The following is a 52,469-nucleotide window of genomic DNA, read 5'->3' as shown; positions in this document are numbered from 1 at the left end:
AGGATCGCGACGGGCAGCAAGACGTCGAGCCTCGCCGGTGACGCCCGCGAGCGCTCCGCCGTCGGCGACGGAGCGCAACTATTACCGCAGATGCAAGACGTGTGTGGCCTCGTGATCTTGCGGCTCTCCAGTCCGCATCGGGGCGTCGGGGATTGCGATTGGTGGGTGGTGGAGCTCGACCGGACCGAGCGTCCCGGCCTGGCGTTCGGATACGTCTGCCTAGGCGATGAGATGACGGCTGACTGGGGCTAATTCGACTTGTTCGAATTGGCCAACGTGTTCTTGGCCTTGCGGTCGTCGTTCGGATAGCCAGACCCCGACGAAGGGACCACGGTGCTCGTGCCGCCCCTCATCGTTGAGCGGGAGCTGGGCTGGACGCCACGGCTGGCGGTGGAGGTGATTCCGTACTTGCGGTGATGTCGCGAGCGGTGCCCCGCTTGATCAGGGCGGGGCTCGCTGCGTTCACTGGGGCTCACCCGGCTCACCCGGCTCGCCTTCACGCCTTGGAAGCGGTCATGCGGTGGGTACCTGCCTTGGGTCGTCGGCACCTCGTTAGAGGCACGGTTTCGACGGCCCGCGAAGAGGCGGCAACTACAAGGCGATGACGGGAGGGTGTGAGCTGAGCGAGGGGCGAAGCCGTCCGCTTAACGGATGACTCGGACGTCGACGGCTAGATCTTCTGCCCAGTCGCGCCACACGCGGTCCGCGGTGAAAGCAGGGCTCGACAGGCTACGAGCGAGTGAGAGGCAGACCCGGTCCGCCAGGCTCAGTCCAGAGCGGGGACGAAAAAACGACGCTGCGAGGCGAGCGTCAAGACGGCTGAAGGGGCTCACGGTGATCCCGAGCGCCTCGATCGCCGAGTCAACTCGTTCAGCTTCAATCGAGCGGCTGGCCGCCTTTTGGAGGACCTCGGCGTAGTTGACCGCGCTCACGGTGGCGTCGTTGTCTGCGGCTTCGCGCGCAACGACTTCCCAGCCAGGTTCGCGATGCAGGAGCGCCAGTAGGGCAGAGGCGTCGAGGACGATCACAGTTCGAGCGCGCGGTCTTCGGCCGCAGCTTCCTGGCGCCGTTCAGCTATCAGCTCGTCGCTGAGGTTGGCAGTGCCGGCCGCGTGGTCGAAGTCTGCCCAGATGCGTTCGAGGGCAGCGCGACGCCGGGGGTCCCACCCGCGTAGGGGGTCGTCTTTGGCCGCACCGCTCCCAGTCATGATCAACCAGCGTAGTTCTGAGACGGCGGTTGAGCGCAAGGCTTCGAGTCCGCGGCTACCCAAGCAGAGCGACTAGGGCGTGTCGTGTGCAGCGTCCCTGGACCACACGGTGGCAGTAGCGACGATCGCAGTATGTGCGAGTCGAGGTGCCGCGTCGTTGGGTGTTCGTCGTCGGCTGACAGTGCATGGCCGAAGGGCCTTAACGAATCCACCTGGGTACTCGTCTGCCGACCTCACCTCGAGGTCCTGGCGGTTGATCAGCGCAGCAGTCTCGCGGCCGACGGCAGCCTCGTCCTGGGTGCCCTCAGCTAAGTTCGTCGCACACCAACGAAGCCCCCCGCAATTGAGGTGCGGGGGGCTTCGCTGGTCAGCAGGTGCCGATGGCGAAGGGCTTAGCCCTTCTCGGTCACGCTGGTGTTCGGGTGACGTGCCGCGGCGGCCGGCGAGATGTATCGACCGCTGATGGCACTGCGGTGATGCGTCCCGCTGCTGCGGTTGGACCCGCTCTCGCTTACGCTCGTGCGGGGGTGACGGGCAGCGGCAGCCCGGCTGATGTAGCGGCCGGTGATGGCACTGCGGTGGCCTCGAGCCATGGAATTCCTCCTTATCCGGGGGGCTCCGGGGTTGGACCCGCCTATCGGCTCATAGGTCCGCTACGGCGCGCGATCACTCAACCGCGTCGGGTTTTCTTGGTCGATGAACCGAGACGGGCGCCGCGGGTCGCGGACCTGGCGACGAGCTTGGCCGCGACCTCGGACGGGATGGTTTGGCGCACGGCACGAGCCTGCGGGCTACCAAGCGACGACCGCTCGATCAGCTCGTTGAGCGAGCGCTTGGGGCTGGGTGATTGCCTCATGCTGATTCCTGCTTTCCTGCGGCCATCTCCTGGACGCGCCGCTTCCACCGGAAGATCAAGTTCTCGACGACCTTGGGGTTGGCTGCGCCGATGAAGGTGGCGATCTCGGCGTAGGTGTAGCCCTCGGCCTGATACACGAGAGCGGACTGCGCCTCGGCGCTCTCGACCATGGTCAAGGCCTCGCTAAGCTCGGCGTCGCGGTTGAAGCTGGCTTCGACGTTGTCATGGACGGGCGCCAAGACGTTGCGCTCGACGAGCTGATCGAGGGATTCCGAGCGGGGCCGGCGACCCTCGGCCCGCCACCACTCCTTATAGACGTTGGCGAACTGGATCTTGCACTGGCCGATGAAGTAGGTCTTCAGGCTGGCTCCCTTGCTGGGGCTCCAGTTGTTCTTCTTCAGCGCGACTTCGAGGAAGGCGCCCAGGGCGTTGACCACCGTCATGCTGGCGAGATCGTGAACGGTCTCGGGGTCCCGGACGCGGTCGGAGTCCATGTTCGGGAAGCCGAAGCCGGTGGCCTTGGTGACGTAGCCGAAGATCAACCCCCGGCGAATCCACGAGCTGATGACGGCCAGGCCGTAGCGGGCGAATTCCTCGGCGATGAGGTTCCAGACCGCTGGCGCGTAGTTGCTCAGCTGCAGGCGCAGCAGCAAGTCGGCGTCGCCAAGAAGACGATCGAGCTGCTCGGCGTCGGGGTGCCGATCGTCGTCAACGAGGTGGTCCTCAAGCTCTTGGGTTCGTTGATGATCTTCGGGGTGATGCACAGGTTCTATGTCCGTTGGCGCATCCCAGCGACCGCCATCGCGGCGGGATGACTGGCTCATGCGCGGTCTCCGGATCGAGGCAGCGACCAACGAGGACTCGTTGGTCGTTTCCTCTTAAGTCCACCCGATGCGGTCATCCCTCACGCCGCTCCAAGATTTTTTGGAGAACTTCCTGGAGGACCAGGCATCGAGGGCCGAGTCTACGCGTCTTCGCTGGTCAGAGCAGTGGCGAGCAGGTAGTTCGGGGACCGGTCGAGCTTGTGCCGGCTGCGGTCGTAGCGCCGCGTCGTGCGCAGGTCGGCGTGACCGAGAGCGTCCTGCACGTCTTGGAGGGCAGCGCCCAGGCGCAGCGATTCGGTGGCGTAGGAGTGGCGAAGGCTGTGCGGCGTGACGCCGGCGGGCAGGCCCGCGGATCGACAGAGCCGCCCCAGCTGCTCATAGGCGACCTTGTAGCCGTAGCGGTCGACTCCGTTGGTTGCGAGGAAGATGGGCCCGTCGGTGCGTGCCTCGAGGTAGGTGTCGAGTGAGCGCACGACAGTCGGCGCGAGGGCGACGCGAGCGGACTTGCCGCCCTTGCGCGTCACCTTCAGTACGCGGTGGCCTTGGTCGTGGCCGTAGTCGCGCACTTGTGCACCAAGTGCCTCGGAGATGCGCAGTCCGCAGAAGGTGAGCACAGAGACAAGCGCTGATGAGCGTGAGGAGTGCGCCTGGGCAGTAGCGAGCAGACGCCTGAGTTCATCGGCGGTGAGGCCAACCTCTTGAGACTCGTCCGACACCTTTGGCCGGCTACCGACGCGGCGGGGGAGTGGGTAAGCACCTCGGCGTGATGGATGCCGTAGTCGTAAAGCCGGCGAGGGCCGAAAGCCTCCGTGCGACGGTCGCGGCCGAGGAGGGACGACCGGTTCGCGTCTGCGGCATCGTCGGCAGTTGACGGACCCAGGCGTGGACGTGGTGGCGCTCGGCAGCAAGTGGGTGCACAGCCAAGGTGTCACACCACTTCGCCCACGCTTGGAGGTCGCGTCGGTAGGCAGTCGCGGTGTTCTCGGGGTGCGCAACGAGCCAGGCCGCGGCCAGACGCAAGATGGATCGTCGTCGTTCGAGCCTGGCAACCGGTCGAGTGGTGCTGCTCGAACCACAGGCACCGGAGCTGAGAAGGGTGCGGCGATGTGGATGAGCGTCACGGGCTCGACGCTAGCCACTCGGTGTGACAGCGCGTGTTCTGCTTGCGGACCATCAAGGGGCAGCCGCGCTGGACATCCGTGACCGGGGCCTGGCTCTCCGCACGGCTGGCCCGTGTGAATATGGCTGACCGAAATGTTTCACCACGAATGTTGACGGGCGCACGATCACGTCATGCGTCGTCGTCCCCCGAGTTGTCAGTCGCCACCACTATGCCAATGCCTTCAGTCGTGATGTCGAAACCTTCAGGCCAGGCCGTGGTGGTGTCGCAAAGTGCCCCCAGAAATGATGTTCGAGCATCAAGTGCCGCGGAGGAAAGGTCGGCGCCTCGCAGGTCGGCATTGTCGAACCGAGCCGCAGGCAGCTTCGCATGCTCAAACGAGGCACCAACAAGCGTGCTGCCGGAAAAGTCGGCGCCTGCTAGATCACACGCAGCGAAAAACGCCGCGGTAAAGTCTCCGGCGAAGTTGGCGCGCGCCGCTGATGCTTTGTAGAAGACCGCGCCTTCAAAATGTCCACCGCTTAGGTTGGCCTCATCAAGGTCAGCCCGATGGAACTGGGCCCCTTCGTAACGCCCAAGCGTGAGGTTGGCTCCGCGCAAGTTGGCCGACTCAAAGTCGAGTAGTCGCCGGTCGGTGATCTCGAGTAATTGCTCCAACCCTGGCTTTGTCTGGCGAAGTCGTCCCAAGACGTGTAAGGCGAGCTGTACGTCAACGGATGGCCGTTGCGCTGGCTCGCCCCACCACCCGCGGGACTTCGGGCCAAGCGTTGTCGTCGAGGCCGAGCGGCCGGTTGCATCTCGAACGTAGGCACTCAATATCTCCATCACTACGCTTTTGAGATGGTCGTCGGTTGTCGCCAGCCTCTCCATCGAAGCAATACCGCCCAGGCGTGTGGTCAAGCTGGTGGCGCCGATCTGATCGACTGCCCTGGTCCACGCTTCGTCAGTCTGCGCTCGTCGCGACGCTTCGAGCGTGGCGCGGCCGAGATCAGCCGAAAGGGCCTGCTGGGCTGAAGCTACTTGCAGTTGATCACGACTGATGCGCAGCTGCTTCAGCGTAAAGCTTGCTCCGATCAGTAGGAACAGGCCGCCAAAGGCTTGAATCAGCGTCGTGCGAGCGCTGTTCTCGGCCGCAATCTGTTCACTGGCCGACAGGCCCCCTCGATCGTCCGCTCGTGCCCCTCCGTCATCAACGAGCCGCTGCGGTGCCCATACAATCGCTGCCGCTATAAGTGCTCCTCCGACAGCGAGCGCCAGAACTACGGCGCAGACGTGGAGTGCCCTCCGGGTTCGGTCATGGATTGTGTGCGTCGGCTTCAAGACTTTGCTATCCCCAGAGGTCTCAAGTGTCGTGTCGTTGGCCGCTTGGCTCTGTGGCTGCTGCAAAAGGGCCACCCCCGCCATCATGCCGCAGCGCCCACGCCTAGCTCGACTCTTAGATGACGTTCTGTCATCAGGGGCGGCTAACGCAGGTGACGAGCCAAAAAGGACCCCCGAGGTCCTCGGCATACGCCCAGCAGGGCTTGGCCACCGGTCTTGCTCAGCGGCTCTTGGTCCTGTCAATGAGCCCGGCTCACGAATCGCTGGCTTGTGCCAGAGCTTGTTTCGGCCTCCTCGAAGTCCACCGGGATGGCTCGCCGCCAAAAAGCAACAGCGGCGTCGTTACCGGAGATCTCCTCCACCAGCCACGCACCGGGAAAGCGGTCGAAGACGGCGCGGGCAACCTTGGTCCCCACGCCGCTGCGGCGGTGCTTGCGAACGATGAAGAACTCACCGAAGCGATGCGGGGAACCGGCCCGCACCAGCACACAGCCGGCGATCGCCCCGTCCACTCGGACGATGAAGGCGTGGCGGTCCTCCTGCTCGATCCAGTAGTGGTCTAAGTATCGGTAGCCGTACTCGCCGGTCGGGCCGAGATCTCGACCGTCGAACTCGGAGAAGTCGTGCGAGTTGAGTTCTAGGAGCCGCCGCACCACCGGCTTTTCGTCTTCAGTGGCCGGTAAGACGTCGATGCTCATGGCGACATACTTGTCGGTCCGTCGAGCACGTGTGCCGAGATGGAGGGCCCGAGTCGTTCCGGTCCCTCCACTGGTCGGGTCAAGGCTGACGTCGGTACGCGGTGTCGGACCCGCGCTGTCCACCGTGGGGGCGGCGTCAGACGGTGCGCGTGAGGAGCCACACGACGCTGGTGCCCGTTTGTCCCGGCGCGTCGATCGCGTGTGGTTCTTCGCCGACGCGCTCGTAACCGAGACCTGCGGCGATCGACCCGCTGGCCGCGTTCGCTCGGTCGTGACGGATGCGGACCCTCTCGCATCCAGCCTCGAGGGCAGCCTGCGTGAGAGCGGCTGCCACCGCGGAAGCAACTCCTTGGCCGACGTGCTCGACGTGCACCCAGAAGCCGATGGAGGCCGTGCGGTCGTCGATGGGATGGATGCTGCACCCGCCGATCAACTCGTCCGTGCGAAAGATGCCGTACTGGAACAGTTGTCCAGCGCGAAAGGCTTCCCGGCACTCATCGATCCACGACCGCCGGAACGCAAGGTCCGACGGGTCGGTTGTGGCGAACGGCATGAACGGTACGAGGTGGTCCCGGCTCTCGTCGATTGCGCGTTGGAGTGCCACGGCGTCGCCCTCTTTAAGCAGCCGAAGTCTGAGATCGCTGCCTGCGGCCAGGGTGACGGGCGGAGTTTGCATGCCCAGATGATGACCGGAAGCGCCGTTCGACGGCCGTCGCTCCGCAGCCCGCGCCCCGGGCGAGCCACCTGGATGTGCATGAACGGTCCATCGGTGGCTCGCGCCTGTTGACCGAAAAGCCGTTGCCAGGCACGTCCGGGACGTTGAGCCTCTGCGGATGAAACTCTCCGATGCGGCGAAGAGCTGGCATACCGATGGCTTCGCCATCCTCCCGGCGTTCATCCCGCCCGAGGAACTGGCGCCTGTGGTCCGGGATCTGCCCTCTCAGTTCCCGACGGCCGAGGGCTTCCATGACGGCACTGATGCTCGGCGGGACCGCTTCATCGGCGACGAGTTCGCCGGCATCGACACGTTCCCTTTCAAGAGCACCGAACTCAGCTTGTTAGCCGTCAGCGAGCGGCTGCTGGAGCTGGCCTCGGTGCTACTGGACGATAGCGACTTCCACCTGTATGGCGCCGAATCGTGGGCCAAATTCACCGGGGCCTGCGACTACGACCAAGACCTCCACCGGGACTACCTGAACCACAGCATCCTGGTGCCCAGTACGACCCCGGGCTGTAGGCAGGTCGAGATATTCGTCTTCCTCACCGACGTCCCCGAGGATCTTGGGCCGCCACACCTGGTGTCCCGTCGCCATACCGACCGACTGCCCGCGTTGCCCAACTGGTTCCTGAGGCCGGGCCAGGTGAGCGAATCGCGGTATACGGACGACAGCGGAAGTCCGGAGCTCTATGCAGCAGAAGTTTCCGGAGCCGGCCCTGCTGGCACCGTCATCGCCTTCGAGCCTGGGACCGTGCACCGGGGCACGGGTCTCACCGCACCACGAGGCGCCCGTTACAGCATGCAGGTCTGTTTCCGACCGGCCCAACTCCAGTGGGGCCAACGGGTTGGCTGGGCGGTACGCAGCTTCTCTTCGGAGTGGTCGGCCTTCGTCGGTCGAGCGACCGCGCGGCAGTTGCAAGCTCTCGGCTTCCCTCCACCGGGGCACCCGTACTGGACTGCCGAGACCTTGGCCGGGATGGCTCTGCGCTATCCGAGTCTGGACCTGGCTCCGTGGACTCGGGCGGAGTGACCACCAGTGGGCCGTCAGGTCGTCCCCAGGTCGTCGTCAGTCGCAGGACCGAGGACGCCGTGCGCGGCGCCTCAGAGCCGTGGGGTGTGACGCTGCAAGACCTAATGTCGCTGATATGACGCCAAGCCCTCCCAGCGAACGTGTTATCGCTCGCTTCGGGCTAGCTGGAACTCCGAATCAGTTGCCGGGCGGCCAGGGCGGGACGTACTCAGTCGGCTCCGCAGTGATGAAGCCGGCGGAGTCGCCGATCGTCGGCGAGTTCATCGCGGAGGTCATGGCCGCCATCGAGCCGGACGGTTTTCGAGTCGCTAGACCACTTGGGCAACCGGGTGCCTACGTGTTTGATGGCTGGACGGCGTGGAGCGCAGTAGGTGGTGAACACCGGCTCAGTGGAGGCCCATGGCCTCAAGCACTCAAACTTGCCAGGCGCTTCTCGTCTGCGCTCATGAAGATCGATCGGCCACTGCCGCCGCAGCCGCCAAGCATCTACACGGTTGCCGACCGAGTCTCGTGGGACGAGGAGGTGGCGTCATGGCGGGGACCAGGCACCAAGACGCTGCGGTCGTTGCAGCGACTTAAGCGGCCTATCGAGGCGCCGAGCCAACTGGTGCATGGGGACATGGCAGGAAACATCCTTTGGCACGACAACCTCGACCCGGCAGTCATCGATTTCAGCCCCTACCGTCGGCCGGCGGGCTACACACAAGCCGGAGTGATCGTCGACGCCATCCTTTGGCATGGGGCTGACCTCGCCCTGCTGCCGGTTGCAGAAGCTGTGGCCGAGCTAGATCAGCTTGTTGTTCGCGCCCTCATGTTCCGGCTTACAGTCAGCGACCTTGTCTTGCAGCGATCGGGCTCTGAACAACAACGACGCAGCGTTGAGGCAGACCTCGATCACGCCCAGCCCCTCGTCGCTTGGTTGGAAAAGCAGATCGGCCGCGGCCCCGCCCACGGGCTGCCTTAAGCCTGGGGCCTCTGCGAAGGAGGATCCGTCGTCACGCCTCTTCCTTGAAGACCGGTACCCCCAGCTCGCGAAGCGCCGCAGGCCATGCAGCCATCCAGTCCGCCATGGTCTCGGCCAAGACGGCGAGTCCCGCCGACGCCTCGTCAATGAGTTCTTGGGTCTCCGGCGGCTGGTGCTGGCTACTGCCGTACATCGTCAGCGTGCTGCTTCCATCGGCGCCTTCCTCCCAGGGGTTGTGCGTCGCTACGCCACCAACGACGCTCTGAGGTCGCCAGCGGTGGAAGTCGACGTGGCGACGACTCGTCAGGGCCTGCCAGTGCGGATGTCCAGTCAGTGTCAGCACGTAGTCGACCATCCGATCGACAGACGGCTGACCGACGGGGAGGGCAGCTGCCTTCAGCAGCTTTGCGACCTTTTCGTTGAGCGGCACCCAGACTGCAGGGACGCTGCTGAAGGGCGCGAAGCCCTGTGCGCTCTTGTTGTCCTTATTGATGATGGCCGCGGCGTCAGGATGTACGAGCAACGTCCGGAGCGTGACGTTGGCCAGACCATGGCCAGCGCTGATGGCGTAGTACCCCGTGATCTCTGCCAGCGCCCGAGCCGAGGTCGAGCGGCGATCGCCGGTGGGAGCGCTGGGATCGAGCCACAGGCGCATGTCCTGCTCACAGGTCCAGGCGAGTCCGAGCTGCTCACCCGTTGCGGCCACGCGCCCGATGAGTTCGGACAGCCGCCCCTTCGGAAGACCATGGGTCGCGCCGTGCATCTCCGACCACGTGGCGTGGACGCCGGTTTTCTGCCACTCGATCGCCGTCTCAACGGTCGTGGGGTAAGGCTGTGGCCATGGTCCTGGGTTGACCCCTGAAGACAGGGTGCGCAGCACCAGGGCCGTCGTCTCTTGAGCTTCGTCCTCAACTGGCTCGGTCACGTCCCCGACGCTAGCCGTCAGGTCTGACAGGGACCGTTGAATAACGTCCCATATCTCTGGGTCAGCTGAACGCGCCGACCGCAGCAGACGCCCGTGCGCCTAGGCATCTGACGGAGCGCTGGGTCCAGGAGTGGCCGAGCCGCAGTGCAGTATGGGCGGCATGCCAGCCTGGGCCGACTATCAGGAGGAGGCGGCGCTGTTCTTCCGCAGCCTGGGACTCACCGCTTCGACGAACGAGACCATTGAAGGCATCCGCGGGCGCCACGCTGTCGATGTTGCGGTGCGCGGCCAACGGGCCGGCCAGCAGTTGCTGTGGATCGTGGAGTGCAAGCGCTGGAAGACTCGCGTCTCAAAGCTCCACGTCGCCGCGTTGATCAGCATCGTCGATGACGTCGGTGCTGATCGCGGCATCCTGCTGAGCGAAGCCGGTTTCCAGTCGGGTGCCGTCGCGCTCGCGACCCGAAGCAACATCAGGTTGACGAGCCTTGCGGAACTCCGCGGAGAGTCGACGTGGGAGTACGAGGACTTGCAATTCAACGACTATCGCCGCCGCCTCGCCCAGATTGAGGCCCGGCTGCAGACCTTCACTGTCACTCGCGGGAACACATCGCGAACGCGCAAAGGCATCGACGGTGACCAGTTGCTGCGGGGGTACGCCATGGTCTCGACCGCGCAGCGGGCCCTCGACGCGGTCCATCTGAACCGCTGGCCGATCCCCTATGGGTTAAGTTTCGGCACCGGCGATAGCGACGACTTCCTGGCCGCTGCGTCACGCAGTGAACTCGTCGACGGTCTCGGACTTGAGGTGGACAAGGCCGAGGCACTCTCATTGGAACTCGAGGCCAAAGTCCAAGAGTGGTAGGACCTCCGGTGGTGCTCAGGCGGTAGCAAGCGCACATGTGCTTCGCAGCAGGGCGAAAGAAGGCGGTCGCGGTATTACTCGCAACCACAGGTGGCTGGGCTGATCCGGAGACCGACTAGCGCAGGGGTGAGCGCTCCACGACGACGCCAGACGACGACGCCAGACGACGACGCCAGCTCCCGATGCGCGTCGAGCGATGCCGTGCTTGTCGACAGCGATGGCTTGTCGGCGCGAGCGGGTCATCCGCAGGCTGCCGAGTGCGACCAACATACGACCAACAAATCTCCGTCGAGACACGATCACAGCCAATCGTCCCCAACCACCCGCTGGGCCCCTGAGCTGGCTTTTCATCGACAGCCGTTGATTCTCAACAAGGCCGAATGGTTCTCGCAGGGTTACTGGTTCAAGTCCAGTCGAGGGAGCGCTCCCCAGCCCTTGGCCATCGCGTACGGCGGCCAGGGGCTTCGTGCTTTCCGGGACGGGGTTGGCGTCAGCCGGCGGTCACGGTTCGGCCGCGATCCCGTCGCGGTCGGCAACCGCCGCCGGGCCGAAGGCCACGATGGCGCGCGTGACCGCTCGCCGGTGGCTGCCGCCTCTCGCCCTGCTCGCCTTCGCCGTGTCGGCCTGCGGCGCGGACGACCAGGAGCGGCTGCTGGAGGCTTGGGAGCGCGACGGCCGGGCGGTCTCGGACGCCGATCTCCAGATGTACGCCGGCCCGGCGCACTGCCAGCAGGACGCGGCGCTGATCCTCTCGTTCTCCGTGCCCCGGGAATCGCCAGCCGCCGGCGGCTCGTTCGTGCGCGATCCCGAGGGCGTCATGGACGACTACACCGCCGCCTCGTTCCACGCCGATGCCGAGCTGCCCGACGACGCCCTGCCGACCGGCTACGAGAACGCCGCCGGGGTGGAGCTGTGGCTCGCGGACGACGGCTCGACGGCCTACCTGGTGGACGACGACACGGTCGAGGCGTGGCCGGCCCTGGAACCCTCAGTCTGCGCGTGACCGGGAATCGCTCGTCGGCGTCCTCGCTGCTCAGCGCCGGAATTGTCGTACCCCGCCCCTAGCCTGGAGGCATGACATCGAGCGGCGCCTTCGCGGTCGGTGTGACCGTCGTGACGGTCGATGCCGAGCCCTCGCCATGGGCGCTGGTCGACCCCGATCCGGAGCCGCAGTTCGAGGGGCTCGGTGCGTGGCTGCCGCGCCGGCGGACATCGGCCGAGTCGGCCGCGCTCCTGCAGCAGATCTCTGCCGCCGAGGCGCAGCTGGCCGCGCTGAAGCTCGAGCTGGCCCTCGACATCGCAGCGGACCGCCCCGCCTCCGAAGACCCCCGCGCCGGGCGGGCCGGGCAGTCAGGCGTCGGTCCGCACGGTACGAGCGAGTTCGTCCTCGACGAGCTCGCGCTGATCCTGAACACCAGCCGGACGGCCGCGGTGACGCTGCTCGACCAGGCCTGGACGATGGCGTCCCGCCTGCCCGCCACCTGGCACGAGCTGGCCACGGGACGGCTGGACTGGCCGCGCGCCCGGGGCATCGCCGCGGAGCTGGGCCGCCCGGCCGACGGCACCGATCCGTCGGCCGTCGCGGCGGTGGAGGCCGCGGTCCTGCCGGTCGCGACCGAGCTCTCCGTGCGGCAGCTCCGCGAGCTCGTGCGGCGGGAGCTGGTGGCCCGCGACGCCGCAGCGGTCGACCGGCGCCGGAAGGAGGCCCGTGACGCCGCGGACGTGAAGGTCCGGCCCGTCGGCAACGGGATGAGCGAGCTCAGCATGCTGATGCCGCACCCCGAGGCGCTGGCCTGCCGACAGACGCTCGACGCGCACGCCCATGCCGCCCGGGAGGCCGGCGACCGTCGTCCGATCGGGATGCTCCGGGTCGGGGCAGGCATCGACCTGCTCCTGCGCCCGTGGGAGCAGCAGCCGTCGGTGACCGCGCACCTCACGGTGATCGCCCCGCTTCCCGCGCTGAGCGCCGGGGCCTTCCTCGACGGAGGTGCTCCGCTCCCGGCCGCGTTCCGCCCAGCCGGCGATCCGGCTCCGGTCGGAGAGGTCGACGGGGAGGCCATCACCGCCGCGCACCTGCGCGAACTACTCGAGCAGCTCGACGCGCTCTGCCCCGGCGGGCTGCAGGCGCCGACCGGCGGCACCCTCGACCTCGCGATCACCGACTCCTCCGGCCGGCTCCTCGCCGTGACCGGACGACCGGAGCTCGAGCGCCTTGTCGCCCGTGGCTGCCCCGACCACCCCGCAACGACGTGCGGGTGCCCGGTGCTCACCGTGCCGCCGGAGGTGGACCGCTACCGCCCGTCGGTGGCGCAGCGCCGTTTCCTCACCACCCGCGACCGGACCTGTCGCCATCCCGGCTGTGGCGTGCGCGCCGGCTGGGCGGACCTGGACCACGTCACGGCGCACGCCGACGGCGGTGCGACCGACTGCGCGAATCTCTGCTGCCTGTGTCGCCGGCACCACCGGCTCAAGACCCACGCCGACAGCTGGAGCCACACCCTGGGCGACGACGGAGTGCTCACCGTGATCACGCCGTCCGGCGTCACCCGGATCAGCCGGCCACCGGGGTGGCGGGTGCTGACCGAGCCACCCGCCCCACCCCCGGCACCACCACCGCCGAGCGAGGACCCGCCGCCGTTCTGACGCCGCGGGCGGTCAGGCCTCGGTGTCGGCGGACAGCATCGTCGCCGCCGCGGCCGGGCCAACCTCAGCCGGGGAGGGCCAGGTGCCGGGGGTTCGCGACCAGCAGACGGTCGCGGACACCGGCCCGCACCACGTCGAGCACCTCGTCCCAGCGGTCGTCGAGCGCGCCGGCGGAGATCGCCCGGCTGAGCGCCGCGTCGTCGGCACAGTCCAGCCCGTCCAGCGCGGCCCGGTGGCGAGCCCGGGCAGCATCGCCCAGCCGCAGCTCCCGCTCGACCATGGCCAGCACGTTGACCGCGACCTGGGCGTGGAACGCGGTGCGGCCGGTGGTCTCCGGCCGGACGGAGTCGGTGAGGAAGGTCCGGGTGGCGGCCACGAGCTCGGCCGCGCTCGGCCGGCCGTAGAGGTCAGCGCCTCCTTCCGGCGGCGCTGCGACGCCCTCGGCGGTCTCGGGCTCGGCGAGGCCGAGGGCGAGGAGGACGTCGAACTCCTGCTCGCACGCCCGGCGGCCGATGGCGGCCAGCTCGACCGACGGCTCCGCGCCCGACAGGTGGCGCTCGGCCATGACCCGGCACATCAGCCCCCACCGCACCGTGGCGTGGAGCTCCCACCACTGCAGCTGCGCCGCGGTGGGCCGCCAGCCGGCCACCTCGGCGTAGGCGTCCAGCAGCTGCTCCCGGGTCCCCAGCCCGCCTGCCGCCAGGGGCGAGCCGAAGCGCCACACCTTCGCGCAGAGCCAGCCGAGGTCTTCCAGAGGGTCACCGATGTGGACGAGCTCCCAGTCCAGGACGGCGGTCAGTCCCTCGGGGCCGATCATCAGGTTGCCCAGCCGGTAGTCGCCGTGCACCAGCGACTCCGGCCCCGGTTCTGTCCGGTTCTCGGCCAGCCAGCGCAGACCCAGGGCCAGGCCGGGCGGTGGCGGCCCGTCCCCGAGGTAGTCCGTGTGCAGCCGGGTGAGCGGATCACCGGCGGGGTCGACGCCGGGAAGCTGGTCGAGGGGGACGGCGTGCAGTCGGGCCAGCACCGCGCCGAGTTCGGTCACCAGTCGCGGCCGGACGACGGCGAACTGCTCGTCGCGCAGCAGCCGCCGGGGGATCGTCTCGCCCTCGACGCGCGCCATGACCAGGTAGCTGTGCTCGAGCGCGCCGCCGTCGTCCCCCGCATCGACCACCTCGGGAACGGGCACGCCCGCCCGGGCGGCCGCCCCCATGGCCACGCCCTCGACGCGCAGGGCCACGCCGCCGGTTCCTGCCCCGCTGCGCAGGATCAGCTGCCGATGCGATCCGTCGGCGCCCTCCGCCGTGAACGCCCAGGTCTCCCGGCTCGCCCCGCCGGACAGCCGGGCCAGTCCGTGCACGCGCACGGGAGATCCCGCCAGAGCCGACAGCCGATCGGCCAGCCGGGCGGCCAGGTCGTCGACGACGGAGCGGCCGGTCACCGCAGGAAGCCGAAGAGCTGGCCGGCCACCCGGCGCATCTGGATCTCCTCGGCTCCCTCGGTGATCCGGTACCGGCGGTGGTGCCGGTAGATGTGCTCGAAGGGCAGGTGCCGGCTGTAGCCCATCCCGCCGTGCACCTGCATCGCCCGGTCGGCGGCGTCGCAGACCAACCGGTTGCCGCGGAAGTTGCACATGGACACCCGGTGGCCGATGGAGACGGCCGACTCCCCACGCGCGGCGAGCTCGTCCATCTCGACCGCCGTGCGGCGGATCAGCGTGCGGAGCAGCTCCGCCTCGGTGTGCAGCTCGACCAGCGGGAACTGGATCGCCTGCCGCTCGGACAGCGGCTTGCCGAAGGTGACCCGCTGCTTCGCGTACCGGACCGACTCGTCGATGCAGTACTGCGCCGCGCCCACGCCGGAGGCGGCCTGCCGGATCCGGTTCTCGTGCACGAACGTCTGGGCCACGGCCAGCCCCTCGCCCTCGGCCCCCAGGATCGCGGAATCGGGCACCCGCACCCCGTCGAGCTCCACCTCGCCGTGGTCGGTGGGCATGTTGAGCGTCCACCAGTAGAAGGGCACGGAGAAGCCAGGGCTGTCGGTCGGGACGATGAAGGCGGTGATGCCCCGGGCGGCACCCGGCTGTCCGGACGTGCGCGCGAACACGACGTCGTGGGTCGCGGTGTGCACACCGGTGTTCCAGCGCTTGCGCCCGTCGATCACCCAGTCGCCGTCGCGGCGCACGGCGGTGGTCTCCATCCACGTGGCGTCGCTGCCGTGGTCGGGCTCGGTCAGCCCGAAGGCGAGGCCGCGCTCCCCGGTGATCAGCGGCTCGACGAACTCGGCCTTCTGCTCCGGCGTGCCGAAGAGGTGCAGCAGCTGTCCGAACACGACGTTCCCGACGATGCTGTGCTCGTTCTGCAGGTCGTTGTGCAGCCCGAGTCCGCGGTGCGCGAGGTGCTCGCGGATCACCGCCATGTCCAGGTTGGAGCCGTTCCGGCCGCCGAGCTCCTCGGGCAGGCTGTAGCGGAAGAACCCCCGGGCGTCGGCCCTGCGCCGGGCCTCCGCGAGCAGCTCCTCCCATGCCCGGGTGGGTGTGCCCCCGGCCTCGACGTCGGTACGGGCGAACTCCCGGCGGTGGTCGAAGAACCGCATGTTGTCGTCCTGCTGCTGCAGCGGCTCGATCTCCGCCTCGATGAAACGGTCGAGTTCGTCGAGCAGATCGGTCAGGTGCGTCGGCAGGGAGAAGTCCACGTCGATCCTTCCGGAGAGCCGGTGGCCGGGGAGCTGTGGGAGCGATGTTGACATCGACGTCGGATGTCCGCAGGCTCCGGGTATGACCGCCGTCACAGCAGCGCCCGAGGCCGGCGCTGTGGAGGACAGCGCTCCATCCGTCCTGCTCAGCCGCGAGGGCGACGTGGCCAGGCTGACGCTGAACAACCCTCGACGCAAGAACGCGATGTCGCACCCGGCCTGGCTCCTGCTGCGCGACTCGCTCGCCGCGGTGGCGGCTAGCGATGCCCGGGTGCTCGTCGTGACCGGGGCCGCCGGCGACTTCTGCGCCGGCGCGGACCTGTCCGTCGAGCGGGAGGCTCGGCCACCGATGGCGCGCATGTCGGAGGTGAACCAGGCCTGCCTCGCGCTGCACCGGCTCCCGATCCCCACGATCGCCAGGGTCGACGGCGTGGCCGTCGGCGCCGGGATGAACCTCGCGCTCGGGTGTGACTTCGTCGTCGCGTCCACCCGCGCCCGCTTCTCCGAGATCTTCGTCAAGCGTGGGCTCTCGGTCGACTTCGGCGGGTCGTGGCTGCTGCCGCGGCTGATCGGGCTGCACCGCGCCAAGGAACTGGTGCTGCTCGGCGACATGCTCGGCGCCGAGGAGGCCCACCGCTGGGGCCTCGTCCGCGAGGTCGTCGACCCGGCCGACCTCGACGCCGCGGTCGACGCCCTGGCGGAGCGGCTCCTGGCCGGCCCGCCCGTGGCCATGCGCCAGTCCAAGCGGATGCTCAACGACTCCTTCGAGGCCGGCCTGGAACGCGCCCTCGAGGACGAGGCGCGCAGCCAGGAGATCAACTTCGCCACCGACGACGCGGTCGAGGCCGGCCACGCGTTCCGGGACAAGCGCGCCCCCGCCTTCCGTGGCCGCTGACCCCCGCCCGCTGACCGGCAGGGTCGCGCTCGTCACCGGCGGTGGCCGTGGCATCGGGGCGGCGATCACCAGCGAACTGGCGCTGTCCGGAGCAGCCGTCGTCCTCACCTACCGGCGGGACCGGACGGCGGCAGACGCGCTCGTGGAGGACCTCACGAGCCGGGGCGCCGCGGTGCTCGCGGTCGAGGCGAGCATCGAGGACGGCGAGGCGAGCGAGCGCGCGGTCGCCGCGGCCGTGGCGGAGTTCGGCTCGCTCGGCATCCTGGTCAGCAACGCCGGCGTCGCCAGCCGGGGGCACGCCGTCGCGGACACCCCCGCCGACGAGGTCCGCTGGCTGCTGGAGGTGCACGCCGTCGGGCCGCACCAGCTGGCGCGGGCCGCCCTGCCGCACCTGCGCGCGCAGGACCGGTCCGACGTCGTCTTCATCAGCAGCATCGCCGCGTCCACCTGGGGTGCGCGGGGTGCGCCGTACTCGATGGGCAAGGCCGCCGTCGAGGCGCTCGCGCACACCCTCGCCCGCGAGGAGCGGGCACAGGGGGTGCGGGTGAACATCGTCGCCCCCGGGTTGGTCGACACCGACATGGGCCGCCGATTGGCGCGGGCCACCCGGGACGTGTCCGACATCCACGAGCTCGACGAGCGGTCGCCGTTCGGTCGGGTCTGCGCTCCCGAGGACGTGGCACGGACCGTGCGCTTCCTCGTCGGCCCGGAGAGCGGTTACGTCAACGACCAGCGGGTCGTCGTCAACGGGGGAACGTTCTGATGGCCGCGCCGAGCCTGCTCGTCGAATGCGTCGACCGGGTCGCGACGGTGACCCTCAACCGTCCGGCAGTGCGCAACGCGCTCGATGCTGCGCTGCTGGGTGACCTGCGGGCGGCCATGGCGGGTCTCGACACCGACGACGAGGTCGACGTCGTCGTCCTCACCGGGGCCGATCCTGCGTTCTGCGCGGGGCTGGACCTCACGCAGCTCGGCAGCTCCGGCGAGAACCTGTCGAACGGGACCCGCGACGACGGCGTGCCCTCGTGGTTCCCGTGGGCGCCGCTGGCCAAGCCGGTGATCGGCGCCATCAACGGGTTCGCCGTCACCGGCGGCCTCGAACTGGCGCTCAACTGCGACATCCTGATCGCCTCGGAGCGGGCCCGCTTCGCCGACACCCACGCCCGGGTCGGCGTCCTCCCGGGCTGGGGACTGTCCGTGCTGCTCCCGCTGATGGTGGGGCGTGGGCTCGCCCGGCGGATGAGCCTGACCGGTGACTACCTCTCCGCCGACGAGGCACTGCGGGCCGGCCTGGTGACCGAGGTGGTCGCCCACGAGGACCTGCTGCCGGCCGCCCAACGCGTCGCCGCCTCCATCGTGGGCAACGACCAGGCCGGCGTGCGGGCGCTGCTGCGTTCCTACCGGGACATCGAGGCCTCGCTCGTGGGCGACGGACCGAGGATCGAGGCCGCCACCTCGGCGGCGTGGCGGGCGGGCTTCGACCCGGCCGATGTGGAGCGGCGTCGGGCCGGCGTCATCGACCGCGGCCGCGCCCAGACGGCCTGACCCGGGTCGGCGAGCGCAGGGCGGCAGGTCGCCGACCGCCCTGCGCTCGCCGGGGTCGGGTCAGAGGCGCTCGACGATGATGGCCGGCGCCATGCCGCCCGCCGCGCACATGGTGACGAGTCCGTAGCGACCACCGGTGCGCTCGAGTTCGTCGAGGATCGTGCCGATCAGGATCGCGCCGGTGGCGCCGATCGGGTGGCCGAGGGCGATCGAGCCCCCGTTCACGTTGACCTTGTCCACGTCGAGCTCGAGGTCCCGGATGAACTTCTCGGCGACGACGGCGAAGGCCTCGTTGATCTCCCAGAGGTCGATGTCGTCCTTGGTGAGCCCGGCCTTCGCCAGCACCTTCTTGGCCGCGGGGACCGGTGCGTTGAGCATCAGGGTCGGGTCGTCGCCGACGTTGGCGGTGGCCACGACGCGGCCACGCGCCGTCAGGCCGTGCTTCTCCGCGTAGGCAGGCGAGGCCAGGAGGACCGCCGCGGCGCCGTCGACGACGCCGGACGAGGTGCCCGCGTGGTGGAGCGGCTGGATGTCGAGCTCCGGGTACTTCTGGTTGATCAGCCCGCGGGCGGTGTTGCCCTCCGCGTCCAGCGGCATGTCCATGATCTTGGTGAAGGCGGGCCTGAGCTCAGCCAGACCCTCGGCGGTCGTCTGGGGACGCGGGTACTCGTCCTTGTCCAGGACGACGTTGCCGTCGTCGTCGAGCACCGGGACGAGGCTCTTGTCGAACCGTCCCTCGGCGATGGCCACCGCGGCGCGCTGCTGGCTGCGCAGGCCGAGGGCGTCCAGGTCCTCGCGGGTGATGCCCTCGAGGGTGGCGATCGCGTCACCGCACACGCCCTGGTGCGACTGCGGGTGCACCTGCTGCAGCCGGGCGTTGCCCGCACCCATGCCGTACATCGTCAGCCCGGCCGCCCGCTCCTCCTGGGCCAGGGCGCCCGTGCCCGACATCATCTCGGTACCGCCCGCGATCACCAGGTCCTCCATGCCGGACATGACCTGGGCCGCCGCGAGGCTCACCGCGCTGATGCCGCCGCCGCAGAAGCGGTCGAGCGTCACCCCGGACGCCTTGACGTCGTAGCCGGCGTCGAGCGCGGCCATCCGCCCCAGGTCGCCGCCCTGCTTGCCCTTCTGCGACGAGGTGGACCAGATGATGTCGTCCACCTCGGAGGTGTCGAGGTCGTTCCGGTCCTTCAGCGCCTTGAGGACCGTGGCGGCGAGGTGCTGGGGGTGCATGTGCGACAGGGCCCCCTTGCCCACCTTGCCGGTTCCGCGCGGGGTGCGCACGGCGTCGATGATCAGTGCTTCGGTCATGCAGATGCTCCTGAGGACTTTCGTTCACCGGCAGGCACGGTGCCCGCCCGGCTCGAGCGGCTCGTCGGTCATGGCGTCGACGAGGTTCGACGGTCGACCGCCGTCAGCTCACCGTGCTGGCGTACTCCTCGCGCAGCTTGCCCTTGACCATCTTGCCGGTGGGCGTGCGGGGAAGTGCCTCGCGGAAGTGGAACTCCCGCGGCACCTTGAAGCCGGACAGGTGCTCGCGGGCGAAGGCCGCCAGTTCCCCGGCCAGCTCCGGCGTCGCCTCGACGCCCTCAGCGGGCTCGACGAACGCCACCACGCGCTCACCGAAATCGGGGTCCGGCACACCGATGACCCCGATGTCGGCGACCGCGGAGTGCAGGGTGAAGACGTTCTCGATCTCCTGCGGGTAGATGTTCACGCCACCCGAGATGATCATGAACGAGGAGCGGTCGGTGAGGTAGAGGAAGCCCTCCTCGTCCACGTAGCCGAGGTCGCCCACCGTCGTCCAGTTGGGGTGCTCGGGGTGCTCGGCGCTCCGGGACTTCTGCTCGTCACCGTGGTAGCTGAACGGCCGGCTCTCGGTCGCGGAGGCGAAGTAGACCGTCCCGATCTCGCCCGGGCCGAGCTCCTTGCCGTCCGGTCCGCAGATGTGCAGCGCACCGGGGGTGCTGGGCTTGCCCACGGAGCCGGGGTGCTCCAGCCAGGTGGCCGAGTCGATGAACGTCGAACCGGCGGCCTCGGTCGAGGAGTAGTACTCCATGATGATCGGGCCGAGCCAGTCGATCATCGCCCGCTTCACGTCGGGCGGGCACGGTGCCGCCGCGTGGATGACCATCTTCAGCGACGACAGGTCGTAGCGGCTGCGGACGTCCTCCTCCAGCTTGAGCATCCGCACGAAGTGCGTCGGCACCATCTGGGTCTCGGTGACGGAGAACCGCTGGATCGCCTCGAGGACGCCCTCCGGGTCGAACTTCTCCATCATCACCACGGTGCCGCCCAGCGACTGGACCGCGGCCATGAACGCCATCGGTGCTGCGTGGTACGCCGGCGCGGGGGAGAGGTAGACGGTGTTCTCCGTCATCCCGTACAGCAGCTGCAGCACGGCCGACATGTTGCTCTGCTGGTCCACGGAGTCACCCGTCAGCGGGCGCTTGATGCCCTTCGGCCGCCCGGTCGTGCCCGAGGAGTAGAGCATCGTGTCGCCGCGGGGCTGGTCCTCTATGGGGGCGTCGGAGGAGGCGTCCCGCACCTCCTCGTAGCTGCCGTAGCCGGGGAGCGTCCCGCCGAAGGCCAGCCGGTGCTCCACGCCCGGGGTCTGCAGCTTCGCGGCGAGGTCGGCCAGGTTCGCCGACACGAACAGCACCCGCGCGCCGGAGTTCTCGACGATGTACTCGGCCTCGGCCGGGGCGAGGTGGCTGTTGACGAAGGTGACGTACAGCCCGATCCGCACGCCGGCCCAGTACAGCTCCAGGGCCTCGGGCACGTTGTCGCTGAGCACCACCACGGAGTCGCCCGTCGCCAGTCCGACGGTGTCGCGGAGGAAGTGCGCCGTCCGCCGGCTGTTGTCGTCCAGCTCGCGGTAGGTCAGGGAGCGGCCGGAGCCGCTCATGACGATCGCGAGCTTGTCCGGCGTCTTCTGGGCCCAGGTTCCTGGGTACATGGCGGTCAGACCCCCAGCTTCTGCGCGATGCGGTCCTGCTGGGCCGCCGGGCCGCCGAGCAGCACGTTCCCGGTGATGGCGTTGCGGTAGTACAGGTGCGCGTCGTGCTCCCAGGTGAAGCCGATGCCGCCGTGCAGCAGCATCGTCTGCTTGGCCGCCTCGACGTACCCGGAGGAGGCCAGGTGCCGGGCGACGGCCGCGTCGAGCGACGCGGTCTCGCTGCCCTCGGCCAGCGACTCCGACGCCTTGCGGATGGCGGCGTCGGTGAGCGCCCAGTCGGTGTAGATGTCGGCGAGCGGGTGCTTGACGCCCTGGTAGATGCCGATCGGCTGGCCGAAGCTGTAGCGGATCTTGGCGTACTCGGTCGTCATGTCCAGGCAGGCCTTGGTCGCCGCGGCCTGCTCGCTGGCCAGGGCGAGGTTCGCGAGGTCCGCCACCGCGTCGACGGCCGCGGCCGCGTCGCCGGCGAGCAGCCGGCCGGGGGTGCGCTCCAGGGTGACGGTCGCGATCCCGCGGGTCAGGTCCAGCGCGTCGGCGGGCGTGATGGTGAGACCCGGCGCGCCCTTCTCCACGAGGACGACGCCCGAGGCGGTGGTGACCAGCAGGACGTCGGCCTCGGCGGCGTTGAGGACGGCCGTCTTCGTGCCGGTGACCGTGCCGTCCTCGACGACGCAGGTCGAGTCGGCCACGGCCCACGGGCTGCGCGCGCCCTCGCTGACCGCGAGCGTGCCGACGGCGGTGCCCTCGGCGAAGCGCGGCAGCCAGGTGGCCCGGGCCTCCTCGTCGTCCAGGGCGAGCAGCGTGCCGGTGGCCAGGACGCTGGTGGCCAGCACCGGCGTCGGCACGAGGCCGGAGCCGAGCTCGCGCAGCGCGACGACGAGGTCGGACCACGAGGCACCGGCGCCGCCGTACTGCTCGGGGATCGGGAGGCCGGCGACGCCGAGCTCCTGGCTCAGCCGACGCCACACGTCCGGGTCGAACGAGGCCTCGGAGGCGATGGTCTTCCGCACGGCGGCCATCGGCGCCTGACCGGAGACGAAGCGCTTGACGCTGCTCGCCAGATCGCGCTGGTCGTCGGTGTCGATGAGGGTCACGGAGTGGCTCCTTGGGCTGACGCGGCGGTCACTTGGACAGCTTGAGCTGGTTGAAGGGCACGTTCTTGTCGACGCCGGCGTCCTTGGGCAGGCCCAGGACGCGCTCGGCGATGATGTTGCGCTGGATCTCGTTGGACCCACCGGCGGTCGCGCCACCGGGCGCGGCCAGGATCGAGCGGGCGATCGGGAGGGTGTCCCGGGTCTGCAGTGCGATCTCCTCGCCGAAGATCTCCTGGACGAGGTCGGAGACCCAGAGCGGGAAGGTGGCGCCGGCCAGCTTGGCCGCCGATCCGCGCGCGCCGATCGGCACGCCGGCCTTGGCCTCCTGGTGCAGCACCGCGCTGTAGGACCGCATGGCGCTCTCGCGGGCGTAGACCTGGGCGAGCGTCCGGCGCACCGACGGGTCGTCGTCCAGACCGCGGGCCCGGACCAGCTCGACCAGTGCGTCGTAGCCCAGGGGGTTGGCGCGCGCGCGGACGCCGGTGCCGATGGTGACCCGCTCGTAGCGCAGCATCGCCACGGCCACGGCCCAGCCGTTGTTGACCTCGCCGATGACCGCGTCCTCGGGGACGTGGACGTCGTCGAAGAAGACCTCGTTGAACGGTGCGTCACCGGTGGCCACGACCAGCGGGCGCACGGTGACGCCGGGGTGGTGCAGGTCGACGATGAACATCGTGATGCCCTGGTGCTTGGGCCGGGTCGGGTCCGTGCGGACCAGCACGGCGCCGAAGTCGCTGAACTGGGCGCCGGAGGTCCACACCTTCTGGCCGTTGATCAGCCAGCCGTCCTCGACGCGCACGGCGGAGGTCTGCAGGCTGGCCACGTCCGAGCCGCCGCTGGGCTCGGAGAACAGCTGGCTCCAGATCTCGTCGCCGCGCAGCATCGGCGCGATGTGGCGCTTCTTCTGCTCCTCGGTGCCGAACTCGAGCAGCACGGGCGCGGGCATGCCCAGGCCGATCACGAACGGGCCGACGGGCATCCGGAAGTCGGCGGCCACCTCGTTGAAGGCGAGCTGCTCGGCGGTGCCGAGGCCCTGGCCGCCGTACTCCTTCGGCCAGGTGATGCCGGCGAGCCCGGCCTCCCACAGGCCCTTCTGGAAGGCCTTGGACTCCTCGATCGTCGCGCCGCCGCTGCTGGGTTCGTTGTCGTCGAACGGCTTGGCGTTCTGCTGGAGCCAGGCCAGGGCCTTGGCCCTGAACTCGTCGGTCGACATGGTGATGGTCCTTCCTGCGGGGGTGGCGGCACGGTCCCGGGGATCACGGAGGTCGGTGCCGAGGTGTGGCGGTGGAGACGGAGCCGGGTGAGAACACGTTCTACCTACGCGGCCCGGCCATCGTCGTATCGGGATCGGACGGCTGTCAAGCAACGGCGGCCGGGAGGTCAGGTGAGCAGCTTCCGTGCCGCGAAGCGGATCCGCTGGTCGGCGGCCTCGGCGGTCAGCCGGCCGTTGAGCCAGTCGATCGTGCAGCCGATCCAGAGCGACTCGACCATCTGCAGCGCCAGGTCCTGCTCGGCCGTGACCTCGTGATCGCTGCCCCACGCGGCCGCGGCGGCGATCCGGACGAAGGTGGTGTCGTGGTCGCCGCGCGGCCGGCTCTTCCCGTGCGCCCCGAAGGCGACCGGCGACTGGCGGACCGAGAGCGCAGCGTGCGCGTAGCCGGGGTCGTTGCGCATGGCCTGGAACGCCCGGGCGAACACCTCGCCGGCGCGCACCTCGGGGGTGGCCCCGCGGGGACGGCGCGTCGTGACGTCCTGGTCGAGCTTGGCGATCTCGTACCGGACGGCGGCGAGCAGGAGCTGGTTCTTCGACGGGTAGTAGCGGTAGAGCGTGGCCAGGGCGACCTGGGCGATCCGGGCCACCTCGCGCATCTGGACGGCCTCGTACCCGCCCTGCCCGGCGAGCTCGATCGCGGCGCGGATGATGCGCTCCACCCGTGCGGCCTGGGCCTCCGACGTGCGGCCGGACAGCCGCTCCTCCGGCAGGACGTCGTCGTCCTCCACTGCGCTGCTCACGGCCGTCGGTTGCCCAGCACGAGGCTGCCGGCGGCGGCGAAGAACATGCCGACGCCCTGCACGAAGCTGGTCCGGATCCCGGGCACCTGCACGACCGCCTCGCCGCGCAGCTGCCGCACGGCCTCCTGGATCGCGAACATGCCGTACATGCCCGTGTGCGTGTACGAGAGCCCGCCGCCGTTGGTGTTCATCGGGAGGACGCCGCCCTTGCCGGTGTTCCCCTCGGCGATGAAGTCGCGCGACTCGCCGCGGCCGACGAAGCCGAGGTCCTCCAGCATGTAGAGCGGGAGGTGCGCGAAGGCGTCGTAGGCCATCAGGTGGTCGACGTCGGCGTGCGTGATCCCGGCGGTCGCCAGGGCCTCGGCCGACGCCAGGCGGAAGGCGCGGAACGACCCGGGATCGGCCATCTGGGAGACCATCGGCGCCTCGGCCGACTCGCCGGAACCCAGCAGGTAGACGGCGCGGTCGGCCGACGGCAGGTCGGCCGCCCGCTCGCTGCTCATGAGCACGAGCGCGCCACCGCCGTCGGTGACCACGCAGCACATGTCCTTGGAGAACGGCCAGGCGATGGGCGGTTGGTCGAGGACCGCCTCGACCGTGGTCGGCGTCCGGCGGGACGCCCGCGGGTTGTCGATCGCCCAGGCGCGCTGCGCGACGACGACCTGCGCCAGCGCCTCGCGCTCGAGGCCCCGCTCGTGCAGGAAGCGCAGCGCGGGCACGGTGAAGGTGGAGTAGGGGGTGTTCGCGCCGTAGACGGCCTCGAACTGGCCCTGCGGCGACGCCGGGTTGGGTCCCCGGCCGCCGACGCCGACGCGCGACCGGCCGGACTCGCCGTGCGTCACGAGGACGACGTCGGCGGCTCCCGCGGCGATCGCGGCCGCGGCGTGGCGCACGTGCAGCATGAAGCTGCAGCCACCGACCATCGTGCCGTCGAGCCAGCGCGGGGTGATGCCGAGGTGGTGGGAGACCTCGTGCGCGAACGGGCCTGCCGTCGCGATGCCGTCGACGTCCTGGACGGTGAGCCCGGCGTCCGCGAGGGCGTTGCGCGCCGCCTGCGCGTGCAGGTCGAGGGTGGAGATGCCGGGCAGGCTGCCGATCTCCGTGGTCTCGGACGCGCCGACGATCGCGATCCCGCCACCGTGCATGGACGTGGTGCTCATCGGGCTGCCTCCGCCGGGGTGAACACGGGGATCGCGTACTCGCCGCGCTGCTCGAAGGTCACCCGGAGCGGCAGGTCCAGGGGCAGGTTCTCGGGCAGCGGCTCGACCCCGACGACGTTGGTCATCATGTGCGGCCCCTCGTCGAGCTGGACGAGAGCGATGACCAGGGGGGCATCGGAGGGCGGGAAGGTCCGGTGGTTGATCACGTAGGAGATCAACGTCGCCCGGCCGCTGGTGACCCGCCACTCCACGGCGCCGGAACCGCAGCGGGGGCAGAACGGGCGCGGGTAGAAGTAGTACTCGGTGCAGCTCGTGCACTGCTGGATGCGCAGCTCCCCGGCCGCCGCTCCCTCCCAGTACGGCGCCGTCTCGGGCGTGGGAACTGGTGTCGGACCGGGCATCGGCCGTCCTTCCGCGGATTGGCTGCGCGACGGTGCGCCGGGGTGACGCACCGCACAACCAGAACAGGTTCTAGGTCAAGCGTCAGTCGCGCCGCGGCAGCTTGTCAAGGTGCCCGCCGCACCCTTGCGGTTCTCGTCCGCGGGGTAGTAGAACGTGTTCTCGTAGGCGCCGCCAGCGAGCGGCCCGGGCGATCGCCTCTTCCGCGGTGGCCTTTCCTCCCCACGAGAGGCACTCCATGAGCGGCACACTCGACGGCCGGGTCGTCATCGTCACCGGAGCCGGTCGTGGCATCGGCGCCTCCGTCAGCCGGCTCTTCGCCGAGCAGGGCGCCAAGCTCGTGCTCAACGACCTGGGTGCCAACCCGGACGGCACCGGCGGCGACGAGGGCCCGGCCCGCGAGATCGCCGACGAGATCACCCGGGCCGGGGGCGAGGCGGTCAGCGACGGCGGCGACATCGCCGACACCGCCACCGGCAAGCGGCTGGTCGACCTGGCGGTGAGCACCTACGGGAAGCTCGACGTCGTCGTCAACGTCGCGGGCATCCTGCGCGACAAGATGATCTTCAACTTGGACGACGAGGACTGGGACGCCGTCATCCGCGTCCACCTGCGCGGCCACTTCAGCACGATCAAGCCTGCCGCCGCCTACTGGCGCGAGCAGCGCAACCCGGACGGCCACTTCCGGATCATCAACTTCACCTCGGACTCCGCGCTCCAGGGTTCGCCCGGCCAGCCGAACTACGCGGCCGCGAAGATGGGCATCATCGGCCTGACCGCCTCGGTCGCCAACGCGCTCGGGCGCTACGGCGTCACCGCCAACGCCATCGCCCCCGGTGCGGCGACGCGGCTCACCGCCACGATCCCGCAGGACAAGAAGCTCGGCGGCGACCGCCCGGCCGCGGACGACTCGCGGTCGCCGGACAACATCGCGCCGATCGTCACCTACCTGGCCAGCGAGGCCTCGGACTGGCTGTCGGGGCGGACCCTCGGCGCGGCCGGGTACGGCGTCACGCTGTGGAACAACCCCGAGGTGCGTGCCTCCATCAGCTCCGACGGGCCGTGGGACCTCGAGGACCTGGCGAAGCAGGTGGAGAGCGAGTTCCGCCCGCTGGCCGACGGGCTCCACCCGTCGATCTTCATGGGTCAGATCCCGAAGTAGGAGGGGAAGCGATGCGCATCGGCTACGGGCTCCGCGGCCAGGCGTCCGACGTCGCCACCGAGGCGGCGTGGGCGCGAGACCTGGGACTGGACGCGCTCTCCACCTCGGAGGTCGCGTACGACCCCTTCCTCCCGCTCGCGCTCGGCGCGGCGACCTCGGGGGAGATGCGGCTCGAGACGCACATCGCCGTCGCGTTCGCACGCAGCCCGATGGTCACGGCCAACGCGGCGCACTACCTGCACCAGGTGTGCGGAGGGCGGTTCGTGCTCGGCCTCGGCACCCAGATCAAGCCGCACATCACCCGGCGGTTCGACATGCCGTGGAGCAGCCGGCCGGCGGCCCAGATGCGCGACTACATCCAGGCGCTGCACGCGATCTGGGCCGACTGGAACGACGGCGTCCTGCTCGACTTCCGCAGCGAGCACTACAACCACACCCTGATGACCGACATGTTCCGGCCGGGGCGGATGCCGACCGCCCCGGAGGTCCACCTCGCCGCGGTCGGCCCGGTCATGACCCGGCTCGCCGGTGAGCTGGCCGACGGGCTGATCCCGCACGCCTTCAGCACTCCGGAGTTCTTCCGGGAGGTCACGCTGCCCGCGCTGCAGGAGGGGCTGGAGCGCTCCGGGCGGGAGCGCTCCAGCGTCGTCGTGCACTGCCCGGGCTTCGTCCTGCTGACCGGCGACGGCGGGCCCTCCGACGACGAGGTGCTCGCCCTGCGGCGGCAGATCGCCTTCTACGGCTCGACCCCCGCGTACGGCGACGTCCTGCGCCGGCGGGGGCTGGACGACCTGCACGAGCAGCTGCACCGGCTCTCGGTCACCAAGGATCCCGAGCGCTGGGCGCGGATGGGCGACCTGGTCGACGATGAGGTGCTCGGTGCGTTCGCCGTCGTCGGGACTCCGCCGGAGGTCGCCGACGAGCTGGTCCGGCGCTACGGCGGGGAGATCGACCAGGTGCACGTCACACCGCCGGTCGGCACCACCCGGGACGACATCGACGGGTTCCGGCGCCGGCTGTCCTGAGCCTCAGCCCCAGGCGCTGGGGTCACCGGAGCTGGGCGGGGCCATCCGCGCCTTGAGCCGGGCGTTCGGCAGCGGCGGTGCGGGCAGCCGCTGCACCGGGCCGCGGTAGCCCTCCACCCGGCCGAACCGCTCGGATCCCGCCTCCCACTCCTCGCGGTAGCCGGCGATCTCCTCGTGGGTGCGGCCGACGAAGTTCCACCACATCACCACGGGCTCGCCGAACGGCTCCCCGCCCAGCAGCATCAGCCGCGCCGGCCGGTCGCCGGGGTTGGTCAGCGTGATCTGCCGGGCGCCGGGGGCGAGGTAGCCGAGCTCCGCGCGGGCCAGCTCGGCGTCGCCGAACACGACCGGACCCTCGTCGACGAGCACGCCGTGCTCGAACTCGGGGGAGACGTCCAGGACGACCTCCGCGCACGGCTCGAGCACCACCTCCGCGCCGAGCAGCGGGGTGTGGGTGGGCACCGGGGACGTCGACCCGCACAGCGTTCCGAGCAGCACCCTGACGACGGCGCCGTCGAGCCGCAGCACATCGGGGACGTGGTGGACGAACGCCCGCGGGGCGTGCCGCGCCGACTCGGGCAGCGCGGTCCACAGCTGGACGCCGTGCAGGACGCCCGAGTCCGGCGTGGACACCTCCGAGTGGGCCACCCCCGACCCGCCCGTCATCAGGTTCAGCTCGCCGGGCCGCACCATCGCGTGCGCCCCGGTGGTGTCGCGGTGCTCGATCTCTCCGCTGAACAACCAGCTGACCGTCTGCAGGCCGGTGTGCGGGTGCGGCGGCACGTCCATGCCACCGGTCCGCGTGACGTCGTCCGGCCCGTAGTGGTCGGCGAAGCACCAGGCTCCGATCAGGGACCGGGCGCGCTGCGGCAGGGTGCGGCGCACCGTCATCGCCCGCGGTCCGCCCAGCGGCACATCTCGACTCGTGACCACCTGCACGTCGCTCACGCGCAGCAGCCTGACACAGACGGGGCGCGGGAGGGGACCGGAGCGACTCGTATCCCGCGACCGACGGGGGCCCGCTGCCGGTGCGGCAGACTTCCCCCGTGCCGCTCCGCCGTCCCCGTCGCGTGTTCGTCCTCGGGGGCGCCCGCTCGGGCAAGTCCTCCTACGCCGAGGGTCTGCTGACCCGGGAGCGGGCGGTCGACTACGTGGCCTGCGGCACGCCGGCCGGCCCCGACGATCCCGAGTGGGCCGACCGGATCGCGCTGCACCGGGCCCGTCGCCCGGCGTCCTGGCGGACGGTCGAGACGCTGGACCTGGCGTCGGTCCTGGGAGAACCCGGCCCACCGGTCCTCGTGGACTGCCTGACCACCTGGTTGGCCGGGACGATGGACGAGTGCGGCGTCTGGTCCGAGCAGCCCGGCGCCGACGGCCGGCTGGCGGCCGCCGTCGACGACCTGCTGGCCGCCTGGGCAGGCACCCGCCGGCGGGTGGTCGCGGTCAGCAACGAGGTTGGCAGCGGCATCGTCCCCGCCACCCCCTCGGGGCGGCGGTTCCGTGACGAGCTCGGCGTCCTCAACGCCCGGATCGCCGCCGGCTCCCAGCGGGTGTGGCTGGTGACCGCCGGGCTGCCGCAACGGCTGCGCTGAACAGCCGGCTCGCCCCCGTGGCTGAGGCTCAGTCCTCGCCGGGGAACAGCACCCCGAGCCCGAACCGGGTGGGCGGGCGGAAGGGCTGCCACTCGTGCCGCGGCTGGGCCAGCCGGTCGGCGATCACCCACAGCACCGCCGGGTCGTGCCCCATGCCCAGATGGCTGGCGTGCACCGCGACGTTCTCGCTGCGCGGCCCCACCTGCTGGCGGCACGCCCGCCACTCCACGACGCCGTCCCACCGCGAGTAGACGGCGGTGCTCGGGATCAGCAGGGGCGAGGCCAGGGAGTCCCGGGAGCCGAACGGCGAGCCCAGCGAGATCACCTGTCGCACCTGGCGCGGCGCCCGCCGGGCCAGGCTCCGGGCGAAGATCCCGCCGAGGCTCTGCCCGACGATGCTCACCGCCGTCCCGTGCTCGGCGGCCAGCCGGTCGAGCAGCCGGGGCAGCGCGTCGCGGATCTCCTGCGTCGGGCCCCGGTTGCGGCCCAGCTCCCACCCCACGACCGGGTAGCCGAGCCGCCGGAGCCAGGTCCGCAGCACGCGGGTCGAGACGTCCGAGGCCATCAGACCGGGCAGGACGAGGACGGGGTGCGGCTCGCCGCGGGGGGCCAGCTGCAGCAGGGGGAGTCCGGCGGCGAAGGCGCCGGCGCTGGCCAGTGCGCGGACGGGCTCGGTGGCGGAGAGCAGGCCCCTCGGACGGCGCCAGGCGGGTCGCGTCACGCCGTCAGTCGGCCGTCGGCGGGAGCAGGCGGGGCGCGAAGACCTCGTCGATCGGCCGGGGGCCCACGTACTGCCGGCAGGTGCAGGGCACCCAGCTGTGCCCGGACCAGCGGCCGCGCTTGTCGTAGGTGTCCCGCTTGAGCTCGGCGTAGCAGGTCGAGGTGTCGCGGTCGTGCTGGCTCAGCGGGTGCCCGCAGCCGCACACCGGGGTGACCGGCGGGGGCGGCGGTGGCCTGCGCCGACCGAGCCGGCCGGCGAGGAAGCCGGACGCGAGCAGGGCGGCACCCACCAGGAGGCTGACCGGTTCCATGCGCCCACTCCCCATGCTCGTCGGCCGTTCGACGGTAACCCGGTGGCGCCACCGGGCGCCGCTTTCGTCCGATCGGGCGGGGTTATCGAGCTGTGTTCCAGGGCACACAACCTTTCGTGGACACGTACGCCGTAGGGTTCGCCCGCCCGGACCGCTGGTCCCGGGGCGAGCCGGCCCATCACTCGCATCCCTGGCACGCCGTCGAGGCGCACCGCCTGCCCTCCGAGCTGGACGGTGAGATCGAACTCGCCGTCTGCGGCGCGATCGTCCAGATCTGGGGCTCGCAGAAGTGGGACCGCGTCGGCGCGGGCCGCACCGCCTGCCCGACCTGCCAGGAGGTCACCTCCGTCGGGAAGGCGCTCACCCCCGCCCGTTGAGTCCCGCCGCTGAGGCCCTGCCCTCAGCGCTCCGGCCGGCGCCCGCTGATCGCCGAGATGCCGGTGATCTCCCGGCCGATGATCAGCGCCTGCACCGAGTCGGTGCCCTCGAACGTGAAGATCGCCTCCATGTCGGCGTGGTGCCGGGCGACGTGGTGCTCGAGCAGGATGCCGTCGCCGCCGAGGATGTCGCGGGCGTCCGCGACGATCGCCCGCGCCTTGGCCGCGTGGTTCATCTTGGCCAGCGAGGCCATCGCCGCCGTCATCCGGCCGGCGTCGGCGAGCGTCGACAGCCGCCAGCACATCAGCTGCATCGAGGTGATCTCGGCCAGCATCCGGGCCAGCTTGTCCTGCACGAGCTGGAAGCCGGCGATGGGCTGGCCGAACTGCTCCCGCTTCAGCGCGTGCGCCAGTGCCAGCTCGTAGGAGGCCATCGCCAGCCCGAGCGCCCGCCAGGCGACGGTGTACCGCGTGCGGTCGAGCATCCGGGAGACGTCCTTGAACGAGTGGCACTCGGCCAGCTTGTTCTCCACCGGCACGCGGACGTCGGTCAGCGTGATCTCGGCCTGCCACACCGCGCGCAGCGCCGTCTTGCCGGTCATGACGGTCGCCTCGTAGCCGGGCAGCTCGCCGTCCCTCCCGCCCGTCTCGACGACGTAACCGCCGACCGCGCCGTCCTCCCCGCGGGCCCAGATGATCACGTAGTCGGCGATCGAGCCGTTGCCGATCCACTTCTTCCGGCCGTTCAGCACGTAGGAGTCGCCGTCCCGGCGGGCGGAGGCCTCCAGGCCGACGGCGTCGGAGCCGTGCTCGGGCTCGGTGAGGCCGAAGGCGCCGACCTTCTCCAGCCGGGCCATCTCCGGCAGCCAGCGCTGCCGCTGCTCCTCCGAGCCGAGCACCGCGATCGACTGCATCGCCAGGAAGCTGTGCACGCCGTTGAACGTGCCGATGCTGCCGTCGGAGCGGGCGAACTCGGCGGCGACCAGGCCGGCGGCGACGTTGCTCATGCCCGGGCAGCCGTAGCCCTCGATGGTGCCGCCGACCACGCCGAGCCCGGCCAGCTTCGGCACGATCTCGAAGGGGAACTCGGCGCGGTCCCAGTAGTCGTTGATCGTCGGCTCGATCTTCTGCACGCAGAAGGCGCGAACCCGGTCGCGGATGGCGATGTCCGCGGGGTCGAGGAGCTCGTCCAGCAGGTAGAAGTCAGGGCTCACGGCGGTCATCTGCCGGACGCTACGACGACTGCGGGCATGCTGCTCGTCGTGCGGATCGTCGTGGCACCCGACTCCTTCAAGGGCAGCCTGTCCGCCGACCGCGCGGCGCAGGCGATCGCCGCCGGCATCGCGCGGGCGGCGCCGGGTGCCGAGCCCGTGCTGCGCCCCGTCGCCGACGGGGGAGAGGGCACCGTGGCCGCGGCGCTGCGGGCGGGTTACGCCGCACGGGAGGCGCGGGTGACCGGCCCCGACGGGCGCCCGGTGGAGGCGGTGCTCGCGCTCCTCGGGACGACGGCGGTGCTCGAGCTCGCCACGGCCGCGGGGCTCGGGCTGCTCGACCGGCCGGCGCCGCTGACCGCCACCACCCGCGGCGTGGGCGAGCTGGTGCGGCACGCGCTGGACCTCGGCGCGCAGCGGATCGTGCTCGGGATCGGTGGGAGCGCGACCACCGACGGTGGTGCGGGGATGCTCCAGGCGCTCGGTCTCCGGCTGCTCGACGCGCGGGGGGTGGAGGTGCCGCCCGGGGGAGCGGGCCTCGCGGAGCTCGACCGGATCGACCCGGCGGCCTCGGACCCGCGGCTGGCGGGGGTGGAGTTCGTCGTCGCGTCCGACGTCGACAACCCGCTGACCGGTCCGAGCGGGGCGGCGCACGTGTTCGGCCCGCAGAAGGGCGCGTCGGCCGACGAGGTGCGTGTCCTGGATGCGGCGCTCAGCCGCTACGCCGCCGTCCTCGCCCGGGATCTGGGCGCGGACGTCGGCGCGGCGCCGGGGGCCGGGGGAGCCGGTGGGACGGCGGCGGGTGCGCTGGCCCTCGGTGCCCGGCTGGTCTCCGGCGCCGGCCTGGTGTGCGACCTGGTCAGGCTCCCCGACGCGCTGGCCGGGGCGGCGCTCGTGGTCACCGGCGAAGGGTCGCTGGACGCGCAGACGCTCCACGGCAAGGCGCCGGCCGAGGTCGCGCGGCGGGCTCGGGAGGCCGGTGTGCCGTGCCTCGCCGTCGCCGGCCGGGTCGCGCTCGGCGCCGAGGAGCTGGCCGCCGCCGGGTTCACCTCGGCGCACGCGCTCACCGAGGTGGAGCCGGACGTGGCCCGCTGCCTCGCCGAACCCGAGCGGCTGCTGACCGAACTGGTGGCGCGGGTGCTCCCCGGCGTCACGAGCGCGTGAGCAGCCCCCGCACGTAGGCCGCCTGCCCGACGTGCTGCAGGTCGTCGGAGAGCACGCTCACCAGCCGGACGCCGAGGGTGACCGGCGGGTCGTAGGAGTCGTCGACGACGCGGTCGAGGTCGTCGTCGGAGAGCCCGCCGAGGAACTCCGCCGTCCGCGCGTGGAGGGCGTCGGCGTAGTCGCGCAGGAGGTCGACCGAGGGCACCCGGACCGCGGCGACCTGCTCGGCGTCGAAGCCGTAACCCGTCGCGGAGGGAGGGAACGGCAGGCCGAACCGGTCGGCCCAGCCGTCCGCCGTCCACACCTGGTCCCGGCCGGCCACGTCGGCGACGTGGTCGTCCTGGACGCGGAGCAGGTGCCAGGCGAGCCAGCCGATCGGATTCGCATCGGGGGAGGGGCGGTGGGTCAGGTCGTCGGCGCCCAGCCCGTCGAGGGCGGCATGCAGGGTGTCGTGGACCTGGTCGAAGGCGTACCGGAGGAGATCGGCGCTGCGCATGGGGCTGGCCCTACCCGCGCAGGCGCCGTCCTCACCCGCGGGTCAGGAGGGGTGGGCGCCGCCGACGGCCTCGTCGGAGGTGCCCTCGGGCTCGCTCTGCGCCTCGAGGTCGGCGGCCTGCTCGGGGGTCTCCTGCTCGAGGGCGATGTCGCGGGGCTGGGGCTCGGGAGTCGTCATGAGCACAGCCTCGCCCAGGACGCCGAGGTCAGCACGGCGAACTCCCTCCTCAACTCCGGCGGCTGATCACCGCGAAGGCCAGTGCGCCGACGCCGATCTCGGCGAAGAGCAGCAGGGCCAGGCACATCTCCACCGAGGCGCCGAAGGCGATGGCGATCGCGGCGACGGCGGTGAGCGGGAAGGCTGCCAGGCCTAGCACGGCGAGGGAGCGGGTCAGGACTGCGTCGTCCCGCTCGTCACCGGTCTGGGTCCAGGCGCGCTCGAAGGTGGTGACGCGGTCGGGGCGCCGGGACACCCGCCAGAGCATGACGGCGGCGACGACCAGGCCGAACGCAGCGCCCTGCAGGAGGCCGTTCCCCATGTTGCCCGGACCGTGCTCCCGGAGCAGCAGCCCGACGGTCAGCACCACGGCGAGGGTGGTGCCGAAGACCAGCAGGAACGTGGCGATCTGCTTGCCGGTGAAGCGGTCAGTCGACATGGAAGATCTCCTCGACGGTGCGGGCGAAGTGCCGGGCGATGGCGATGGCCAGCGGCAGGGACGGGTCGTAGCGGCCGGTCTCGATGGAGTTGACGGTCTGCCGCGAGACCGAGAGGGCCTCCGCCAGCTCGCGCTGCGACAGGCCGGCGGCCACGCGCAGTTCCTTGACGTCGTTGTCCATGGCTCCTCAGGTGGTCAAGCGACCTTGACATGACAAGGGTGCTTGACCTCAATGTTCGTGTCAAGCGTGCTTGACGCCGAGTTCTGGACGAACGCAACGTCCGTACCGCTATCATCGCCGAATGACGATGAATGCCCGGGTCGACCAAGCGGTGGACGAGGCGTCGGCGATGTCCGCTGCGGCCTGCATGTTCCGCAGCCTCGGTGATCCGGCCCGGCTGGCGATCCTCCGCCACCTGGCGTCCGGCGAGCACAAGGTCGTCGACCTCACCGCCCACCTCGGCCTGGCCCAGTCCACCGTGTCCGCGCACCTGGCCTGCCTGCGCGACTGCGGGCTGGTGTCGTCGCGGCCGCAGGGCCGGGCGTCGATGTGGTCGCTGCAGCACGCGGCCGTGCTGATGGACGTCCTCGCGTCCGCGGAGCGACTGCTGGCCGCCACCGGGGACGCGGTCACGCTGTGCGCCACGTACGGCGAGGCCACCCGATGACCGCCGCTGACCTGGCGACTGCGGAGCGGCTCCGGCTCGGACGGCGGGCGCAGCTGCTGGCCGGGGCGTCGGTGACCTACAACGTGATCGAGGCGGTCGTGGCCGTGGCCGCCGGCGTCGCGGCCGGCTCCGTCGCGCTGGTCGGGTTCGGCCTGGACTCCGTCGTCGAGGTGTCCAGCGGGCTGATCATCCTGTGGCAGTTCCGGCACCGGCTGCCCGAGGCCCGCGAGCGGCAGGCCCTGCGACTCATGGCGCTGTCCTTCTTCGCCCTCGCCGGCTACGTCGGGGTGGAATCGGTCCGCGCGCTCGTCTCGGGCGCCGACCCCGACGCCTCGCCGGTGGGCATCGGACTGGCGGTCGCCTCGCTGGTCGTCATGCCCTTCCTGTCCTGGGCGCAGCGGCGGACGGGTCGCGCGCTGGGCTCCCGCGCGGTCGTGGCCGACTCGACCCAGACGCTGCTGTGCACCTACCTGTCGGCGGTGCTGCTGGCCGGGCTGCTGCTGAACACCGCGCTCGGCTGGAGCTGGGCGGACCCGGTCGCCGGGCTGCTCATCGCCGCCGTCGCCGTCCGGGAGGGGCGGGAGGCCTGGCGCGGTGAGGGGTGCGGGTGCGGCCCAGCCGCCCCGGGCTGCACCGACGACTGCTGCACGGGGCCGGCCCAGGGAGTCGGTCGATGACCGTCGTCGCGCTGGTGCTGTACCTGGCGGCCCTGGTCGTCCTGTTCGGGGTCCGGTCGTGGGTGCAGCACCGGCGCACCGGCTCGTCCGGGTTCTCCGGCATCTCCGGCACCCCGGCCGACGCGGGGTGGTGGGGCGGCGTGCTGTTCGTCGCCGCGATCGTGCTGGGCCTGGCCGGGCCGCTCCTCGCGGTGGCCGGCGTCGTGCCGGCCTCGCCGCCGATCGGCGTGCAGGTCGCGGGGCTGCTCGTGGCGCTGGCCGGCTTCGCCGCGACGCTCGCGGCGCAGACCGGCATGGGTGCCTCGTGGCGGATCGGGGTCGATCCCGGCGAGCGCACCGAGCTGGTGACGACGGGCGTCTTCGCACACGTGCGCAACCCGATCTTCACCGCCATGGTGGCCGCGCAGCTCGGCGTCGTCCTCATGGTCCCGACGTGGCCCAGCGCCCTGGCGCTCGTCGCGCTGGTCGTGGCCGTCCAGCTGCAGGTGCGGGCGGTCGAGGAGCCGTACCTGCGGTCCGTCCACGGGGCTGCGTACGACGGCTACTCCGCAGGCACCGGCCGGTTCCTGCCGGGCCTGGGCTGAGGGGGACCAGGCAGGTCAGTCCAGGACGGCGCCGACGGCGAGCACCGCGACCGCGACCAGGAGCAGCAGGACGAGCAGGGTCGTCACCACCGGCACCACGACCCAGCGGCGCTTGAACCGACGCCTGCGACGGGCCGGGGGAGGTGCTGCCTTCCGCTCGCGCCGGCCGTCGGCCAGGTGCCGCGCCTGGTCGCGGGCGTCGCGGGCGACCGAGCCGAGCAGCGAGCGGGACGCCGACGCCAGCGCCCGGAGGTCCGCGATCTCGATGCGCTCCGGCGCGTTGCCCGGGACCGGCCCCGGCGCCAGGGGCGGTGGCGGCGAGGAGGCGGGTGCGGGGGCCGGCGCGCGCCCGGCCGCGACCGCCGCGAGCTGGGACCGGGCGGCGGCCGCCGTGGTGCGCTGCGCCGGGTCCTTCGTGAGCAGGCCGCGCAGCACCGGCTCGAGCGGTCCGGCGCGGAGCATCGGGGCCGGGTGCTCCGACACGACGCTCAGCAGCGTGGCCATCGAGTCGCCGGCGTCGAACGGGGGGCGCCCCTCCACCGCCGCGTAGAGGGTCGCGCCCAGCGACCAGAGGTCGACGGGGGGACGCGGCTCCTCGCCGTGCGCGCGCTCCGGCGCCATGTAGGACGGCGAGCCGATCAGCGCGCCGTGCGTCGTCAGGCTGGAGTCGCCCGTGGTGGTCGCGATGCCGAAGTCGGTGAGGCAGCCCGAGCCGTCGGGGCCCACGAGGACGTTGGCCGGCTTCACGTCGCGGTGCACGATGCCGAGGGCGTGCGCCGCCTCCAGCGCGTCCAGGACGTGCATCCCGATCAGCGCCACGTCGGCCGGCGGCAGCGGCCCGCGCGCCTCGATCACCTCCTGCAGGCTGCGCGCGGCGACGTGCTTCATCACCAGCCACGGCTTGCCGCCCTCCTCCACCACGTCGTAGACCGTGGTGACGTGCGGGTGCTCCAGCTGCCCGGCGGCGCGCGCCTCCCGCATCGTGCGCTCGCGGAGGACGGCGCGCTCCTCCTCGGTGACGTGCAGCGGGAAGGTGACCTCCTTGACCGCCACCTGGCGCTCGAGGACGAGGTCGGTCGCCAGCCAGACGGTGCCCATGCCGCCCTGGCCGAGCACGTGCTCGAGCGAGTACCGCCCCCCGATGACGAGGGTCCGGGGTCCGGTGTCGGCGCTCATGGCTGCTTGCTACCCAGGCCGACGGCCCGGACCCCTCCCCGCGTCAGCTGTCGCGCAACTCCCGGCGGAGGATCTTGCCGGTCACCGTCTTGGGCAGTTCGTCGACGAGGACGACGCTGCGCGGGTACTTGTAGGCGGCCATCCGCTCCTTGCAGTGCGCGATGAGCTCGTCCTCGGTGACCGTCGCGCCGGGCTTGAGGCTGACGAACGCCTTCACGGTCTCGCCGCGCTTCTCGTCGGGGACGCCGACGACCGCCGCCTCCCGGACGCCGGGGTGCTCGGCGAGGACGTCCTCGACCTCGCGGGGCCAGACCTTGTAGCCCGACGCGTTGATCATGTCCTTCTTGCGGTCGACGATGAACACCCAGCCGTCGGGGTTCATGAAGCCCACGTCCCCGCTCTTCAGTGCCCCGCCCGGCAGGTTCGCCGCCGTCTCCTCGGGCTTGCCCCAGTAGCCGGCGACCACCTGCGGTCCGTCGGCGACGATCTCGCCGATCTCGCCCAGCGGCAGGTCGCGGCCGTCGTCGTCCTGGATGCGGACGATCGTGTTCGGCGCCGGCACGCCCACCGACAGCGCCCCCGACGTCGGATCGACCGGCGAGGGCGAGCCGAACGGCGTGACCGTCATCGGGGAGGTCGTCTCGGTCAGGCCGTACGCGTTGTGCACCTGTTTGCCCGTGGCCTCCAGGAACCCCCTCTCCGCCGTCGGCGAGATGGCCGCGCCGCCGGAGTAGATCGAGGTGAACGAGGCGAAGTGGTCCTTCGTGAACCCCGGTGCGTTGAGCAGCGCGTTGAACGCGGTGATCGCACCGATGGTGAAGGCCGGCCGGTGCTCGACGAAGGCGTCGAGCACCACCTGCGGCTCGAAGCGGTAGGCGAGCACCAGCGGCGCGGGGGTCAGCAGGCTCACCGCGACGTGCCCGATCAGCCCGGTGATGTGGAACAGCGGGGCGACGCCGAAGATGGCGCCGTCCCGGCCGGCGTGCACCCAGTCGCGGTAGACCTGCGCGGTGAAGACGACGTTCCGGTGGGTGTTCATCGCGCCCTTGGGCACGCCGGTCGTGCCCGAGGTGTAGGTCAGGAACGCGACGTCGTCGGGGCCGAGATCGACCGGCGGTGGCGTCGTCCCGCGGTGCTCGGCGACGAACGCGGAGAAGTCCGTCGTCCCCTCGTGCCGCTGCCTGGTCGTGCTCGCGAACAGCCGCTCGTCGTCCCTCGTCTGGAACTCCAGCTCGCTGGTCGTGAGCACCAGCCGCACGTCGGTGTCCCCGACGACCTCCTCGGCGACCTCCCCGTACAGCGACTCGAGGGAGACCAGCACCGTCGCGCCGGAGTCCTTGAGCAGGTAGGAGAGCTCGCGCACCCGGCTCATCGGATTGATCGAGACCATGACGCCGCCGGCCTTCCAGGCCGCCACCATGGAGATGACGAACTGCGGCACGTTCTGCAGGTACACCGCCAGCCGGTCACCCGGTGCGAATCCGTTCGCGAGCAGGCCGGCGGCGAGCCCGTCGCTGAGCTCGTCCAGCTCCTGCCGGGTGATCACCCCGTCGAAGTACCCCAGCGCCACCGCGGAGGGATCCTTCGCCACCCCGGCGCGGAACATGTCCAGGGCGTCGTCGAACTCGATGTCGTAGTCGGCCGGCTGGTCCCCGTAGAGCGCCAGCCAGGGCCGCTCGTCGTAGTCGCTCACCGGCCGCCTACTTGATGACGACGGGGTTGACCGGGGTGCCGGCGGCCTTGGACACCTTGAGCGGGGCGGCGACGTAGAGGAACTCGTACCTCTTGTCCTCCGCGCAGTCGGCGGCCAGCTTCTCGAGGTCGGCGATCTCGGTGAGGGTCACGCCCAGGTTCCGCATGAGGGCGCTGTGCAGGACCAGCGCGACGCCGTTGTTCGGGTCGAAGGTGACCTCGTTGGCGATGGTGTCGGTGACCAGGTTGGGGATCTCCATGTCCTGGAACCACTGCACCAGCTCGGGGCTGTAGACCAGGCCGGGCTCGTTGAAGCCCTCGTAGAACGCGTCGCCCTGCTCGTGGAACTGCTGCAGGAAGTTCGTGCGGATGACCAGGATGTCCCGCTTCTGGATCTGGGCTCCCTGGGCCGCGGCGCACTCCTGCAGATCCTCGTGCGTGAAGGTCTCGCCCTTGTCGAGGGTCTCCTTGCCGCGGAAGCGCGCCATGTCGAGCAGCACCGCGCGGCCGACGATGCCGCGCTCGGCGATCGGCAGCACGCTCGCCTTCTCCAGGCCGCCGACGGTGGTGCGGGCGTCGTAGCCGTTCCAGATCTTGCCGTCGTACCAGAGGTGGCCCAGCGCGTCGTACTGCGTGGAGCCCTGCAGGTAGGCGTCGATCTTGTCGTCGGCGTAGTGCAGGCCGCCGGGGAAGGAGGCTCCCTTGCCGCCCTCGTCCCAATCGCTCTCGTCCAGGACCTGGGTGCGGACGGCGGGCGTGCGGCCGGGCCACACGGGGTCGCCCTTGGGGTCGCCGATGAGCCGCTGGAGGGTGAACACCTTGCCGGCGCTCACCAGCCGGACCGCGGCGAGGACCTGCTCGGGACCGAGGTAGTTCAGCGAGCCGACCTCGTCGTCGTCGCCCCACTTGCCCCAGTTCGTCGGGGCATCCTTCAGCAGCTCGGTGAGGGCGGGGGAAGTCGGGGTCGAGTCGGTCACGGGTGCCTCCGGGAGGTGGTGGGTGGGTCGTCCCGGACTATTCGCCGGTGTGGTGCCCATCACAACCATCTGCCACATTCGACGCAACCGCTCCGCACTCCGCCCACCGCCGAGAGGTACGCCATGAGCACGTTGCAGCCCGCCGATCCCGAGTCCGTCTTCACCTACGGCGCTCCCCAGCTGAAGTTCGGGAAGGGCGCCTCGGACGAGATCGGCTTCGACCTCAGCCGCTACGGCGTCCAGCGCGTGCTGGTGGTCACCGACCCCGGGCTCTCGGCCACCGGCATCCCGCAGCGGGTCGCCGAGCAGATGGCGGAGTTCGGCATCGAGGCCCGGGTCTACGACGGCGTGCACGTCGAACCGACCGACCAGAGCCTGATCGCAGCGATCGAGGAGGCTCGCTCGACCGGGCCGTGGGACGCCTTCGTCGCGGTCGGCGGGGGCTCGAGCATCGACACCGCCAAGGCGATCAACCTGCTCACCACGAACCCCGGCGAGCTCATGGACTACGTCAACGTGCCGGTCGGCAAGGGGCAGGCGCCGCCGAACCCGCTCAAGCCGATGGTCGCCGTCCCGACCACCACGGGCACGGGTGCGGAGAGCACGACGATCTGCGTGATGGACGTGATCTCGGCGCGGGTGAAGACCGGGATCAGTCACGCCCGGCTGCGGCCGACGCTCGCGGTGATCGACCCGGCGCTCACCCTCACCCAGCCGGCGGGGGTGACGGCCGCCTCGGGCATGGACATCCTCTGCCACGCGCTGGAGAGCTACACCGCGCGCTGGTACACGACCTACGAGCACAAGACGCCCGACCAGCGGGTGCCGTACTGCGGCTCCAACCCGATCTCGGACATGTGGTCGGAGAAGGCGCTGTCGCTGCTGGCCGGCTCCTTCCGCCGGGCGGTCCGGCACGGGGACGACGAGCAGGCGCGGGCGGACATGGCCATGGCGGCGACCTTCGCCGGCATGGGCTTCGGCAACGCCGGGGTGCACATCCCGCACGCCAACGCCTATCCCATCGCCGGGCAGGTGAAGGACTTCCACCCCAAGGACTACCCGACCGGCGAGGCGATGGTGCCGCACGGGATGTCGGTGGCCCTGACCGCGCCGGAGGCCTTCCGGTTCACCTTCGACGCCTCGCCCGAGCGGCACGTGCGGGTGGCGGAGCTGCTGGCCCCGAACGCCGGACAGCCGACCGATGCCGCGGAGTTCCTGCCGACCGTCCTGGCCGACCTGATGCGCGACATCGACATCCCCAACGGGGTCGGCGCCGTCGGCTTCGGTGAGGGCGACATCCCGGACCTGGTCGAGGGCACGATGAAGCAGCAGCGACTGCTGGCCACCTGCCCGAAGGAGGTCACCGAGGACGACATCGCCGGCATCTTCCGGCGGTCGATGTCGCTGTGGTGATCAGCCGGCCCAGACGACGCTCTTCGTGACCTGGGCGGCGGCGACGACCTCGCCGTCGACGGTCGCCTCGGCGCGCAGGAAGGCGACCGAGCGGCCCCGGCGCAGGACGGTGCCGGTGAGGTCGACCCGCGCACCGGCCGGCACCGGCCGGATCAGGGAGACCGTCAGGTCGTGGGTCACCGCGTGCTCCTCGTCGGACAGCGACGGCAGCAGAGCGAGGAACGCGGCGACGTCCATCAGCGTGTAGATCACGCCGCCGTGCAGCAGCCCGACCTGGTTCTGCGTGGGCTCGTCGACCGGGAACCAGATGCCCGCGGACGGATCGGCGGCCTCGCGGAGCTGCATCCCGAGGAACCGGTGCAACGGGATGTCGAGCACCGCCTGCACGCGGGCGGCGAGAACGCTGTCGGACGGCATGCGAGCCATCTTCGTCGCCGGCCCGATCGCATCGGGCTGCGCCCCGGTCGACGTCCCGGGGCATCCGGTCGTGACGTCTGCCGGTCGGCGTCGGGGACAAGGGCCCTGTCTCGCCCTTGTCCGGTCGACGGACGCTCCTCGTGTTGATCTCCGGCGGCCGAGCCGCGGCCGCCGGGACGCGAGGAGGAACACGATGACTGCTCAGACCCGCGCAAAGGCGACCGCAAAGTCCGAGAGCCCCGCCCAGGAGCCGGACGAGCCCGGTCAGACCCACGCACAGGCGACCGCGGCGTCCGAGAGCCCGGCACAGGAGCCGGACGGGACCGGTGGTGTGGCCGGCGACAAGACCGCACTGGACAAGGCCGCGCACCTGTCCCAGGAGGTGCTGAAGTCCGTGGAGGCCGGACAGCGCGCGGCGATCGAAGCGGTTCGGAAGTTCGTCGACACCGTCGATGAGATGCTCCCCGTCGCCGGCGACCGCCCCTCTCGCCGCGAGACCGTGATCGACGGTGCGCTGGAGATGGCCGACAAGCTCGTGGCGACGCAGTACGACTTCCTGCGCAACGTCGTGCGCAGCGCCGAGAGCTCCCTGAGCGAACGGGGCGCTGCGAAGAAGTGAGCCCGGCAAGGTCCGTCGAGCACCGGTGGGGCGGGTGGGGCTCGAACCCACGACCCAGGGATTATGAGTCCCATGCTCTGACCAGCTGAGCTACCGCCCCGGCGTCTCCAGCCTGCCAGAGAGGCGCGGATCACATCGGCGGTCCGCTCGCTGGTGGCGTCGGCGAGTCCCCCGACGACCCCGGTCGGGTGCCGTTATCTCGCCGTGACATGGCTGCCGAGCGGACGTACGGTCGAGCGCGGTCCACCGAGCTTCGCCGTCGACACCCGAGGGCCTCGGCCGGACCCCGCCGGCCCCAAGGCCGGAGGGACCGGGGACCCACCGCAGTTCTGGGGTGAGTCCTGCTCGCGTACGGGGCGTCGAGCAGGTAGGGCACTCATGCGCCCGAACCCGTCAGCTAACTCGGTAGGCGGACGTGAGGAATGGAGAACAGTCGCGTTGGCGACCAGGCACAACCGGACCACCACGATCTCGCCCCGCCGCCGCGTCGGTCTGACGCTGGCCACCACCGCTCTCCTGACCGCGGCACTGCTCGGCGCACCCGTCGCTCTCGCCGCGCCCGCTGACGACGCCCGCGTCGAGGCCGCGCGCACGCAGCACGACGCCGTCGCGGCGGAGATCGCCGCCCTCGGCGCCCGCGTCGCCGAGGCCGAGCAGAACCTCCAGCGGATGACCCTCGAGGCCGAGGCGGCGAGCGGCAACGCGCTGGCCGCACAGGCCGCGCTCGACGTCGCCAACCAGGAGGCCTGGCTCGCAGCCGTGGCGCTCGCCGAGGCGGAGCAGGCCGTCGAGAAGGCCGAGGACGACGTCGCCGAGATCGGACGCCATGCCTACATGGGCGGCGGCCAGAAGTCGTCCTTCGGGGACGTGACCCTGCTGCTCGAGGCGGAGGGTCCGGCAGAGTTGCTCCAGCAGGCCGCCACGCTCGACGTCCTCGGTGCCCACCGGGCCGAGACGCTGGGCGTCATGGAGACCGTGCAGGTGCAGCAGGCCCGTGCCGAGCAGGCGGCGCAGGCGTCCGTCGCCGAACGCGACCGGGCCGCCGGCGAGGCCGCCGCGGCGCACGCCGCCGCGGAGGCTCAGTTGTCCGGCGCCCAGGCCGAGTTCGACACGCTCGCGCTGGAGAGGCTCGGGCTGGCCGAGCAGTTGCGGGCGGCCGAGATCCGCCTGCTCGAGATGCAGGGCGCACGCGACGCCGCCGTGGCCTGGGAGGCCCAGCAGGCGGCTCGCGAGGCGGCCGCCGCCGCGGCCAACGCCGTCACCACCACCGCCGTGCCCTCCGGCCGAGCCAGCCGCGGCGGGAGCGGCACGCTCGCCTCGGCCGGCGGTGCCACCGCTCCGGCCAACGGCCGTGTCACCTCCTGCTACGGCACCCGTTGGGGCACGCTGCACGCCGGCGTCGACATCGCCGCGCCGATCGGCACGCCGGTGTTCGCACCCGAGGGTGGCGTCGTGCTCCAGGCCGGCCCGGCCAGCGGCTTCGGCCTCGCCGTCGCGGTGCAGCACCGCGACGGCACGATCACCCTCTACGGCCACGTGAACCAGTTCTTCGTGAGCCCCGGGCAGACCGTCGCCGCGGGGGAGCAGATCGCCGAGGTCGGCAACCGCGGGCAGTCCACCGGCCCGCACCTGCACTTCGAGGTGCACGAGGGCGGCCTCTACGCCAACCGCGTGAACCCGGTGCCGTGGCTCAGCCAGCGTGGCATCTCTCTCGGCAGCTGCTGACGCCTCGGCGCCCGCCCGTACCGGATCATGGAGCGGTGCGGGCGCCGGGGGAAGCTGACACCACCTGGCTGCGCGCCGGACTGCTCGTGCTGCTGCTGGCCGCCGGGCTGGTCGTCGCGCTGACGGTGGAGGTCCCGGACGTCGACGACGTCCGGCGCCGCCTGGACGACGCCGGCGGAGCGGGCTGGGCGGCGATGGTGGTCGGCGTCGGACTCGTGCTGATGGCGCCGGTGCCGCGCACCGCCGTGTCGGTGCTGCTGGGCGTCGTCGCCGGGTTCGTGCCCGGCCTCCTCGTGGCCCTGGCCGGAGCCATGATCGGCGCCGTCCTCAGCTTCGGGTTGGCGCGCGGGCTGGGCCGGGCCGCCGTCACCCGGCTCGCCGGCCCCCGGCTGGACCGGCTGGACCGGTTGCTGGTCGACCGCGGGTTCGTCCCGCTGCTGGTCGGTCGGCTGATCCCGGTCGTGCCCTTCGTCGTGCTCAGCTACGGCTCGGGCCTGACCGCCATGCGGTTGCTGCCGTACGCCGCGGGCACCGCGCTCGGCCTGATCCCGAGCACCGTCGTCCAGGTCGGGGTGGGCGCCTCCGCCCCGGCGCTGGTCTCCGGCGCCACCGCCGCGGTCGCGCTCCCGCTGGCCGCGCTGGTCGTCGGTGTCGTCTGGGTCCGACGGCGCCGCGCCGGCGTCAGCCCCTCCTGAACAGCCGGCCCAGCGCGGCCGCCGGACCGCCCACCGTGCGCGCGGCCAGTTGGAGGATCGGGCCGCCAGGGATGCCCGGCACCTTCTGCACGATCGGCGCCAGCTGGAGCAGGCCGCTCACGTCGTGCACCCTCAGCTGGCGTCGCGCCACGGCCGGTACCGGGTTGGTACGGCCCGACGCCGCCTCGAGCAGCAGCTCCGCCGAGGCCTCGACCGCCGGGCCCTCGTGCGTACCGCCGGGCACCTGGCGGACCTGCCATCCGTCGGGGTCGGCGTCGAAGGTCCAGCCGCCGTCGGGCGTCGCCAGGGTGACGCCGCCGGTGATGCCGCAGGACGTGGCCAGGGCGCCGGTGACGTCGACGAGCGCCGCCAGCCCCGACTGGAGCACCTCGGCCGGCGGCGGCTCGGCGCCGCACGACACCAGGTCCAGCCCGTGCACGGCGAGCTCGTAGGCCTGCCCGAGGACGACGCTGAGCAGTGGCAGCCGTCCGACGACCGACACGGTCGGCGCGGTGTCGAGCTCCACCGGCTCGTCGGCCAGGTACCGGGCCGTCGCCTCCCGGTTGCGGCGGAGCGCGGCCAGCACCTCCTCGCGGGGGGCCGCGGCGTGCGCCGCGGTGATCCGCGCGTTCACCGCATCGGGATCGGGCTGGGTGCCGGTGCCGCCGGTGCGGGCGGACGCGACGAGGTCGGCCATCGCCGTGTGGTCGTCCCAGCAGCCCAGGTGCACGCAGATCTCGTGGGCGCGCCACCCCGGCAGCCGGGACGGACGGTCGAGGTCGATCCGCTCGGCCTCGGCGATGAACGTGTCCCACGCGCCGAGCACCCGCGTGCGGACCTGCTCGCGTCCGGCGTCGGCCATGCCCTGGTGTCGTCCCATGACCGGCGCGTACCCACGCCGCCGCCCCGCAGGCATGAGATGCCGGCCACCGACACGGGACGGCGGCTCACCCGCCGGGGTGAGGACGGTCAAGCCGGGCTCCTCAGCGGTCGATTTCTCACTCGTGAGCAGCGCATTCACCGGTGACCGCCGCACCCGCGGCGGACCGGCGGGCCCCCGGCGACCGGGTGCGATCCGCCGGTTGCCCGGTGCGCTGCGCGACGGGCTCTACCGGCCGCTGGCCGCGGACGACGACCGCGTCGCCTTCTGGGTCCGGCACGTGCGCTACGGCGTGCTGCTCAGCGAGCTCTGCGCGCTCGCCGTCGCCATCTACTCGCTCCTGACCGACTCGCCCGGACGTCAGCATCCGGTGATGCTCGGCATGGCGGTGGCCATCGTCGTCGCGGTCCCGGCGATCCTGCTGCTGCCGCTGCCGGCGATGATGCGCGACCACCGCGGCCCGACGATGTTCTACCTGTGGACCTTCGCCACGAGCGCGGTGATCCTGTTCGCCACCTGGCTCGACGGCGGCGCCTCCAGCCCGCTGGACGCCCTGCTCTTCCTGACCCTGACGTACATGGCCGTGGCCTATCCGCCCTACGGCGTGCTCGCCATGGGCACCGTCATGACCGGTGGCTACGTGCTGCTGTTCGGGACGTCGGGGCTGACCTCGTCGGCCGCGTTCTTCATCGCCGTCCTGATCGCCTTCACCCTGATCTGCACGATGGCGTCGGCGAACTCGTGGGCCGCCCACGAGCGCCAGCAGTTGCTCATCAGCACGCAGAAGACCCTCGCCTCGACCGATCCGCTGACCGGCATCCCGAACCGCCGGACGCTGCTCGAGCGGCTCACCGATGCCGTCGACGCCGCAGCGTGGGGCCATCGGACGGTCGTCTGCGTGGTCGACCTCGACGGCTTCAAGGGCGTCAACGACCGCGACGGGCACGCCGCCGGCGACGCGATGCTCAAGGCGGTCGCGTCGATCCTCGGCGGGGTGCTCCGCGAGACCGACACGGTCGCCCGCCTGGGGGGCGACGAGTTCGCCGTCCTGGCCGACGTGACCGAGGCGTTCTCCGCCGAGTTGCTCGCCGAGCGCCTGCGGCAGGCGGTAGCCCTCGTCGGTTCGGGCAGCGGCGTCACCGCCAGCGTCGGCGTCGCCGACGTGGAGCCGGGGGAGGACGTCGCCGAGCTGCTGCACCGGGCGGACGCCGCCATGTACCGGGCGAAGGCCGCCGGCGGCGACCGGATCGCACTCCTCTCCGCCTGACCGACCCGGCGACACGCCGCTCTGTACCGGCGGTACCACTGTGCGTTGCCACCCATGACTACTCTGCGTCACGGCATGCAACGCTCTTCCGGACCGGCCACGCCGGACGTCCGCTCGGGCCCGGTGGGGGCGCTGCCAGTGGGTGCGGAAGGCCCCCGGACCCGGTAGACGCGCGGTCGAGACTCGTGCTATGGCCGCTGACCAGCGAAAAGCGGCCGATCCCGTCTCTTCAGTCACATGCAGCACAACGGCACCACTCGGGCTGGCGCGATCGGGTCACCATCGTGCAGACTGTTCGCGGGAGCCCTGCTCCGCCACTGCCGAACACAGCCAGTCACCGAATCGATGGGTCCGTAGGGGAAGACGAGACCGATCGAGTCGATGGAGGTGCCCCGTGCAGCGACGGTCAACCCAGGGTGTCGTCTTCGTGCACGCGTGCCCGAAGGCGCTCTGCCAGCATGTCGAATGGGCGCTCGAACGCGTCGTCGGCGCGCCGGTCTCCCTGTCGTGGGACGAACAGCCCGCAGCGCACGGTGCCTACCGTGCCGAGGTGGCCTGGACCGGTTCGCCGGGCACGGGTGCCCGGCTGGTGGCTGCCCTGCGCCAGTGGCCGATGCTGCGGTTCGAGGTCACCGAGGAAGCCAGCCACGGCAACGACGGCGAGCGCATGTCGTACGTGCCCGGCCACGGTGTCTTCCGTGCGCCGACCAGCGCCAACGGCGACATCATGATCAGCGAGCAGCAGTTGCGGCACCTCGCGGCGACGGCGTCCTCCTCGGAGGCGTTCCGGCACGGGGTCGACGAGCTGCTCGGGGCGGCCTGGGACGCCGACCTCGAGATCTACCGGCACGCCGGCGACGGCAGCCCGGTCACCTGGCTGCACCAGGTCGTCTAGTCACGGATCGAGCACGAAGCCTCGGCCCCGGGCGGGTCGCGGCGTAGCCTGGAACAGGTCGTTCGGGTGCCTGCGGGGAAGCGGCACCCGGGCGACCTCTTCACTGTCCGAGAGCCGCCGTACGGCTCCGGGAGCCGCCGCGCATCGCGGCTCCCGCGACCGCACGGCGGCTTCCGTGTGCCCGCCTCAGAGCGGGATGTTGCCGTGGGCGCCACGGCCGTGCGGCGCGGCGGCCAGCGCCGTGATCAGCCGGCGCCGGGTGTGGGCCGGGTCCACGACCTCGTCGACGACGCCGATCTGCACCGCCCGGTTCACGCCGCCGGCGATCCGCTCGTGCTCCTCGGCCAGCTGCGCGTGCAGCGCCTCGCGCTCGCCGGGCTGCGCCGCGGCCAGCTTCTTGCGGTGCAGGATGCCGACGGCGGCCTTCGCGCCCATGACGGCGACCTCGGCCCCGGGCCAGGCGAACACCGCGGTGGCGCCCAGCGAGCGGGAGTTCATCGCGATGTAGGCGCCGCCGTAGGACTTGCGGGTCACCAGGGTCACCCGCGGCACCACGGCCTCGGCGAAGGCGTGCAGCAGCTTCGCGCCGCGCCGCACCACGCCGTCCCACTCCTGCCCGACGCCGGGCAGGTAGCCGGGCACGTCGACGAGGACGACGAGCGGCACCCCGAACGCGTCGCACATCCGCACGAAGCGGGCCGCCTTCTCGGCCGACGCCGAGTCCAGGCAGCCGCCCAGGCGGATCGGGTTGTTGGCGATGACCCCGACGGTCCGCCCGGCCAGCCGGCCCAGCGCGGTGACGACGTTGGGCGCGAACCGCGGGTGCAGCTCCAGGCCCGGCTCGTCGAGGACCGCGGTGATCAGCGGCTTCACGTCGTAGGCGCGCTGCGGCTGCTCCGGCAGCAGGGCCTTCAGGTCGACGTCCGGCTCGTCGGCGGCCGGGGTGAAGTGCCCCTGGGCGGCGAGCAGGTCGACCGCCGTCCGGGCGGTCTCGAGGGCCGCGGGCTCGGAGTCGGTGACCACGTGCACGACGCCGGAGCGGCGCCCGTGGGTGTCCGGGCCGCCGAGGGTCTCCTGGTCGACGTTCTCGCCGGTCACCGACCGGACGACGTCGGGCCCGGTGACGAACACCCGGCCGGCCGGGCCCATGATCACGATGTCGGTGAGCGCCGGCCCGTAGGCCGCACCGCCGGCGGCCGCGCCCAGCACGACCGAGATCTGCGGGATGCGGCCCGAGGCCCGCACCATCGCCGCGAACACCTCGCCGACGGCGTGCAGCGCCGTCACGCCCTCGGCCAGCCGGGCGCCGCCCGAGTGCCAGATCCCGACGACGGGCACGTGCTCGCGCAGCGCGGTGTCGATCGCGTCGACGATGTGCCGGCAGCCGTCCACCCCCATGGCGCCACCCATGACGGTGGCGTCGGTGCAGAAGGCGATCGCCCTGCTCCCCGAGACCCGTCCCCGGGCGGCCAGGACGCCGGAGGTGTCCCGGGGGACCAGTAGCTCCATCGACCCCTCGTCGAAGAACCGGGACAGCCGATCCTCCGGGTCGCGGGGGTCCGGCGCGGTCAGGAGCGGGGCGGCGGGCGCTGTCGTCACGGGACCTCCACGGGAAGGGGTGTGCTGGGTCGCGGCCGCCGTCAGGCGGTCGTGAAGACCAGCGCGATGTTGTGGCCGCCGAAGCCGAAGGAGTCGTTCACCGCGGCGGTGAGGGTGGCGCGACGGGGCTCGCCGCGCACGATGTCGAGGGCCTGCACGTTCGCGTCGTCGTCGGGGTTCTCGAGGTTCGCCGTCGCGGGCACGATCTGCTCGCGCAGCGCCAGGATGGCGAACACCGACTCCAGCGCTCCGGCGGCACCGAGCAGGTGACCGGTCTGGCTCTTCGTGGCACTGACCAGCACGTGGTCGCCGATCGCGGAGCGGATGGCGGCCGCCTCGGCGGTGTCGCCGACCGGCGTGGACGTGGCGTGGGCGTTCACGTGCCCGATGTCGGTCGGGCTCAGGCCGGCGTCCCGCAGGGCGGCGGTGATGGCGCGGGCGGCGCCCTCGCCCTCCGGGTGCGGGGCGACGAGGTCGTAGCCGTCGGCGGTACCGGCGGCGCCGGCCAGCCGGGCGTGGATCCGGGCGCCGCGGGCGCGGGCGGAGTCCTCCCGCTCCAGCACCAGCGCGGCCGCGCCCTCGCCGAGCACGAAGCCGTCGCGGGCCTTGTCGAACGGGCGGGAGGCGCGCTCGGGCTCGTCGTTGCGGGTGGACATCGCCCGCATCGCCGCGAAGCCGGCCATCGGCAGCGGGTGCACGCACGCCTCGGTCCCGCCGACGAGGACGACGTCGGCGCGGTCGAGGCGCAGCAGGTCCAGGCCCCAGCGGACCGCTTCGGCGCCGGAGGCGCAGGCGCTGACCGGCGCGTGCACGCCGCCCTTGGCGCCGATCGAGAGCCCCACGGCGGCGGCCGGCCCATTGGGCATGAGCATCGGGATCGTGAAGGGCGAGACCCGCTTGGGGCCCTTCTCCTCCAGGACGTCGTCCTGGCCGAGCAGGGTGAGCGCGCCCCCGATGCCGGTGCCGATGACGACGGCGATCCGCAGCGGGTCGACCCCGGCGTCGCCGGCGCCGGAGTCGCGCCACGCCTCCTCGGCGGCCACGACGGCCACCTGCTGGCTGCGGTCCAGCCGGCGGGCGCGCACCCGGTCGAGCTGCTCGGACGGCTCGGTGCTGAGCCGGGCGACCAGCTGGGCCGGGTACTCCTTGATCCAGTCGTCGGTGATGCGGCTGACCCCCGACCGCCCGGCGAGCAGCGCGTCCCAGGTGCTGGACACGTCGCCGCCCAGGGGCGTGGTGGCCCCGAGGCCGGTGACGACGACGTCGGACGTGCTCATGCTGTTCCTCCTGGAGCGGCGGTCGGGCGACCGGGGGTCGGCTGCGTCAGCCCTGGTTCTTCTCGATGTAGCTGATGGCGTCGCCGACGGTCTTGATGTTGCCGAGCTCGTCGTCGGGGATCGCGACGCCGAACTTGTCCTCGACGGCGGTGGCGATCTCGACCATCGACAGCGAGTCGACGTCGAGGTCTTCGGTGAACGACTTCTCGGGGGTGGCGTCGGCGGGGGTCACACCGGCGACCTCCTCCAGGATCTCGGCCAGACCGGACTGGATCTCCTGGGTGCTGCTCACGCGGCGGGTCCTTTCGTCGGCCGGGACAGGGTGTCCCGGAGTTGGGGGTGGGGCGGATCAGGGCAGGCGCAGGACCTGACCGGCGTAGGTCAGACCGGCGCCGTAGCCGAGGACGAGCGCGAGGTCGCCCGACTTGGCCTCGCCGGACTCCATCAGCGCGCTGAGTGCCAGTGGGATGGAGGCGGCCGAGGTGTTGCCCGAGCGCACGATGTCGCGGGCGATCACGGTCTTCTCGCCGAAGCCCAGCCGCTTGGTCATCGACTCGATGATCCGCAGGTTGGCCTGGTGTGGCGCGAAGACGTCGATGTCGGCGGCGGTGACGCCGGCCTTCTCCATCGCCTCGGTCAGCGCCTCGGTGAGCTTCGTGGTGGCCCAGCGGTAGACCGCCTGACCGGCCATGGCCATGTACCCGCTGTCGATGATCTCGATGGCGGAGTGCTGGTCGCCGTCGCTGCCCCAGGCGACCGGGCCGATGCCCGGTTCGTCGGACGCGCCGACCACGGCCGCGCCCGCGCCGTCGGCGAAGATCACCGCCGTCGACCGGTCGGTCATGTCCGTGACGTCGGTGAGCCGCTCGACGCCGATGACGATGGCGTTGCGGGCCGAGCCCGCGCGGATCGCGTCGGAGACCAGGCCGAGGGAGTAGCAGAAGCCCGCGCAGCCGGCGTTGAGGTCCATCGCCCCCGGCCGGGGGATGCCCAGGCGGTGCGCGACCTGCGGGCCGATGCCCGGGATGGGCTGGCGCAGGCTGGCGCTGGCGAGGACGACCAGGTCGATCTCGTCGGGCGCCAGGCCGCTGGCGGCGATGGCCTTGCCGCCGGCTGCCGTCGCCATCTCGACCAGCGTCTCGTCGTCGTCGGCCCAGCGCCGCTCGGCGATGCCGACCCGGCTCTGGATCCACTCGTCGTTGGTCTCCATGACACCGGCGAGCTCGTCGTTGGTCACCCGGCGGCGCGGGCGGTAGGCGCCGAGGCCGA

Annotated in this window: 57 protein-coding genes, 1 tRNA gene and 1 riboswitch (1 of these 59 only partly in view); of the genes, 23 read left to right on the top strand and 35 right to left on the bottom strand. The window is 71.5% G+C overall.

The window, feature by feature from the left end; genetic code table 11:
- Window positions 1–252: hypothetical protein (locus CRP29_RS23080; RefSeq protein WP_217991654.1), on the top strand; the 252-nt coding region annotated here is incomplete at its 5' end.
- A gap of 392 nt (window positions 253–644) precedes the next feature.
- On the opposite strand, the gene CRP29_RS18175 is transcribed toward CRP29_RS23080, so the two are convergent.
- The 7 genes from CRP29_RS18175 to CRP29_RS18140 all read right to left on the bottom strand — a co-directional run bounded on the left by CRP29_RS18175 (window position 645) and on the right by CRP29_RS18140 (window position 6,701).
- Window positions 645–1,028 (bottom strand): type II toxin-antitoxin system VapC family toxin, encoded by a 384-nt coding sequence (locus CRP29_RS18175; protein WP_097196429.1) that lies wholly within the window; start codon window positions 1,026–1,028, stop codon window positions 645–647.
- Between the two features lie 1,031 nt (window positions 1,029–2,059).
- Window positions 2,060–2,887: an RNA polymerase sigma factor gene (locus CRP29_RS18165; protein ID WP_141437168.1), complete on the bottom strand. Its 828-nt coding sequence runs from the start codon at window positions 2,885–2,887 to the stop codon at window positions 2,060–2,062.
- Between the two features lie 140 nt (window positions 2,888–3,027).
- On the bottom strand, window positions 3,028–3,603 hold the full coding sequence (locus CRP29_RS18160) for a tyrosine-type recombinase/integrase (RefSeq protein ID WP_097196426.1): 576 nt from the start codon (window positions 3,601–3,603) through the stop codon (window positions 3,028–3,030).
- Between the two features lie 10 nt (window positions 3,604–3,613).
- Window positions 3,614–3,907, bottom strand: a complete 294-nt coding sequence (locus CRP29_RS23835; RefSeq protein WP_176523026.1) for a site-specific integrase — start codon at window positions 3,905–3,907, stop codon at window positions 3,614–3,616.
- 271 nt (window positions 3,908–4,178) lie between these two features.
- Entirely contained in the window at window positions 4,179–5,402 is a 1,224-nt protein-coding gene (locus CRP29_RS18150; RefSeq protein ID WP_176523025.1) for a pentapeptide repeat-containing protein, read from the bottom strand.
- 164 nt (window positions 5,403–5,566) lie between these two features.
- On the bottom strand, window positions 5,567–6,025 hold the full coding sequence (locus CRP29_RS18145) for a GNAT family N-acetyltransferase (protein WP_097196423.1): 459 nt from the start codon (window positions 6,023–6,025) through the stop codon (window positions 5,567–5,569).
- Between the two features lie 136 nt (window positions 6,026–6,161).
- Window positions 6,162–6,701: a GNAT family N-acetyltransferase gene (locus CRP29_RS18140; protein ID WP_176523024.1), complete on the bottom strand. Its 540-nt coding sequence runs from the start codon at window positions 6,699–6,701 to the stop codon at window positions 6,162–6,164.
- Window positions 6,702–6,858: 157 nt separating this feature from the next.
- Here CRP29_RS18140 and CRP29_RS18135 point away from each other — a divergent pair, with 157 nt between their 5' ends.
- Window positions 6,859–7,773 (top strand): phytanoyl-CoA dioxygenase family protein, encoded by a 915-nt coding sequence (locus tag CRP29_RS18135; protein ID WP_141437167.1) that lies wholly within the window; start codon window positions 6,859–6,861, stop codon window positions 7,771–7,773.
- Between the two features lie 445 nt (window positions 7,774–8,218).
- Window positions 8,219–8,737 carry a hypothetical protein gene (locus CRP29_RS18130; RefSeq protein WP_141437166.1) on the top strand — a complete coding sequence of 173 codons (519 nt, stop codon included), beginning with the start codon at window positions 8,219–8,221 and terminating at the stop codon, window positions 8,735–8,737.
- A 31-nt stretch (window positions 8,738–8,768) separates the two neighbouring features.
- Here CRP29_RS18130 and CRP29_RS18125 read toward each other — a convergent pair whose 3' ends face one another.
- Window positions 8,769–9,662 (bottom strand): hypothetical protein, encoded by an 894-nt coding sequence (locus CRP29_RS18125; protein ID WP_141437165.1) that lies wholly within the window; start codon window positions 9,660–9,662, stop codon window positions 8,769–8,771.
- A 130-nt stretch (window positions 9,663–9,792) separates the two neighbouring features.
- Between CRP29_RS18125 and CRP29_RS18120 the strand changes: the two genes are divergently transcribed.
- From CRP29_RS18120 to CRP29_RS18110, 3 genes are all read left to right on the top strand, one after another.
- The gene (locus tag CRP29_RS18120) at window positions 9,793–10,524 is read left to right on the top strand and encodes a restriction endonuclease (RefSeq protein ID WP_217991653.1); all 732 of its coding nucleotides are present in this window, start codon (window positions 9,793–9,795) and stop codon (window positions 10,522–10,524) included.
- A 568-nt stretch (window positions 10,525–11,092) separates the two neighbouring features.
- Window positions 11,093–11,527 (top strand): hypothetical protein, encoded by a 435-nt coding sequence (locus CRP29_RS18115; protein WP_141437164.1) that lies wholly within the window; start codon window positions 11,093–11,095, stop codon window positions 11,525–11,527.
- Window positions 11,528–11,598: 71 nt separating this feature from the next.
- Entirely contained in the window at window positions 11,599–13,167 is a 1,569-nt protein-coding gene (locus tag CRP29_RS18110; protein ID WP_097196417.1) for an HNH endonuclease signature motif containing protein, read from the top strand.
- A gap of 64 nt (window positions 13,168–13,231) precedes the next feature.
- On the opposite strand, the gene CRP29_RS18105 is transcribed toward CRP29_RS18110, so the two are convergent.
- Together CRP29_RS18105 and CRP29_RS18100 are read right to left on the bottom strand one after the other, a co-directional pair.
- Window positions 13,232–14,605 (bottom strand): phosphotransferase family protein, encoded by a 1,374-nt coding sequence (locus tag CRP29_RS18105; RefSeq protein ID WP_097196416.1) that lies wholly within the window; start codon window positions 14,603–14,605, stop codon window positions 13,232–13,234.
- A complete protein-coding gene (locus CRP29_RS18100) occupies window positions 14,602–15,858 on the bottom strand; it encodes an acyl-CoA dehydrogenase family protein (RefSeq protein WP_097196415.1) in 1,257 nt (418 codons plus the stop codon). The genes CRP29_RS18105 and CRP29_RS18100 overlap by 4 nt, the downstream gene beginning before the upstream one ends.
- An 82-nt stretch (window positions 15,859–15,940) precedes the next feature.
- Here CRP29_RS18100 and CRP29_RS18095 point away from each other — a divergent pair, with 82 nt between their 5' ends.
- Genes CRP29_RS18095 through CRP29_RS18085 form a run of 3 tightly spaced genes read left to right on the top strand, consistent with a single transcriptional unit; the run spans window position 15,941 to window position 18,298 of the window.
- On the top strand, window positions 15,941–16,753 hold the full coding sequence (locus tag CRP29_RS18095) for an enoyl-CoA hydratase/isomerase family protein (protein ID WP_097196414.1): 813 nt from the start codon (window positions 15,941–15,943) through the stop codon (window positions 16,751–16,753).
- The gene (locus tag CRP29_RS18090; protein WP_097196413.1) at window positions 16,743–17,516 is read left to right on the top strand and encodes an SDR family NAD(P)-dependent oxidoreductase; all 774 of its coding nucleotides are present in this window, start codon (window positions 16,743–16,745) and stop codon (window positions 17,514–17,516) included. Before CRP29_RS18095 ends, CRP29_RS18090 begins: the two co-directional genes overlap by 11 nt.
- A complete protein-coding gene (locus tag CRP29_RS18085) occupies window positions 17,516–18,298 on the top strand; it encodes an enoyl-CoA hydratase (protein WP_097196412.1) in 783 nt (260 codons plus the stop codon). Before CRP29_RS18090 ends, CRP29_RS18085 begins: the two co-directional genes overlap by 1 nt.
- 60 nt (window positions 18,299–18,358) lie before the next feature.
- Here CRP29_RS18085 and CRP29_RS18080 read toward each other — a convergent pair whose 3' ends face one another.
- From CRP29_RS18080 to CRP29_RS18050, 7 genes are all read right to left on the bottom strand, one after another.
- Entirely contained in the window at window positions 18,359–19,612 is a 1,254-nt protein-coding gene (locus CRP29_RS18080) for an acetyl-CoA C-acetyltransferase (protein WP_097196411.1), read from the bottom strand.
- A gap of 103 nt (window positions 19,613–19,715) precedes the next feature.
- Complete coding sequence (locus CRP29_RS18075) at window positions 19,716–21,260, bottom strand: acyl-CoA synthetase (RefSeq protein WP_097196410.1); 1,545 nt, start codon at window positions 21,258–21,260, stop codon at window positions 19,716–19,718.
- 5 nt (window positions 21,261–21,265) lie between these two features.
- On the bottom strand, window positions 21,266–22,354 hold the full coding sequence (locus CRP29_RS18070) for an acyl-CoA dehydrogenase family protein (protein ID WP_176523023.1): 1,089 nt from the start codon (window positions 22,352–22,354) through the stop codon (window positions 21,266–21,268).
- A 28-nt stretch (window positions 22,355–22,382) separates the two neighbouring features.
- Window positions 22,383–23,567 carry an acyl-CoA dehydrogenase family protein gene (locus CRP29_RS18065; RefSeq protein ID WP_097196408.1) on the bottom strand — a complete coding sequence of 395 codons (1,185 nt, stop codon included), beginning with the start codon at window positions 23,565–23,567 and terminating at the stop codon, window positions 22,383–22,385.
- Between the two features lie 167 nt (window positions 23,568–23,734).
- Window positions 23,735–24,367, bottom strand: a complete 633-nt coding sequence (locus CRP29_RS18060; RefSeq protein WP_097196407.1) for a TetR family transcriptional regulator — start codon at window positions 24,365–24,367, stop codon at window positions 23,735–23,737.
- A complete protein-coding gene (locus tag CRP29_RS18055) occupies window positions 24,364–25,527 on the bottom strand; it encodes a thiolase C-terminal domain-containing protein (protein ID WP_097196406.1) in 1,164 nt (387 codons plus the stop codon). The genes CRP29_RS18060 and CRP29_RS18055 overlap by 4 nt, the downstream gene beginning before the upstream one ends.
- Window positions 25,524–25,928 carry a Zn-ribbon domain-containing OB-fold protein gene (locus tag CRP29_RS18050; RefSeq protein WP_097196405.1) on the bottom strand — a complete coding sequence of 135 codons (405 nt, stop codon included), beginning with the start codon at window positions 25,926–25,928 and terminating at the stop codon, window positions 25,524–25,526. Before CRP29_RS18050 ends, CRP29_RS18055 begins: the two co-directional genes overlap by 4 nt.
- A 236-nt stretch (window positions 25,929–26,164) precedes the next feature.
- Between CRP29_RS18050 and CRP29_RS18045 the strand changes: the two genes are divergently transcribed.
- Both CRP29_RS18045 and CRP29_RS18040 read left to right on the top strand, forming a co-directional pair.
- On the top strand, window positions 26,165–27,088 hold the full coding sequence (locus tag CRP29_RS18045; RefSeq protein ID WP_097196404.1) for an SDR family NAD(P)-dependent oxidoreductase: 924 nt from the start codon (window positions 26,165–26,167) through the stop codon (window positions 27,086–27,088).
- An 11-nt stretch (window positions 27,089–27,099) separates the two neighbouring features.
- Window positions 27,100–28,113: a TIGR03617 family F420-dependent LLM class oxidoreductase gene (locus CRP29_RS18040; RefSeq protein ID WP_097196403.1), complete on the top strand. Its 1,014-nt coding sequence runs from the start codon at window positions 27,100–27,102 to the stop codon at window positions 28,111–28,113.
- Between the two features lie 3 nt (window positions 28,114–28,116).
- Here the strand turns inward: CRP29_RS18040 and CRP29_RS18035 are convergent, their stop codons facing one another.
- On the bottom strand, window positions 28,117–29,061 hold the full coding sequence (locus tag CRP29_RS18035) for a pirin family protein (protein WP_217991652.1): 945 nt from the start codon (window positions 29,059–29,061) through the stop codon (window positions 28,117–28,119).
- A 98-nt stretch (window positions 29,062–29,159) separates the two neighbouring features.
- Here CRP29_RS18035 and cobU point away from each other — a divergent pair, with 98 nt between their 5' ends.
- Window positions 29,160–29,705 carry a bifunctional adenosylcobinamide kinase/adenosylcobinamide-phosphate guanylyltransferase gene (cobU, locus tag CRP29_RS18030; protein ID WP_217991651.1) on the top strand — a complete coding sequence of 182 codons (546 nt, stop codon included), beginning with the start codon at window positions 29,160–29,162 and terminating at the stop codon, window positions 29,703–29,705.
- Between the two features lie 28 nt (window positions 29,706–29,733).
- On the opposite strand, the gene CRP29_RS18025 is transcribed toward cobU, so the two are convergent.
- Both CRP29_RS18025 and CRP29_RS18020 read right to left on the bottom strand, forming a co-directional pair.
- Entirely contained in the window at window positions 29,734–30,426 is a 693-nt protein-coding gene (locus CRP29_RS18025; RefSeq protein WP_097196401.1) for an esterase/lipase family protein, read from the bottom strand.
- 4 nt (window positions 30,427–30,430) lie between these two features.
- Window positions 30,431–30,736 (bottom strand): hypothetical protein, encoded by a 306-nt coding sequence (locus CRP29_RS18020; protein ID WP_097196400.1) that lies wholly within the window; start codon window positions 30,734–30,736, stop codon window positions 30,431–30,433.
- Between the two features lie 116 nt (window positions 30,737–30,852).
- Between CRP29_RS18020 and CRP29_RS18015 the strand changes: the two genes are divergently transcribed.
- Window positions 30,853–31,113, top strand: a complete 261-nt coding sequence (locus tag CRP29_RS18015; RefSeq protein ID WP_097196399.1) for a hypothetical protein — start codon at window positions 30,853–30,855, stop codon at window positions 31,111–31,113.
- Between the two features lie 23 nt (window positions 31,114–31,136).
- Here the strand turns inward: CRP29_RS18015 and CRP29_RS18010 are convergent, their stop codons facing one another.
- Window positions 31,137–32,336 (bottom strand): acyl-CoA dehydrogenase family protein, encoded by a 1,200-nt coding sequence (locus CRP29_RS18010; RefSeq protein ID WP_097196398.1) that lies wholly within the window; start codon window positions 32,334–32,336, stop codon window positions 31,137–31,139.
- A gap of 27 nt (window positions 32,337–32,363) precedes the next feature.
- Here CRP29_RS18010 and CRP29_RS18005 point away from each other — a divergent pair, with 27 nt between their 5' ends.
- Window positions 32,364–33,488, top strand: a complete 1,125-nt coding sequence (locus tag CRP29_RS18005) for a glycerate kinase family protein (protein WP_097196397.1) — start codon at window positions 32,364–32,366, stop codon at window positions 33,486–33,488.
- Here the strand turns inward: CRP29_RS18005 and CRP29_RS18000 are convergent.
- Genes CRP29_RS18000 through CRP29_RS17990 form a run of 4 tightly spaced genes read right to left on the bottom strand, consistent with a single transcriptional unit; the run spans window position 33,475 to window position 34,820 of the window.
- A complete protein-coding gene (locus tag CRP29_RS18000) occupies window positions 33,475–33,984 on the bottom strand; it encodes a mycothiol transferase (protein WP_097196396.1) in 510 nt (169 codons plus the stop codon). The genes CRP29_RS18005 and CRP29_RS18000 overlap by 14 nt on opposite strands.
- Before the next feature lie 42 nt (window positions 33,985–34,026).
- The gene (locus CRP29_RS23630; RefSeq protein WP_255362359.1) at window positions 34,027–34,161 is read right to left on the bottom strand and encodes a hypothetical protein; all 135 of its coding nucleotides are present in this window, start codon (window positions 34,159–34,161) and stop codon (window positions 34,027–34,029) included.
- Between the two features lie 49 nt (window positions 34,162–34,210).
- A complete protein-coding gene (locus tag CRP29_RS17995; RefSeq protein ID WP_097196395.1) occupies window positions 34,211–34,639 on the bottom strand; it encodes a hypothetical protein in 429 nt (142 codons plus the stop codon).
- Window positions 34,629–34,820 (bottom strand): helix-turn-helix transcriptional regulator, encoded by a 192-nt coding sequence (locus CRP29_RS17990; protein WP_091985309.1) that lies wholly within the window; start codon window positions 34,818–34,820, stop codon window positions 34,629–34,631. The genes CRP29_RS17995 and CRP29_RS17990 overlap by 11 nt, the downstream gene beginning before the upstream one ends.
- Window positions 34,821–34,941: 121 nt before the next feature.
- Between CRP29_RS17990 and CRP29_RS17985 the strand changes: the two genes are divergently transcribed.
- The 3 genes from CRP29_RS17985 to CRP29_RS17975 are packed head-to-tail and all read left to right on the top strand — an operon-like array spanning window position 34,942 to window position 36,568.
- A complete protein-coding gene (locus CRP29_RS17985) occupies window positions 34,942–35,307 on the top strand; it encodes an ArsR/SmtB family transcription factor (protein ID WP_097196394.1) in 366 nt (121 codons plus the stop codon).
- Complete coding sequence (locus tag CRP29_RS17980; protein WP_097196393.1) at window positions 35,304–35,984, top strand: cation diffusion facilitator family transporter; 681 nt, start codon at window positions 35,304–35,306, stop codon at window positions 35,982–35,984. Before CRP29_RS17985 ends, CRP29_RS17980 begins: the two co-directional genes overlap by 4 nt.
- Window positions 35,981–36,568, top strand: coding sequence for a methyltransferase family protein (locus CRP29_RS17975; protein ID WP_097196392.1), 588 nt, complete (start codon window positions 35,981–35,983; stop codon window positions 36,566–36,568). Before CRP29_RS17980 ends, CRP29_RS17975 begins: the two co-directional genes overlap by 4 nt.
- Before the next feature lie 15 nt (window positions 36,569–36,583).
- Here the strand turns inward: CRP29_RS17975 and CRP29_RS17970 are convergent, their stop codons facing one another.
- The 3 genes from CRP29_RS17970 to CRP29_RS17960 are packed head-to-tail and all read right to left on the bottom strand — an operon-like array spanning window position 36,584 to window position 40,413.
- The gene (locus CRP29_RS17970) at window positions 36,584–37,744 is read right to left on the bottom strand and encodes a serine/threonine-protein kinase (RefSeq protein ID WP_097196391.1); all 1,161 of its coding nucleotides are present in this window, start codon (window positions 37,742–37,744) and stop codon (window positions 36,584–36,586) included.
- A gap of 43 nt (window positions 37,745–37,787) precedes the next feature.
- The gene (locus tag CRP29_RS17965) at window positions 37,788–39,437 is read right to left on the bottom strand and encodes an AMP-binding protein (RefSeq protein WP_097196390.1); all 1,650 of its coding nucleotides are present in this window, start codon (window positions 39,435–39,437) and stop codon (window positions 37,788–37,790) included.
- A 7-nt stretch (window positions 39,438–39,444) separates the two neighbouring features.
- Entirely contained in the window at window positions 39,445–40,413 is a 969-nt protein-coding gene (locus tag CRP29_RS17960; RefSeq protein WP_217991650.1) for a cyclase family protein, read from the bottom strand.
- A gap of 123 nt (window positions 40,414–40,536) precedes the next feature.
- Between CRP29_RS17960 and CRP29_RS17955 the strand changes: the two genes are divergently transcribed.
- Window positions 40,537–41,826 (top strand): hydroxyacid-oxoacid transhydrogenase, encoded by a 1,290-nt coding sequence (locus CRP29_RS17955; protein ID WP_097196388.1) that lies wholly within the window; start codon window positions 40,537–40,539, stop codon window positions 41,824–41,826.
- Here CRP29_RS17955 and CRP29_RS17950 read toward each other — a convergent pair whose 3' ends face one another.
- Window positions 41,827–42,243, bottom strand: a complete 417-nt coding sequence (locus tag CRP29_RS17950) for a PaaI family thioesterase (protein ID WP_097196387.1) — start codon at window positions 42,241–42,243, stop codon at window positions 41,827–41,829.
- A gap of 193 nt (window positions 42,244–42,436) precedes the next feature.
- Between CRP29_RS17950 and CRP29_RS17945 the strand changes: the two genes are divergently transcribed.
- Window positions 42,437–42,862: a hypothetical protein gene (locus CRP29_RS17945; protein WP_217991649.1), complete on the top strand. Its 426-nt coding sequence runs from the start codon at window positions 42,437–42,439 to the stop codon at window positions 42,860–42,862.
- 26 nt (window positions 42,863–42,888) lie between these two features.
- Here CRP29_RS17945 and CRP29_RS17940 read toward each other — a convergent pair.
- A tRNA-Ile gene (locus CRP29_RS17940) sits at window positions 42,889–42,962 on the bottom strand.
- Window positions 42,963–43,139: 177 nt separating this feature from the next.
- Window positions 43,140–43,289: riboswitch (cyclic di-AMP (ydaO/yuaA leader) on the top strand.
- A gap of 11 nt (window positions 43,290–43,300) precedes the next feature.
- Between CRP29_RS17940 and CRP29_RS23625 the strand changes: the two genes are divergently transcribed.
- Together CRP29_RS23625 and CRP29_RS17930 are read left to right on the top strand one after the other, a co-directional pair.
- Complete coding sequence (locus tag CRP29_RS23625; RefSeq protein WP_281256815.1) at window positions 43,301–44,587, top strand: M23 family metallopeptidase; 1,287 nt, start codon at window positions 43,301–43,303, stop codon at window positions 44,585–44,587.
- Between the two features lie 35 nt (window positions 44,588–44,622).
- Window positions 44,623–45,282: a TVP38/TMEM64 family protein gene (locus CRP29_RS17930; RefSeq protein ID WP_097196385.1), complete on the top strand. Its 660-nt coding sequence runs from the start codon at window positions 44,623–44,625 to the stop codon at window positions 45,280–45,282.
- Here CRP29_RS17930 and CRP29_RS17925 read toward each other — a convergent pair.
- Entirely contained in the window at window positions 45,269–46,162 is an 894-nt protein-coding gene (locus CRP29_RS17925) for a maleylpyruvate isomerase family mycothiol-dependent enzyme (RefSeq protein ID WP_097196502.1), read from the bottom strand. The two genes, CRP29_RS17930 and CRP29_RS17925, sit on opposite strands and share 14 nt — an antisense overlap.
- Before the next feature lie 124 nt (window positions 46,163–46,286).
- On the opposite strand from CRP29_RS17925, the gene CRP29_RS17920 reads away from it, so the two are divergent.
- Together CRP29_RS17920 and CRP29_RS17915 are read left to right on the top strand one after the other, a co-directional pair.
- The gene (locus tag CRP29_RS17920; protein ID WP_176523022.1) at window positions 46,287–47,429 is read left to right on the top strand and encodes a GGDEF domain-containing protein; all 1,143 of its coding nucleotides are present in this window, start codon (window positions 46,287–46,289) and stop codon (window positions 47,427–47,429) included.
- A gap of 394 nt (window positions 47,430–47,823) precedes the next feature.
- Window positions 47,824–48,324 carry a DUF3145 domain-containing protein gene (locus tag CRP29_RS17915; protein ID WP_097196383.1) on the top strand — a complete coding sequence of 167 codons (501 nt, stop codon included), beginning with the start codon at window positions 47,824–47,826 and terminating at the stop codon, window positions 48,322–48,324.
- A gap of 186 nt (window positions 48,325–48,510) precedes the next feature.
- Here CRP29_RS17915 and CRP29_RS17910 read toward each other — a convergent pair whose 3' ends face one another.
- The 4 genes in view from CRP29_RS17910 to CRP29_RS17895 are tightly spaced (at most 57 nt apart) and all read right to left on the bottom strand, a layout consistent with a single transcriptional unit that may run on beyond the window.
- Complete coding sequence (locus CRP29_RS17910; protein WP_245853004.1) at window positions 48,511–49,923, bottom strand: acyl-CoA carboxylase subunit beta; 1,413 nt, start codon at window positions 49,921–49,923, stop codon at window positions 48,511–48,513.
- 41 nt (window positions 49,924–49,964) lie between these two features.
- The gene (locus CRP29_RS17905; RefSeq protein ID WP_097196382.1) at window positions 49,965–51,200 is read right to left on the bottom strand and encodes a beta-ketoacyl-[acyl-carrier-protein] synthase family protein; all 1,236 of its coding nucleotides are present in this window, start codon (window positions 51,198–51,200) and stop codon (window positions 49,965–49,967) included.
- A 46-nt stretch (window positions 51,201–51,246) separates the two neighbouring features.
- Window positions 51,247–51,492 (bottom strand): acyl carrier protein, encoded by a 246-nt coding sequence (locus CRP29_RS17900; protein ID WP_040336827.1) that lies wholly within the window; start codon window positions 51,490–51,492, stop codon window positions 51,247–51,249.
- A gap of 57 nt (window positions 51,493–51,549) precedes the next feature.
- Window positions 51,550–52,469, bottom strand: the 3' portion of a protein-coding gene (locus tag CRP29_RS17895; protein ID WP_217991648.1) for a beta-ketoacyl-ACP synthase III. The gene runs 46 nt beyond the window's last position; 920 of the gene's 966 nt are visible here — the last part of the coding sequence; its start codon lies off the right edge, out of view — the gene reads right to left on this strand; its stop codon occupies window positions 51,550–51,552.

Source organism: Blastococcus aggregatus (assembly GCF_900221005.1).
Classification (GTDB): Bacteria; Actinomycetota; Actinomycetes; order Mycobacteriales; family Geodermatophilaceae; genus Blastococcus; species Blastococcus aggregatus.
Note: the sequence above shows the minus strand (reverse complement) of the source record. Positions and strands in the feature narration are given on the sequence as shown.

What these genes read in the sequence shown, in the direction of transcription:
- CRP29_RS18005 (WP_097196397.1), top strand. Translation starts at nt 32,364, where the DNA reads ATGCTGCTCGTCGTGCGGATCGTCGTGGCACCCGACTCCTTCAAGGGC.
- CRP29_RS17950 (WP_097196387.1), bottom strand. Translation starts at nt 42,243, where the DNA reads ATGCCGTCCGACAGCGTTCTCGCCGCCCGCGTGCAGGCGGTGCTCGAC.
- CRP29_RS18010 (WP_097196398.1), bottom strand. Translation starts at nt 32,336, where the DNA reads ATGACCGCCGTGAGCCCTGACTTCTACCTGCTGGACGAGCTCCTCGAC.
- CRP29_RS18080 (WP_097196411.1), bottom strand. Translation starts at nt 19,612, where the DNA reads ATGACCGAAGCACTGATCATCGACGCCGTGCGCACCCCGCGCGGAACC.
- CRP29_RS18085 (WP_097196412.1), top strand. Translation starts at nt 17,516, where the DNA reads ATGGCCGCGCCGAGCCTGCTCGTCGAATGCGTCGACCGGGTCGCGACG.
- CRP29_RS17945 (WP_217991649.1), top strand. Translation starts at nt 42,437, where the DNA reads ATGACTGCTCAGACCCGCGCAAAGGCGACCGCAAAGTCCGAGAGCCCC.
- CRP29_RS17975 (WP_097196392.1), top strand. Translation starts at nt 35,981, where the DNA reads ATGACCGTCGTCGCGCTGGTGCTGTACCTGGCGGCCCTGGTCGTCCTG.
- CRP29_RS17955 (WP_097196388.1), top strand. Translation starts at nt 40,537, where the DNA reads ATGAGCACGTTGCAGCCCGCCGATCCCGAGTCCGTCTTCACCTACGGC.
- CRP29_RS18050 (WP_097196405.1), bottom strand. Translation starts at nt 25,928, where the DNA reads ATGCCCGGTCCGACACCAGTTCCCACGCCCGAGACGGCGCCGTACTGG.
- CRP29_RS17925 (WP_097196502.1), bottom strand. Translation starts at nt 46,162, where the DNA reads ATGGGACGACACCAGGGCATGGCCGACGCCGGACGCGAGCAGGTCCGC.
- CRP29_RS18130 (WP_141437166.1), top strand. Translation starts at nt 8,219, where the DNA reads ATGAAGATCGATCGGCCACTGCCGCCGCAGCCGCCAAGCATCTACACG.
- CRP29_RS18020 (WP_097196400.1), bottom strand. Translation starts at nt 30,736, where the DNA reads ATGGAACCGGTCAGCCTCCTGGTGGGTGCCGCCCTGCTCGCGTCCGGC.
- CRP29_RS18135 (WP_141437167.1), top strand. Translation starts at nt 6,859, where the DNA reads ATGAAACTCTCCGATGCGGCGAAGAGCTGGCATACCGATGGCTTCGCC.
- CRP29_RS18075 (WP_097196410.1), bottom strand. Translation starts at nt 21,260, where the DNA reads ATGTACCCAGGAACCTGGGCCCAGAAGACGCCGGACAAGCTCGCGATC.
- CRP29_RS18065 (WP_097196408.1), bottom strand. Translation starts at nt 23,567, where the DNA reads ATGTCGACCGACGAGTTCAGGGCCAAGGCCCTGGCCTGGCTCCAGCAG.
- CRP29_RS18055 (WP_097196406.1), bottom strand. Translation starts at nt 25,527, where the DNA reads ATGAGCACCACGTCCATGCACGGTGGCGGGATCGCGATCGTCGGCGCG.
- CRP29_RS17905 (WP_097196382.1), bottom strand. Translation starts at nt 51,200, where the DNA reads ATGAGCACGTCCGACGTCGTCGTCACCGGCCTCGGGGCCACCACGCCC.
- CRP29_RS23630 (WP_255362359.1), bottom strand. Translation starts at nt 34,161, where the DNA reads ATGACGACTCCCGAGCCCCAGCCCCGCGACATCGCCCTCGAGCAGGAG.
- CRP29_RS18095 (WP_097196414.1), top strand. Translation starts at nt 15,941, where the DNA reads ATGACCGCCGTCACAGCAGCGCCCGAGGCCGGCGCTGTGGAGGACAGC.
- CRP29_RS18040 (WP_097196403.1), top strand. Translation starts at nt 27,100, where the DNA reads ATGCGCATCGGCTACGGGCTCCGCGGCCAGGCGTCCGACGTCGCCACC.
- CRP29_RS18145 (WP_097196423.1), bottom strand. Translation starts at nt 6,025, where the DNA reads ATGAGCATCGACGTCTTACCGGCCACTGAAGACGAAAAGCCGGTGGTG.
- CRP29_RS17990 (WP_091985309.1), bottom strand. Translation starts at nt 34,820, where the DNA reads ATGGACAACGACGTCAAGGAACTGCGCGTGGCCGCCGGCCTGTCGCAG.
- CRP29_RS17970 (WP_097196391.1), bottom strand. Translation starts at nt 37,744, where the DNA reads ATGAGCGCCGACACCGGACCCCGGACCCTCGTCATCGGGGGGCGGTAC.
- CRP29_RS18045 (WP_097196404.1), top strand. Translation starts at nt 26,165, where the DNA reads ATGAGCGGCACACTCGACGGCCGGGTCGTCATCGTCACCGGAGCCGGT.
- CRP29_RS17980 (WP_097196393.1), top strand. Translation starts at nt 35,304, where the DNA reads ATGACCGCCGCTGACCTGGCGACTGCGGAGCGGCTCCGGCTCGGACGG.
- CRP29_RS17985 (WP_097196394.1), top strand. Translation starts at nt 34,942, where the DNA reads ATGACGATGAATGCCCGGGTCGACCAAGCGGTGGACGAGGCGTCGGCG.
- CRP29_RS18110 (WP_097196417.1), top strand. Translation starts at nt 11,599, where the DNA reads ATGACATCGAGCGGCGCCTTCGCGGTCGGTGTGACCGTCGTGACGGTC.
- CRP29_RS18000 (WP_097196396.1), bottom strand. Translation starts at nt 33,984, where the DNA reads ATGCGCAGCGCCGATCTCCTCCGGTACGCCTTCGACCAGGTCCACGAC.
- CRP29_RS18140 (WP_176523024.1), bottom strand. Translation starts at nt 6,701, where the DNA reads ATGCAAACTCCGCCCGTCACCCTGGCCGCAGGCAGCGATCTCAGACTT.
- CRP29_RS18165 (WP_141437168.1), bottom strand. Translation starts at nt 2,887, where the DNA reads ATGAGCCAGTCATCCCGCCGCGATGGCGGTCGCTGGGATGCGCCAACG.
- CRP29_RS17995 (WP_097196395.1), bottom strand. Translation starts at nt 34,639, where the DNA reads ATGTCGACTGACCGCTTCACCGGCAAGCAGATCGCCACGTTCCTGCTG.